This is a genomic window from Neorhizobium galegae, assembly GCF_021391675.1.
GTDB lineage: Bacteria > Pseudomonadota > Alphaproteobacteria > Rhizobiales > Rhizobiaceae > Neorhizobium > Neorhizobium galegae_B.
The window spans coordinates 2363350-2419075 of sequence record NZ_CP090095.1 but is presented as its reverse complement, the minus strand read 5'-3'; the positions used below and the strand labels follow the sequence as shown (position 1 = coordinate 2419075).

The window sequence follows — 55726 nt, the reverse complement described above, 5'->3', positions numbered from 1 at the left end:
AATTGACGACTTCCGATGGGATGCCGGCGAGCTGGAAGGTCGAGATCGGCCGGTCTCCACCTGGAATCCGGAAGATATAGGCGATCGTCTCCATGATCGTGTCATTGATCGTATTGTTGGAGAACATGAAGTGATAGCGCGGATCGTTGATCGCCGACAGGATGCGCATCTTGAGCGACCGCAGGAACGGTTTTTCGCCGCGGCCTTCCAGGCGGCCGATACGTTCGTCGATCAGCGCCAGAAGGTCCGCCATGCGGTATGGAACCGGCGTGTCGGCGGTGACCGAGCTCTTTTCGGTCGAGCGGCGCATCAGCGACGTTTCATTGCCGCGGAAGGCGCGTTTCGCCTCCGGGATGAGGTCGCGCAGGATGTCCAGTTCTTCCGCCACGGCCGGACGACCGCGAAAAACCACTTCGGAAAACTCTTCGAGCCGCATCAGCCAGAAGGGCAGGTCGAGCGTTTCGGTATCGATGACGACCGCGTGATCGGGAAAGGCTGCGGCAAATTCGTTGTGCGGATCCAGAATGAGGACGCGCAGCTTCGGGTCGGTCTCGATCGCCTTGTGGAGGAGCAGGGAGACGGCAGTCGATTTGCCGACGCCTGTCGAGCCGACGATGGCAAAGTGTTTCGACAGCATCGACGGAATATGGATCGTCGCGTCGATTGTGTCGTCCTGGGTCAGCTTGCCGACCACGCAGGTCTCGTTCTTGCCGGTATCATAAATGCGGGAAAGGTCGGCGGCACGAATGCGGTGCGCCACGGCGCCGAGATAGGGATAACAGGAGATGCCGCCAGTGAACTCGTCGCGACCATCGGGGCCCTTGCGCACCTCGCCGAGCAGTTCGGCCTCGATGTGGAAACCGGTATTGCCGTTTTCACTCCATTCCTTGCCGCCGGTCTGCATCGCATAGGCAAGTGCCACGACACGGTTTTCGCCGACGCTGATGGAGATCAGCCGGCCGACGGACCAGAGCTCGGTAAGATCGGTCTCGCCGTGTTCGGCAACGGCGGAAATGGTGGCATGCGAGCCGTTGCAGGCGACGACGCGCCCAAGCATGCGGTTGCCGGGCTTCTGGACGTCGCGACGATCCTGCTCTCCTGCAGACGCGGAACGGTGCAGATCGTTGTTTAACAAACTCTGGCCCCTATCATTGGGGGTGGCGGATCAGGTTGCGGCTCGTCCGTCGGGTCGCTACTCTCCAAGCAGGAGGACTATATTGTGCCGGCCTTAACAACTCGTGTAGGAAAGCGCGCGGCTGAATGCGTGGAAACGGAGCAGCAAAATCAGACAGATGAGGATTTTTGGTGCATGCCCACGTTGACGAGCGACATTTATCTGGCTAACACTTCGCGCCATGAAGATTTCGATCGCTCTTATTGTGGTGGGAACGCGCATGGGCAGGATGGTGTAACCATCCGGCGACAGCCACCCATGCGCGGAAAGACAGGCTCCTCAAGGGGGCCTTTTTTTATGCCTTCAATCCGGCTCGGAGGAGCCGCCGGTAAAAATCCAGCAGCGAATGGACCAAGACAATGACGGATACGAACAATCAGATGCCAGATAACCAGATGCCAGATAACCAGATGACTGGCGCGGAGATTGTCCTGAAGGCTCTGAAGGACAATGGCGTCGAGCATATCTTCGGATATCCGGGCGGCGCCGTCCTGCCGATCTATGACGAGATCTTCCAGCAGGACGACATCAAGCACATTCTCGTGCGCCACGAGCAGGGCGCCGGCCATGCGGCCGAAGGCTATGCCCGCTCCACCGGCAAGGTCGGCGTGATGCTGGTGACGTCCGGTCCAGGCGCCACCAATGCCGTCACCCCGCTGCAGGATGCGCTGATGGATTCGGTCCCGCTGGTCTGCCTGTCCGGCCAGGTTCCGACGACGCTGATCGGCTCGGATGCCTTCCAGGAATGCGATACCGTCGGCATTACCCGGCCCTGCACCAAGCACAACTGGCTGGTCAAGGACGTCAACGCGCTCGCCGGCGTCATCCACGAGGCCTTCCGCATCGCCCAGACCGGCCGGCCGGGTCCGGTCGTCGTCGACATCCCGAAGGACATCCAGTTTGCCACCGGCACCTATACGCCGAAGCCTGAGATCGCCCAGAACACCAGCTATCAGCCGCGCACCCAGGGCGACATCAACGCCATCCAGGCGGCCATCGAGCTGATGGCCTCGGCGCGCCGGCCGGTCTTCTATACCGGCGGCGGCGTCGTCAATTCCGGCCCGGAAGCCTCGCGGCTGCTGCGCGAGCTGGTCGAGCTCACCAATTTCCCGATCACCTCGACGCTGATGGGCCTCGGCACCTATCCGGCGTCGGGCAAGAACTGGCTCGGCATGCTCGGCATGCACGGCTCCTACGAGGCGAACATGGCGATGCACGACTGCGACGTCATGGTCTGCATCGGCGCCCGTTTCGACGACCGCATTACCGGCCGCCTCAACGCCTTCTCACCGAATTCGCGCAAGGTCCATATCGATATCGACCCGTCCTCGATCAACAAGAACGTGCATGTGGACATCCCGATCCTCGGTGATGTCGGCAGCGTTCTCGAAGACATGGTCCGCCTGTGGCGTGCGCTGCCGAAAAAGCCGGCCAAGGCGCAGACCGAGGAATGGTGGAGCCAGATCAACCGCTGGCGGGCTCGCAAGAGCTTTTCCTACAAGCATTCCAACGACGTCATCATGCCACAGTATGCGCTGCAGCGTCTGTTCGAGGCGACCAGGGGACACGATACCTACATCACCACGGAGGTCGGCCAGCACCAGATGTGGGCGGCGCAGTTCCTCGAGTTCGAGGAACCGAACCGCTGGATGACGTCGGGTGGCCTCGGCACCATGGGCTACGGCCTGCCGGCGGCGATCGGCGTTCAGGTCGCGCATCCGGACGCCCTCGTCATCGACGTTGCCGGCGACGCCTCGATCCAGATGTGCATCCAGGAAATGTCCTGCGCCATCCAGCATAACCTGCCGGTCAAGATCTTCATCCTGAACAATCAGTACATGGGCATGGTCCGCCAGTGGCAGCAGCTGTTGCACGGCAACCGCCTGTCGAACTCCTATACGGAAGCGATGCCGGATTTCGTGAAGCTGGCGGAAGCGTATGGCGCCGTCGGCATGTATTGCGACGATCCGAAGGAGCTCGACGGCAAGATCGAGGAGATGATCGCGGTCAAGAAGCCGGTGATCTTCGATTGCCGCGTCGCCAATCTCGCCAACTGCTTCCCGATGATCCCCTCAGGCAAGGCGCATAACGAGATGCTGCTGCCGGACGAAGCCACCGACGAAGCGGTTGCCAATGCCATCGATGCCAAAGGTCGCCAGCTCGTCTGAGACGGGCGGCACATCCTTCAACAAAATTCTGAGGAAATGGACCTAAGATCATGAATGCGCATCATCAACCGACCGGCTCTGCCTATTTCATCGCGCCTGAGACGGCGAAGGCCGAAAGCCATACGCTTTCGGTTCTCGTCGCCAACGAACCCGGCGTGCTCGCCCGGGTGATCGGCCTGTTTTCCGGTCGCGGCTACAATATCGAGAGCCTGACGGTTTCGGAAACGGAACACGAAGCTCACCTATCCCGCATTACCATCGTGACGCGCGGCACGCCGACGGTGCTCGAACAGATCAAGGCACAGCTCGAACGCATCGTACCGGTGCACCGGGTCGTCGACCTGACGGTTCGCGCCCACGTGCTCGGCCAGGAACGGCCGATCGAGCGTGAGGTGGCGCTGGTCAAGGTTGTTGGCCAGGGCGACCACCGCGCCGAGACGCTGCGGCTCGCGGATGCCTTCCACGCCAAGGTGGTGGACGCGACGGTCGAGCATTTCATCCTGGAAATCACCGGGAAATCCTCGAAGATCGACCAGTTCGTGGCGATCATGAAGCCGCTCGGGCTGGTTGAGGTGTGCCGCACCGGGATCGCGGCGATGAACCGCGGTCCGCAGGGGATGTAACGGGTCTGGCGGAGATCGATATCTTGCCGGCATTCGGCACGCTGACGGCGAAGCGCCGGACGCCCGATCTCGACTAGATCATCTCAAGCGGCGCCTTGCGCGACGGCGGCGGGAAGGCGGTGTCGAGCGCCGTCCAGTCCGCCTCGCTGAGATCCAGATCGACCGCCTCGGAATTTTCCGCGACGCGGTCAGGATTGGCGGATTTCGGGATGGCGATGACGCCGTCGCGCTCCAGCAGAAAGGCGAGCGCCACCTGTGCCGGCGTCGCCTGATAGGCCTTGGCGATGCGGATCAGTTCGCCGCTTCTGGCAAGCCGACCCTGTTCGATCGGCGAATAGGCCATGACCGGAATGCCGCGCTCCTGGCACCAGGGCAGAAGATCGTATTCGATGCCGCGGCGGGAGAGATTGTAGAGGACCTGGTTGGCGGCGCAGTTTCCGCCATCCGGCACCTCCATCAGTTCCTGCATGTCGTCGAGATCGAAATTGGAGACTCCCCAGGCGCCGATCTTGCCGGCCCGGCACAGCTCCTCGAAGCCGGCGACGGTCTCAGTCAGCGGATGTTCGCCGCGCCAATGCAGGAGATAGAGGTCGAGGCGGTCGGTCTTCAGCCGGTCGAGGCTGCGCTCGCAGGCCTCGACGACACCCTTGCGGCTGGCATTCCAGGGATAGACCTTGCTGACGAGAAACACCTGATCCCGGCGGCCGGCGATCGCTTCCGCGGTGATTTTTTCGGCGCCGCCCTCGCCATACATTTCCGCCGTGTCGATCAGCGTCATGCCGAGATCGAGGCCGCGCTTCAGGCTCTCGATCTCTACCGCGGCCTTGCGGCCGTCCTCGCCCATCTGCCAGGTGCCGAGGCCGAGAGCCGGGACCGAAATGCCGGAGGGCAGGGTGACTGTCGGGATATCGGACATAGCGGGCCTCGATCTGTCGCGTCTGGAGAAGTCCATCCTACTCAGATATGGCTTCGATTGAAGCTGCCAAGTTCCGCTTGAAGATCATGTCCAACGATCTTATCACGAAAAGACAGGCCATCCGCGAAACGAGATGGCCGAGACAGCCGGGGCGGATTGGCGCTAGGAGAAAATATGTCGCTGGAAACCTTTCTGGCCCTCGTCCTGTTCGCCTTCACGACTTCGATCACGCCGGGGCCGAACAACATGATGCTGTTCGCGTCGGGCGTGAACTTCGGCTTTACGCGGACCATTCCCCATATGCTCGGCATCGGCGCCGGTTTTCTGTCGCTGCTGATCGCGGTCGGCCTCGGCCTCGGCGCACTGCTGCATTCGGTGCCGGTCGTCTATACGGCACTCAAATTCGCCGGCGGCGCCTATCTGCTCTGGGTCGCCTGGAAGATCGGCACGTCGCGCAGCCTGTCGGACGGCAAGACCGGAGCGCAGCCGATGACATTTATTGGCGCGGCGGCCTTTCAATGGGTCAATCCGAAGGCCTGGGTCATGGCGGTCACGGCCATGGCGACCTATACGAACCCGGAATATTACCTGCCGACCGTTATGCTCGTGGGTCTGGCGTTCGCCGCCGTCAACGTGCCGAGCGTTTCGACCTGGGCCGGCTTCGGTTCGGCGTTGCGCGAATGGTTGTCGGTGCCGGCGCGGCTGAAATGGTTCAACATCACCATGGCGCTCTTGCTTGTCGCAAGCCTCTGGCCGATGTTGAAGTGAGGGAGACAACCATGTCTACACATCATCACCACGATCACGACCATGGGCATGACCACCAGCACGGCCATGACCACGATCACGACAACCGCTACAGCGACATGCAGGCGCGCGTAAAAGCGCTCGAAACCGTGCTGACCGAAAAGGGGTTGATCGATCCGAAGGCGATCGATGCGATCGTCGAGACCTATGAGACGAAGATCGGCCCCCGCAACGGCGCCCGGGTGGTCGCCAAAGCCTGGAGCGATCCGGATTTCGCCGAATGGCTGAGAACCGATGCGACCGCGGCGATCGCGAGCCTCGGTTATACGGGCCGGCAGGGCGAGCATATGCGGGTGGTGTTCAACACGCCCGATACCCATAATCTGGTCGTCTGCACGCTATGCTCCTGTTACCCCTGGGCGGTACTCGGCCTGCCGCCGGTCTGGTACAAGGCACCGGCCTATCGCTCGCGCGCGGTCCTCGATCCGCGCGGCGTGCTTGCCGAGTTCGGCCTGAGCCTGCCGGATACCAAGAAGATCCGCGTCTGGGATTCGACCGCCGAATTGCGCTATCTGGTCATCCCCGAAAGGCCGGAAGGCACAGAAGGTTTCGGCGAGGAGGCGCTTGCCGACCTCGTGAGCCGCGACGCGATGATCGGCACGGCGATTGCGGGGCCGCGGCCATGAACGGGCCTCATGATCTCGGCGGCCAGATGGGCTTCGGGCCGGTGGCGCCGGAAAAGGACGAGCCGTATTTTCATGCTGAGTGGGAGAAGCGGGCGCTGGGGCTGACGTTGTCCGGCGGTGCTCTCGGTGGCTGGACGATCGACGAAAGCCGGCATGCGCGCGAAAACATTCCGCCGGCGGCGTATCTTGGTGCGAGTTATTACGAGATCTGGACACGGGCGCTGGAAGTGCTGCTCGAACGCCACGGCTTTGCGACCAGGGCGGAAATCGATGCGGGCCACAAGCAGATGGAGCCGGCGGTGCCGAAGCGCATCCTGAAGGCGGACATGGTGCCGGGCGTGCTTGCCAAGGGCGGGCCCTGCGATCGGCCTGTCGAAAGCGAACCGAGTTTTCAACCGGGAGACCGGGTGCGGACGCGCAACTTCAACCCTGAGACCCATACACGGCTGCCGCGTTATGCCCGCGCCAAGACCGGTGTGGTCGAGGCCGTGCAGGGCTCCTACGTGTTTCCGGACGACAACGCGCACGGCAAGGGCGAGAACCCGCAATGGGTCTATACGGTCGTGTTCGACGGCGCCGAGATCTGGGGCGAGGGCGCCGATCCGACGCTGACGGTTTCGATCGATGCCTGGGAGAGCTATCTTGAGCGCGTGTGAAATGCCGTCGGCTTTGGTGCAGTCGCCCGGATTGCCGACGTCACCGGAGGGTGATCCGGTGTTTCCGGAGCCCTGGGCGGCGGAAGCCTTCGCGATGACCGTGCATCTGCACGAGCGCGGGCTGTTCAGCTGGAGCGAATGGGCCGAGGCCCTTTCGGGCGAGGTTCACAAGCCCGGCCGGGCGGAGGATGGCAGCGACTATTTCGACTGCTGGGTGGCGGCGCTTTCCGGCCTGCTCGTCGGCAAGGGCATCGCCGACGGTGAGACGATCCTGAAGCTGCAGCAGAGCTGGCAGCGGGCCGCCGAGGCAACGCCGCACGGCCGGTCGATCGAGCTTGCCAACGATCCGCTGCGCTGAAGATCAGCTCGGAAACTGCCGGTAACATTCCTCTGCGACCCGGCGCAGCATGTCGCGGGAGATTTCGCCGGTGACGGCGTATCCGAGCTCGCCGTCGATCCAGTAAAAGGTCTCGACGGTGTTGGCGGAGGCGAACCGAAAACTGGTGGTGCGGTTTTCCTTGTTGCGGCCGACGAGCACGGTCAGGCGCTGGCCCGTCTGGTCCTCGTACATGAACAGGGCGCCGGGCTTACCGCCGACCGGCAGGAGGCGGCCGCCGACCAACTTGAAGCCCATCGATTGAAGGTTCGGAACCTTGAGATTGGCGATCGACAGCCGCTTGCCGAGCCAGTTGGCGAGATGCGTCTCCTCGTTGGCGAAGACTTCGACCGGGTGGCGTACTTCGCTCGCATAAACGAGGAAGGCGTTGCGGGCCTCGCGGGGCAGGATTTCGGTATAGGCGAGCTGGATATCCGGGCGTTCGAACAGCAGCGGGCCATAATGGCCGCCGAGCGCGCCGGCTGCGAAGATAACAACGGCGGCTGCTGCCAGCGCGAAGCGGCGGTACGGCCGTGTGTTGGTGCGCGTCAAACCGCCGGTGAGAAGCTGGATATCGGTGGGTTTCGATCGTTCGTGACCGGCGAAGGCGGCGCGCAGTTCGTCGTTCTGCTCCTGCCAGTCGGCCACCATCTGTGCGGCGTCCGGGTTTCCGGCCAGAAAATCCTGCACACGGGCGCGGTCGGCCTCGTCCAGGAAGCCGTCGGCATAGGCGTGCAGTTCCGCTTCGGTTACGGATCTGGCTTCGGTCATCTTGGTCTCCGCAATGGTATGACGTTTTCCTCCCGCATTTTTTCCCGCAAGGCCTGGCGCGCCCGAGACAGGCGCGACATCACCGTGCCGACCGGTATGTCCAGCATCTCGGCGACTTCCTGATAGGCGTAACCTTCGACGACGACCAGCATCAGCACCGCGCGTGCCTCCTTCGGCAGCGTCTCCAGCGCCTGCACGAGCCGGTTCTTTTCCAGCGGATCGTCGACAACCGTGCTTGCAGCCAAGGTCTCCGCCTCCTCTATGCCGACAGAAGGGCGTCGCGCGATCGACCGGCGCGCGTTGAGGTGAAGATTGGTCATGATCCTGTAGGTCCAGGATTTGAAATTCGCGCCGCGCCATTGGCCACGGCTGACCAGCGCCTTTTCGACGCAATCCTGCAACAGGTCCTCGCTCTCCGTGTCCGAGCGCGTCAGGCTGCGCGAATAGCGCCTGAGCGAGGGCAGGAGGGCGAGGATCTGCGCCTCGAAGGAAAGCGGCGCGGGAGCCTGTGCCTCACGCGCCGTTCCGGACGTGGATTGATCAGGGTTTTGCGACATCCCACACGCCGTTCACGCCGTCACCGGTGGTGTCGCCTTCCTTGGTGTCCTTGACCCAGTAATAGAGCGGCATGCCATCCTTCGCCCACTGCTTGGCCCCGTCCTTGCGGGTCACGATGGAGTATGCACCATCGGCCTTCGCATCGGAAGCGGCCATGACCGGCGGCCAGTTGGCGGCGCATTTGTCGTAGCAGTTGGAGGTGCCGGCCTTGTCGTTCTTGAAGGTATAGAGCGTCATGCCCTTTTCGCCGACGAGGACTTCGCCCTTGGTCGAGGTCTTGACGGTCTTGAACGGGCCGGCGGCAAAGGCGACCGAGGTCAGCGCTGCAAGTGCGAAAGGCACGAGGATGAAGGTTTTCATGGATCGTCTCCCTGGTTGATGGCGGCCTCACATCGGCCACCGAAGTCAAGACACCGGGCGTGGCGGATTTATTCCGTCGATGCCGAAGATTTTTTCGAGAAAATCATACTTAGCTGTTGAGCTAAGTATTTTGATTTGATACTTAGCCCTATGGAAAACTATTCAAGCGAACTCGACGGCCTGTTCCAGGCGCTTGCAGATCCGACCCGGCGGGCGGTTCTGGCGCGGCTCGGTCACGGATCGGCCAGCATCAGCGATCTCGCGGAACCGTTCGACATGGCGCTGCCCTCGTTCATGAAACATGTGCGTTTCCTGGAGGAGAGCGGCCTGATCCGGACGCAGAAGCAGGGCCGCGTGCGGACATGCACGCTGGAGCGGGCACGGTTCGCGATGCTGGAGAACTGGCTTTCCGAACAGCGGGCGATCTGGGAAGCCCGTACTGACAGGCTGGAGCAATTGGTTCTGGCGAAACAGGAATTCCTTCGGCACGAACAGAAACAGGAGACAGGCAGATGACGCAGACGTTCAATCCGGATCTCGACCTCACCATTTCGCGGTTGATCAAGGCGCCGCGCTCGGCTGTGTGGAATGCCTGGACGGACAAGGCGAGTTTCGAGCAGTGGTGGATCCCGGCGCCGGCGCTCTGCAGGGTCGCGGCGATGGACATTCGCCCGGGCGGGGCTTTCGAGACGCAGATGAGCGAGAACGGCGGCGATTTCGGTCCGCATCTCAGTGCCTGCTTTCTGGCCGCCGACAACCAGGAGAGGATCGTCTTCACCAATGCGCTGACAGGCGGCTGGCGGCCGGCCGAACAGCCGTTTATGACAGCGATCATCACCTTCAAGGATCATCCGCAGGGCACAGAATATCTGGCGCATGTCATGCACAAGAGCCCGGAGGACCGTAAGATGCATGACGAACTGGGCTTTTTCGACGGTTGGGGCACGGTGATCGAGCAGCTGGCGAAGCTGGTCGAGCGGCAGCACTGAGGGTTCAGAACAGCGGGATATCCGGCTTGGTCAGCATTAGCCAGAAGATGGCGATGACCGCGAAGAAGGCCGGGAAGCCGCAGGCAAACCAGATCCTGTAGAGCCGGTACCATTCTGGCGGCAGCGGCGCGGAGTCTTCGCAGGCGATGCGGGCGATATCGCGCAGCCGGATCTGGATCCACACGACCGGCAGCCAGAACAGTCCTGTCACCACGTAGAGAATGAGCGACAAGGCGATCCAGCCATCCGTCAGCGACCAGCCGATGCTTCTCGCCAGCAGGTAGCCGGTGATCGGCTGCAGGAAAACGGCGGTGGCGGTGAAGACGGTATCGGCAAGCACGACCGTGCCGGCGGTATGGGCGATCAGCTTCGGATCTTCCGTCCGCCGGGCGACGACCATGAAAAAGGCGATGCCGGCGCCGGTTCCGAGCAGCACCGTGGCGCCGACGACATGCAGGAGCCGCAACAGGCTTTCGGCATCCATCAGCGTTCGTCCAGAATGGCGAGGGAGACGAGGGTGAGTGCGACCGACGGCAGGACTTTCACGAGGACCCCAAGCGGATCGAGCCAGAGCTGCGGCGCGAGGAGCGTGCCGCCGGCCAGGTAGGCGAGGCTGGTAAGGATCATCCCGAGCATCGCCTTGCGGGCATGGGGGCGGACGAGGACGGCAGACCCGAGCAGGATGTCGAGGAGACATGTCGCGACCGTTATCGCCATGGCGAAGGAGCCCGGCACGACGGGCGGAAATTGGGCTGCCGCGGCGCTCAGGTCGAGGAGCGGGATGAGGCCGGACAACAGCCAGAACAGCGAGAGCGTCAGAATGATTGCGGGTTTCAGGAGATAGAGCCGCGCGAACCAGAGGTCCTGGACGCCGCTCGGATGGGCGGCGAGGGTCTCTGCAGCATCTGCCAGGACGAGGCCGGCCGGTTTCGGCCTCAGGCTCCTGACGCCTTCCGACATTACCGTCATCGCCGTCGAGCGAAGCGGCGAACGCCAGCCGAGTCGTCCGGCGATGTCGGCGGCCCAGGTGACGGGTTTCGCAAGCGCTGCTGGCAATGCAATGGCGGTGGCGGCGGGCAGGCCAAGCCAGGTGCGGTGAAGCTTCACGAGGTCAGACAAGTTCAGGGTCTTGTCGGCGGCGAGATCGAGATCGCTGCCGGTCGGGATGGCGCCGTCGACCGCAAGAGAAACGGCGGCGGCGACATCGTCGAGCGAGACGGTTTCGACCGGACTTTCCGCATGGATGAGCGGCAGCAGGCCGGGAAGGCTCGCGAGCGCCCGGAGAAGCGCTGCGCCGCCATGGGCATTGCGGCCGATGACAAGCGCCGGCCGCAGAATGACGAAGGGGAGGCCGCTTGCCGCAAGCGCTTCGTCGGCGCGGCGTTTGGTGGCGAGGAACGGCAGGTCGGCGGCTGCGCCATCCGTGCGGGCGGAGATCTGCACGATACGTCTGCCGCCGAGCGCCTGCGCCGCTTCGTAGAGCGACAGCATCGCCTTTTCCTGGGTGGCCGCAAGATCATCGGAAAGACCGTCCTGCAGCGCGCCGGCACAATTGACGACGACATCCTGGTCCTCGATCAGCGGACCCCAGTCGGCGGCAGTCAGTTGCGCGAGATCGGCCTTTATCCACTCGGCCGTGGGCCATTTCAGGCGGGCCTTGTCCGGGTCTCGCCCGAGCCCGGTTATCCGATGGCCCTCGGCGGCAAGCCTTTGCAGGATCGCCGAGCCGATAAAACCGGTTGCGCCGAGAATCAGGATCTTCATGCCGCGATCATAGGGGGCGATGATGGAAACGGAACAGCGGCAATCGCTCCCCACCGCATAGACGGAGGAAAGGTGTCGCCCGTCCTCCGAAGACCGGCAACGGCGCTCATCCCGGCCTTTGATTCATCTTTCGTTCTTTTTCGGTTGCGCTTGGCTGCAGAATCCTGCCAAGTCCTGCCATGCAATTTGCACCGCAACAGGACGAGGCCCTCAAGGCCGTTTCACAATGGCTGAAAGAGGGCCGCAGCCAGGTCTTTCGGCTGTTCGGTTATGCGGGCACCGGCAAGACCACGCTTGCCAAACATTTCGCCGAAAATGTCGATGGCGAGGTGCTGTTTGCGGCCTTTACCGGCAAGGCGGCGCAGGTTCTTCGCTCGCGTGGGGCGAGGAACGCGAAAACCATCCACTCGCTGATCTACAGGCCGCGCGGCGAGGAAGCGGTCGAGGACGATGCCGGGAAAACTTCGATCGCGCCGATGTTCTCGATCAACCGCCAGAGCCCGGTCGCCAAGGCGGCGCTGATCATCATCGACGAATGCTCGATGGTGGACGAGGCGCTCGGCAAGGACCTGATGAGCTTCGGCACGCCGATCCTGGTGCTCGGCGATCCCGGTCAGCTGCCGCCGGTGACCGGCGGAGGCTTCTTCACCGAACAGGACCCGGATTACCTGCTGACGGATATCCACCGCCAGGCGCGCGACAACCCGATCATCCAGCTCGCGATGAACGTGCGCGAGGGCAAGGAGATCATGTACGGCGACTACGGCACGGCGAAAGTGATTTCCCGCAACGAGGTGACGCAACCTTTGGTGATGGAGGCGGACCAGGTTCTGGTCGGTACCAACAAGACCCGCAAGCGCTACAATCAGCGGCTCCGGGAACTGAAAGGGTTCACCGCCGACTATCCGCAATCCGGCGACAAGCTGGTCTGCCTGCGCAACGATCCGGCCAAGGGCCTGCTCAACGGTTCGCTCTGGCAGGTGATGAGTTCGTCGCGCGAGACGGTCAAACCCGGCATCAACCTGATGATCCGGCCGGAAGACGACGACATGGATCGCGGGGCTGCCAAGATCAAGCTTCTGAAACAGGCATTCGAAGAACAGGAAGGCGAAATTCCTTGGACGACCCGCAAGCGCTATGACGAATTCGATTACGGCTATGCGCTGACCGTGCATAAAGCGCAGGGTTCGCAGTGGAACAATGTCGTGCTGTTCGATGAAAGCTGGGCGTTTCGTGACAGCCGCGAGCGCTGGCTTTATACCGCGATCACGCGCGCGGCCGAGACTCTGACGATTGTCCGCTGAGAAGGCTGGCGTGCGCTGAAAGATCGCCGGCCGATCAGTTCGGCACGAAACCGAGCAGCATCGCCTTGGCGACGGCCTGAAAGCGGTTGGTGGCCTGGAATTTCTGGATGATGTCATCCTCCATCCGGCGCAGGTCCTCGAATTCGAGGTTGAGCGCGCGGGCAAGCCGCGGCGCCGAATAACCCTCGGCCATCAGCCCCAGACACCGTTTCTCGATGTCGCTCAGGACCAGGGACATGGGCTTGGGGGTGACAAGCGCCTGATTTTCCTCCTCGGCGACCAGCAGGCTTTCGATCTGCTGCATCTGCCGGCGGATGTGGGAAATGTCGGCGGTGAGCTCCCGTTTGCGCCGCGCCAGCATGTCGTGGAACATCTCGTCCGCGTCCGCCTCCGAGGTCGCGCCGGCAAGCTCTTCCATCAGTTCCTGGATGACAGCAACCGGAATGCCGATCTCGCGACAGGCATTGATGACCGCCATCCGGTGGATCTGAACCCTGTCATAGACCCGCATGCTGCCGGAGCGGCGAGCGGTGATCAGGCCCTTTTCCTCGTAGAAGTGAAGGGTGCGATGGGTGACGCCGAAGAGGTCCGCCATTTCGGCGATCGCCACTGGCTGGCTGGGCATTTCAAAAGGGAGTGAGACCTGGGGGAGATAAGGGAAATTGCGGGCTGCTCCCGCAGGGGGCGCACCGTCGGTCATGGCCTGCATGATATCGCTCTGCATCGAGTTCCTTGCGCCTGCGTTTTGGCGTCGTGGTCAGATATGCATCTACAGGTTGCGACTTTGCGTCGAACCTCCTGGATGGAACCTCGGTACTGAGAATGCGGACCCGATTAAAATGGATGGCAGAATTCGCTGTTCAAACCGTATTCCGCCGCCTTTTGGCCTGCTCAGCGAACTCTGTTGGATGTAGATTAGCTAAAACTTTAGGAAATGGTAGCCCCGGTTGCCTCGTGAATTCTCGTCCATCAAAACTCTTTATAAGTGCATTTTCCCAAACCCGGTGGCATTGCGAAGGCGCATGGCCTAAAAGCGGATCGATTTCTCAAAGACCGGGTATTGCCATGCCGACCAAACTTTCCGTGAACCTCAATGCCGTCGCCATGCTGCGCAACCGCCGCGATCTTCCCTGGCCGAGCGTCGAGGGGCTGGGGCGCATCGCGCTCGAGGCGGGGGCGGCCGGCCTGACGGTGCATCCGCGCCCGGACCAGCGCCATATCCGCTTCACCGACCTGCCCGTTCTTCGGGCGCTGATCGACGACGAGTTTCCAGCGGCCGAGTTCAATATCGAGGGATACCCGAGTGAGGATTTCCTGGCGCTCTGCGAGGCGACCCAGCCGGAGCAGGTGACCTTGGTGCCGGACGATCCGACCCAGGCGACATCCGACCACGGGTTCGATTTCCGTGCCACGCACGAGATGCTGAAGCCGATCGTGACGCGGCTCAAGAAGGGCGGCATGCGGGTGTCGCTGTTTGCCGATGGCGACGGCGATGTCGAGGCGGTAAAGCTCGCAAGGGCGACGGGCGCCGATCGTATCGAACTCTATACCGGTCCCTATGGCGGCTGTTTCGACAATCCGGAGCGCGGAGCCGAGATCCTGGAAAAGCTGGGGCAAACGGCGGACGCGGCATTTGCCGAAGGGCTCGGCGTCAACGGCGGCCACGACCTGACGGTCGCCAACCTGCCGGCATTGGTGAAGCGCATTCCGAAGATGGCAGAAGTCTCGATCGGCCATGGCCTGACGGCGGATGCGCTCGAATACGGCATCGCGGAAACCGTGCGCCGCTTCCGCCGCGCCTGCGGCCAGGCGGTCTAGTTCGACGACGAAAGCTTCGCCTCGCAGAGCTCCAGCTCCCAGGTCTGGCCGTTGCATTCCGGCCCGAACAGGTTGTGCCTTTCCTCCGCTATGAGTCTGAAGCCCGTCGTCTCGTAGATGCGGATCGCGGCCGTAAGGCAATCGTTGGTCCAGAGCGACAGCTTTTTATAACCGGCGAGCGTCGAGAACTTGATGCATTGCTCGACCAGCGTCCGTCCGAGACCGAGGCCGCGGGCGGCGGGGGCGAGATAGAGGAGGCGCAGCTTGGCGGTGTCGCCGCTGCCATCCGCCACGATCACCGAACCGACACGTTTGCCGTCGCGTTCGGCGATCCAGCAGCGTTCGCGTTCGGGGTTGAAGTTGGCGATGAACTTGCCGGCGACCTCGGCGACCAGCCCTTCGAACTTGTCGTTCCAGCCGTATTCCCGCGCATAAGCGACCGCCTGGGCTTCGATGAGCCAGCCCATGTCGCCGATCCGGTGCGGACGGATGACGACCGATGGGGAGGGGGCGGCCGATTGCGGATCGAGAATGGTGCGGATCGCCCGCATCGAGCCGATCAGGTTTTCATGGCCGAGCGCATCCACCCCCCTGAGATCCTGGGCGATCTGCTGGCGGGAGCGTTCGCCAAGCGTCTCATATTCGGCTTGTCCCTTGTCGGTGACAATGAGGATTTGGCTGCGTTTGTCGTCGGGATCCGGCTCGCTGTCGATGAAGCCCGCCTCGCGGAATTTTTTGAGGAGCCGGCTGAGATAGGCGGGATCGAGGCCGAGATCGCGGTTGAGTTCGGTCGCCGAAACCCGTTTGCGGGCGCCCATCTCGTAAAGGATGCGCGCCTCGGTCAGCGTGTAGTCGGTGTCGAGATAGCCCTTGGCGAGAATGCCAAGCTTGTTGGTGTAGAAACGGTTGAAGGCGCGGACGGCGTCGAGAACGGCAGGATCGGTCATCGGCAGAATCTCCTATGCGAAGATTCTGTCCAATATTTATTGGACTGAGTCAAGTAACCTATGCTGCTGCCTGTTTTGCCGGCGACTGGCCGAGTGCGAAATCGACTGCGGCGGTGGCGTGGATGGCGGTGGAATCGACGCCAGGGAGCGGCAGGCCGGAGGGGTCGAGGAGGAGGCAGATTTCCGTGCAGCCGAGGATGATGCTGTCGGCGCGTTCAGCCTTCGCCTTTTCGATCATGGCGATGGCCCGGGTGCGGGAGGTTTCGAGAACCGTGCCGGCACAGAGTTCGTTGAAGATGATGTTATGGATATCGGTGCGATCGTCGGCGTCCGGCACCATGACATCGATGCCGAGCATCTTCATGCGCTCGGTATAGAAACCGTGCTCCATCGTATAGCGGGTCGCAAGCAGGAGCGGGCGGTTCAGCCCTTTCGATGTCAACGCCCTGGCGGTCTCGTCGATGACATGGATGAGGGGCACGTCGACCGCAGCCTGCACCTCCGGCGCGACGAGATGCATGGTGTTGGTGCAGATCAGAATGCATTCGGCGCCGGCGGCTCTCAGTCCGTGAGCGCTCTTGGCAAGGTGCTCGGCCGCCAGATCCCAGCGGCCGGCCTTCTGCATGTCGACGATTTCGGCGAAGTTGACGGAATGGAGCAGGAGATCGGCCGACGCAAAACCACCGAGGCGTTCGCGTACCATCTCGTTGATCAGCCGATAATACACGGCAGTGCTTTCGAAACTCATCCCGCCAATCAAGCCAATCTTGCGCATTTTTTCTCCAAACGAGATGGAATTCGGTAACTTCATCTCATTATCGCGAAATTCGGAGAGCCGCAATCCGGGAGGGGCTAGGCGGCGAGGGCGGCCTTCTGGGTCTCGAAATAGGCGGCGAGGGTCTGCGGCTTCTGGCCGGTCAGCGTCTCATAGTCGCTCGTCACCTGTTCGAAATTGCCGGCGCGGATATTGGCATCCGCCGAGACCAGCATATTCACGACGAAAGCAGGCAGGCCGGCGCCGGTAAGGCCCTGGGTCAGCTGCTCGTCGGTGACATCAACGACATCCAGCGGCTTGCCGGCAGCGGCGGATGCGCGGGCGGCGATTTCTGCGGCCGTCAGGGATTCCGAACCGGTGAGTGCGAGGGTGCGGCTGCCAGCCGGCGGATTGGCAAGGGCTGCGGCTGCGGCACGGGCGCAGTCGTCGCGGCTGATCGTGGTGATCTTTCCCGTACCAACGGACGTGTACCATTTGCCGACCTGAAGATTGTGCGGCATGCCCATCAGATAATTGTCGTGATACCAGGAGTTGCGCAGGATCGTGTAGGCGACGCCGCTCGCCTTGATGGCCTCTTCGGTGCCGAGATGGTCCGGCGCGAACGTGACCAGCGACTTGTCCGGGTTCGGCATGGACGTGTAGACGATGTGCTTCACGCCGGCCTTCTTGGCGGCGGAAACGGCGTTCCTATGCTGCGTGATGCGCTTGCCGGGCGTTGCCAGTTCGTCGGTGGAGATGATCAGCACGCGGTCGATGCCTGTGAATGCCTTCGCGAGCCCGGCTTCGTCGTCGAAATCGGCCGCGCGGGTTTCCAGACCGTTGGCGGCAAGGTCGGCGAGCTTGTTCGGATCACGGCTGGCAGCGACGATGTCGGCGGCAGCGACCTTGGATGTCTCCACCAGGTGACGCAGGACTGCGCGGCCCAGATGGCCGGCGGCGCCGGTGACGAGAAGTTTGGTCATGCGGGTTTCTTTCCTGGCAATGGCCGGCCTGAGGCGCGGCGAAGAATGTTGGTCTCAAAAAGAGACTAGCACTAGAATAAGAATTGACTTCGATTTGTAAAGGAGGCAGTTTCGAGGGAGATCGTTACTTCAAGGGAACCAACTCCATGGCCCTCAATGCAAGCCGCAAGCCGGTCCTGGACGGCAAGGAATGCGATATGTCCGGGTGGGACATGAATAACTGCCCGGTCCGGGACGTCCTCGACCGGATCGCCGGCAAATGGTCGACGCTGCTCCTCGGGGCCTTGGCGCGCCAGCCCTATCGCTTCGGCGAGCTTCGCCGGCTGGTGCCGGATATTTCGCAGCGGATGCTGACCCAGACGCTACGCGACCTGCAACGCGACGGTTATATCGAACGCGAAGTGTTTCCGACCAAGCCACCGAGCGTCGAATACCGGATGACCGATCTCGGACGCTCGCTCTTCGAGCCGCTTTCCAAGGTGCTGCTATGGGCGGAAGTCAATCATCCGTCCGTCAAGGCCGCGCGCGTGAAATACGACGAGAGCGAACTGGCTTGATGTGAAAAGGGGTTTCGATATGGCAGCCCGACATTCCCGATAAGACCCGGCAACAACCAGACCTGACCAAGACCGTCCTCCCGGCATATCCCGTAAGCGGCCGCATCTGTTCCAATGATTCGGTCAAATTCCAGCGCAGGCGGTTCGGCCCCCTTTTTGTTGCGGCCAGACATAAGGCGTTTATCGCACTTCAATCATCTTGCTGTTATGAAGCGGCAAAATGCCTGAGAAGGAGAAACCCCCATGAGCCGTTCCTGCCTTGCCGTCATCCTCGCCGCCGGCGACAGCACGCGCATGAAATCGTCGATGTCGAAAGTGCTGCATCCGATTGCCGGCCGGCCGATGATCGCCCATGTGATGGCGGCGGTAGCATCGACGGGCGTGACGGAAGCAGCGCTGGTGGTCGGCCGCGATGCGGACGGGGTTGCCAAGGCCGGCGCGGTCGAGGGTGTTGCGGTTGAGGCCTTCCTGCAGACCGAGCGTCGCGGCACGGGCCATGCGGTCCTGACGGCGAAACAAGCCATCGCCCGCGGTTACGACGACATCCTGGTCGCCTATGGCGACGTGCCCCTGGTGACCTCCGCTCCCTTCGCCGAGGCGCGAGAAAAGCTGGCCGCCGGAGCTGATGTCGTAGTGATCGGTTTTCACACCGACAAACCGACCGGTTATGGCCGGCTGCTGGTGGAAAATGGCGAGCTGATCGCCATCCGCGAAGACAAGGATGCGACGGACGAAGAGCGCAAGGTCACCTGGTGCAATAGCGGGCTGATGGCGATCAACGGCCGCAAGGCGCTGTCGCTGCTGGAGAGCATCACCAATCAGAACGCGAAGGGCGAATATTATCTGACGGACATCGTCGAGATCGCCCGTGCCGCCGGCGGCAAGGTCGTGGCGGTCGATGCGCCGGAAACGGAAGTCGCCGGCTGCAACAACCGCGCCGAGCTCGCCATGCTTGAAAAGCTCTGGCAGGAACGCCGCCGCCATCAGCTGATGATTTCGGGCGTCAGCATGATCGCGCCGGAAACCGTCTTCCTTTCCTATGATACGCAGATCGGCCAGGACGCGCTGATCGAGCCGAACGTTGTCTTCGGTCCGGGCGTCAGGATCGACAGCGGGGCAGTGATCCACGCCTTTTCCCATATCGAGGGCGCCCATGTCAGCGGCGGCGCGACGGTCGGGCCTTTCGCGCGGCTCCGCCCCGGTGCTGATCTCGCCGTAGGCTCCAAGGTCGGCAATTTCTGCGAGGTCAAGAATGCCAGGATCGACGAGGGCGCCAAGGTCAACCACCTGACTTATATCGGCGACGCCTTTGTCGGCTCCCATTCCAATATCGGCGCGGGCACGATCACCTGCAACTATGACGGCGTCAACAAGCACGAGACGCGGATCGGTGCCAACGCCTTTGTCGGATCGAACTCGTCGCTCGTCGCACCCGTCTCGATCGGCGACGGCGCTTATGTCGCCTCGGGAAGCGTCATCACCGAAAACGTGCCGGCCGATGCGCTGGCCCTCGGCCGTGCCCGCCAGGAAGTGAAGCCGGAGCGTGCGAAAATCCTCCGCGAGCGGGCGCTTGCCTTCAAGGCGGCCAAGAAGGCGCAGAAGTAACCCGGCCATTAACATTTGCGCGTTACTTTCCGACATCGAAAGTGACCGGCGGGCCGATTGCGCAAAACCAGCAATCGGCTAGGAGTTCGCGCGGGTTCCACGAAGCGGAAAGGGTCGTTCATGTGCGGAATTGTCGGGATCGTCGGAAATTCGCCGGTGGCGGCGCGTCTGGTCGATGCGTTGCGAAGGCTCGAATACCGCGGTTATGATTCCGCCGGCGTCGCGACGGTCCACGAGGGCCGCATGGATCGCCGCCGCGCCGAAGGCAAGCTCTTCAATCTCGAAAAGAGGCTCGACGCCGAGCCGCTGCCCGGTACGATCGGCATCGCCCACACCCGCTGGGCGACCCACGGCGTCCCGAACGAGACCAATGCCCATCCGCATTTCGTCGATGGCGTCGCCGTCGTCCATAACGGCATCATCGAGAATTTTTCCGAGCTGAAGGACGAGCTGCTGGCCGAAGGCGCGGTCTTCGAAAGCCAGACCGATACGGAAGTCGTTGCACACCTGCTCGCCAAATACACCCGCCAGGGACTGGACCACCGTGCCGCCATGCTGGCGACCCTGAACCGGGTTTCCGGCGCCTATGCGCTGGTGGTGATGTTCGAGGACGATCCGGGCACGATCATGGCCGCCCGTTTCGGACCACCGCTGGCGATCGGCCATGGCCGCGGCGAAATGTTCCTGGGGTCCGATGCGATCGCGCTGTCGCCGTTCACCAACGAGATCACCTATCTGGTCGACGGCGACTGCGCCGTCATGACCCACAAGGGCGCCGAGATCATCGACTACGACGGCAGGCCGGTGAAGCGGCAGAGCCAGATTTCCCAGGCATCGGCCTTCATGGTCGACAAGGGCAACCACCGCCATTTCATGGAGAAGGAGATCTACGAACAGCCGGAGATCATCTCCCATGCGCTCAGCCACTATATCGATTTCGCCGCCCATACGGTGAAGGCGAACGATACGGCGATCGATTTCGGCAAGGTGACGGGTCTGGCGATCGCCGCCTGCGGCACGGCATACCTGTCCGGCCTGATCGGCAAATACTGGTTCGAGCGTTATGCGCGCCTGCCCGTCGAAATCGACGTCGCCTCCGAATTCCGCTATCGCGAACTGCCGCTGTCGCCGTCCCAGGCGGCGCTGTTCATTTCCCAGTCGGGCGAAACCGCCGATACGCTCGCCTCGCTGCGTTACTGCAAGGACAACGGCCTCAAGATCGGCGCGGTGGTCAACGTCAAGGAATCGACCATTGCCCGCGAATCGGATGCGATCTTTCCGATCCTGGCTGGCCCGGAAATCGGCGTCGCCTCCACCAAGGCCTTTACCTGCCAGCTTGCGGTCCTCGCCGCGCTCGCGATCGGTGCCGGCCGCGCCCGCGGCACGGTGACGGCGGGCGACGAGAAGGCGATGGTGAAGCACCTTGCCGAAATGCCGCGGATCATGAGCCGGGTGCTGAACGATATCCAGCCGCAGATCGAGGCGCTGGCGCGCGAGCTGTCGCGCTTCAAGGACGTGCTTTATCTCGGCCGTGGCACCAGTTTTCCGCTCGCCATGGAAGGCGCGCTGAAGCTCAAGGAAATATCCTATATCCACGCGGAAGGTTATGCCGCAGGCGAACTGAAGCATGGCCCGATCGCGCTGATCGACGAGCACATGCCGGTGATCGTCATCGCGCCGCATGATCGCTTCTTCGAAAAGACCGTTTCCAACATGCAGGAAGTGGCGGCGCGCGGCGGCAAGATCATCTTCATCACCGACGAGAAGGGCGCTGCGGCGTCCAAGCTGCCGACCATGGCGACAATCGCGCTGCCGAATGTCGACGAGATCATCGCGCCGATGATCTTCTCGCTGCCGATCCAGCTTCTCGCCTATCATACGGCGGTGTTCATGGGCACCGATGTCGACCAGCCGCGCAATCTGGCGAAATCCGTCACGGTGGAATGATATCCACCGGCTTTTCCTTGCATCGCAACATCGCATCCGGCATTGTCGCATCAATGATTGCGGCAATGCTTAGGGTATGCAGGGAAACCGAATGAGCGACAGTCCAGAGCGAATATCGCTGGCCGGCCGCCTCAGGAACAACTTCCTAACCGGCCTGATCATCTGCGCGCCGCTTGCCATCACCATCTGGCTCACCTTCACCTTCATCGACTGGGCGGATAGCTGGGTCACGCCCTATATTCCGCAGCGCTACGACCCTCAATATTACTTCAACATCACCATTCCCGGCACCGGTCTGCTGATTGCAGTGGTGTTCATCACCATCATCGGCTTTCTCGGCAAGAACCTGATCGGCCGTTCGATCGTCAAGTTCGGCGAATCGATCCTGCACCGCATGCCGTTGATCCGCAGCATTTATAAGAGCATCAAACAGATCTTCGAGACTGTGCTGAAGGAACAGTCGACCTCCTTCAAGCGATGCGGGCTGATCGAGTTTCCGAGCCCCGGCATGTGGGCGCTGGTGTTCATTTCGGGCGACGCGCAGGGAGAGATCGCCGCAAAGCTCAATGTGGATGGCGATGAAATGGTCGGCGTCTTCTTGCCGCCGACGCCGGTTCCGACCGCCGGTTTCCTGATGTTCGTGCCGAAGAGCAAGATCGTCATGCTCGACATGACACCGGAAGAAGGCGCCAAACTCTTGATATCGGGCGGGTTGATCGCGCCGGACTACAAGCCCGTCCCCGGCGCACCGACCGCCGTCCTGCCGGCTCCGAAAATGCAGGCCTGATCTACCCGGCTCTCAGGAACCGGATCGCCTCGTCGCGGCGGTGCAGATAAAGCAGCACGCGCATGTTCTGGCCGCGTTCGCTGGTGAGCTCCGGATCCCGCTCCAGCAGATAGGCCGCGTCCTTGCGGGCAATTTCCAGCAGGTCCGCATGCGCCTCCAGGCTGGCGATCCGGAAACCGGGCGTGCCGGACTGGCGGGTACCGAGCAGCTCGCCTTCGCCGCGCAATTTCAGATCTTCTTCAGCGATCAGAAAACCGTCCTCGCTGTCGCGCAGGATCGACAGCCGCGCCCGGCCGGTCTCACTCAAAGGCCCCTTGTAGAGCAGGATGCAGGTCGATGCCTCGTCGCCGCGCCCGACGCGGCCGCGCAGCTGATGCAGCTGGGCGAGCCCGAACCGCTCCGCATGCTCGATCACCATGATCGTCGCATCCGGAACGTCGACGCCGACTTCGACGACGGTGGTCGCGACCAGCAGCCGGATCTCGCCGGTCTTGAAGGCGCCCATCACAGCGTCCTTTTCCGGCCCGCTCATGCGGCCATGGATCAGGCCGACATCGCGGCCGAGTTCCTTGGCGAGCACCGCATAACGTTCCTCCGCGGACATCAGGTCGGAGACATCCGATTCCTCGACAAGCGGGCAGATCCAATAGGCTTTTTTTCCTTCACCAATCGCGCCCCTGAGCCGGGCAACGATGTCGCCGATCCGCTCGGTGGGGATGGTGACGGTCTGGATCGGCTTGCGGCCGGCCGGTTTTTCCGTGAGCTTCGAGACGTCCATGTCCCCGAAGGCCGCGAGCACCAGCGTGCGGGGAATGGGCGTCGCGGTCATCACCAGCATGTGCGGGGAAATGCCCTTGGCGGTGAGCCGCAGGCGCTGATGCACGCCGAACCGGTGCTGTTCGTCCACCACGGCGAGCATCAAATTGTGATAGTTGATCGCATCTTGAAAGAGCGCATGAGTGCCGATGATGATCTGCGCTTCGCCCGAGGCAATCCGCTCGATGATCTGGTCGCGCTCGCGTCCCTTGGTGCGGCCGGTCAGTACCTCGACGGTCACACCTGCCGCACCGGTGAGCTTCGAGATCGTCGCAAAATGCTGGCGGGCGAGGATTTCGGTCGGCGCCATCAGCACGGCCTGGCCGCCAGCCTCGACAGCGGCGGATATGGCGAGCAGTGCGACCAGCGTCTTGCCGGCCCCGACATCGCCCTGCAGCAACCGCAGCATGCGGTCCTCGGCGGCCATGTCCCTGATGATGTCCTCGACCGCCGCTTTCTGGCTCGGCGTCAGCGAAAAGGGCAGACCGGCGATGATCCTTGCGGCAAGTTCGCCCTTCACCCGGATCGGCTGGCCTGGAACCTTGCGCACCTTCTGGCGCACCAGCGACAGGGAGACCTGGCCGGCGAGGAACTCGTCATAGGCGAGCCGGCGGCGGGCAGGGGATTGCGGATCGATATCCGCTGCGTCGCGCGGATCGTGCAGCCCGCGAAAGGCCTCCGCCACGGATGGGAACCCCTGGCGCAAGGTCAGCGCCTCATCGGCCCATTCCGGCAGGTCCGGCAGCCGGGCGACGGCACCCTCGATCGCCTTGCGCAATACTTTTGGCATCAAGCCGGCCGTCATCGGATAGACCGGCTCCACCAGTGGCAGGCTTTCTGCTTCGGATGCTTTCACGATGAAATCCGGATGCACCATCGAGGGCCGGCCGTTGAACCAGTCGACCTTGCCGCTGACCATGACCATCTCGTCGATCGGCAGCGATTTTTCCAGCCAGTTGCCTTTGGCCCGGAAGAAGGTGAGTGCCAGTTCCCCGGTGTCGTCATGCAGGAATACGCGGTAGGGCATATTGGACTTGCCGGGCGGTGGCGGCTGATGCCGATCGACCCGGCCTTCGATGGTGACGATCGCTCCCTGTGGCGACAGCGCGATGCCAGGCCGGGTGCGCCGGTCGATCAGCGAGGAGGGCGCGTGGAAGAGCAGATCGACGACGCGGCATTCGTCCGGATCGTCACGGCCGGTGACGCGGGCGATCAGTTCGGCAAGCTTCGGCCCGACACCGGCAAGCGAGGCGACGGGCGAGAACAGCGGATCGAGTATGGCGGGACGCATGGCGCGCAAAATGCGATGGATTTTGCCCATTTGGCAAGGTGACGAGGACGGAAAAGCGTCCTATATGAACCGGCAAAACAAGGACACGGCCATGACAGGACTATCCCGCACCAGCGCGGATCTCGACCCGCGCCGCCGGCGCATCCTCTATCGCTGCTGGCATCGCGGCATCCGGGAAATGGACCTGGTTCTCGGGAGTTTTGCGGAAGCCGAGATCGGCAAGCTCGGGGAAGCGGAACTCGACGAATTCGAAGCGATCATGGGCGAGGACGACCACGACCTGCATGCCTGGATCACCGGTGCTCAAGCCTTGCCCGAGCACATGAAGACGCCGCTTTTCGCCCGCGTCGCCGCCTATACGCCGGATTTCGATCCCGTCACCAAGGCTTCCCTGGAAGCAAGGCTCGGTCACAAGATATGAATTCTGGCCCGATGATTCCCGGATTCGACGCGAAGAAGATCGCCGCGGCGCAAACCCCGCTGACCATAGGCAATGTGCCGCCGGGCATGGAGCCGCTGATCGTGGCCGAGCTCGCCCGCGCCGGCCAGGCGGTCGCCTATGTCTTCTCGGACGGCCAGCGCATGCTCGATCTGGAACAGATGCTGTCCTTCGTGGCGCCGGAAATCCCGGTCCTGACACTGCCGGCCTGGGACTGTCTTCCCTATGACCGCGTTTCTCCGAGCGCCGATGTCTCCGCCCGTAGACTGGCGGCCCTGTCGGGGCTGATCTCGCATGCCAAGAAGCCGCATGCGGCGATCGTGCTCGTCACCGTCAATGCAATGCTGCAGAAGATCGCTCCTGCCGAGATTATCGAGAGCCTGGCCTTCTCAGCCAAGCCCGGCAACCAGATCCGCATGGACGACATCGCGGCGCGGCTGGAGCGCAACGGGTTCGAGCGTGTCGCGACGGTGCGCGAAGTCGGCGAATTCGCCGTGCGCGGCGGCATTCTCGATGTCTTCGTGCCGGGCACGGAAGAGCCGGTGCGCCTCGACTTCTTCGGCGATACGCTGGAATCGATCCGCTCGTTCGATCCCGCGAGCCAGCGTACCACCGGCCAGGCGCGGGCTCTCGACCTCAATCCGATGAGCGAGGTGACGCTGACGCCGGACACGATCAGCCGTTTCCGCAAAAACTACCTGTCGCTATTCGGCGCCGCGACCCGCGACGACGCGCTTTATCAGGCGGTCTCGGAAGGCCGGCGTTACCCCGGCATGGAACACTGGCTGCCGCTGTTCTACGATGGTCTCGAAACCGCCTTCGATTACCTCAAGGGTTTCCGGATCGTCACCGACCACACGGCGCGCGAGGCGGCCGGCGAGCGTTCGAAACTGGTGCTCGACTATTACGAGGCACGGCGCGACAGCGGCACCCAGGGCAAGGGTGCAGCCGCCCAAGCGGCGCCCTACAAGCCGGTTTCGCCGGGTCAGCTCTACCTCGAGAGCAAGGCTTTTGCCGCAGCACTCGATGGGGTCAACGCGGTGCGCCTGACGCCGTTCAACGAGATGGATGCGGAAGGTCGCCGGGTGGTGACTTTGGATGCGCATGCCGGCCCACGCTGGGCGAAGAACCAGACGGAGGAGAAAGATCGCGACGAACGCGTCAACGTCTTCGACCTCGTCGTCAAGCATATCGCCGACAAGCGCGCCGAGGGCGCCAAGGTTCTTGTCACCGGCTGGTCCGCCGGCTCGCTAGACCGGCTGCTGCAGGTGCTCGACGAGCGCGGGCTGAAGCGCATCAACCAGATCGACAAGCTTGCCGATCTCGACAAGCTGGAAAAAGGCGAGGCTGCGTCTGCCGTTCTCAGCCTCGAAGCCGGTTTCGAGACGGGCAATATCGTCGTCATCGGCGAACAGGACATTCTTGGCGACCGCATGGTCCGCCGCGGCAAGCGCCGCAAGCGCGGCGCCAATTTCCTGACCGAAGTCGCCGGCCTCGACGAAGGTTCTCTGGTCGTCCATGCCGAGCACGGCATCGGTAAATTCGTCGGCCTGGTGACAATCGAGGCCGCCGGCGCCCCGCGTGCCTGCCTCGAGCTCCACTATGCCGACCAGGCAAAACTCTTCCTGCCGGTCGAGAATATCGATCTCCTGTCGCGCTATGGCTCGGACGCGGCGGAAGCCCAACTCGACAGGCTTGGCGGCGGCGCCTGGCAGGCCCGCAAGGCGAAGCTCAAGAAACGCCTGCTCGATATGGCGGACGCGCTGATCCGCATCGCCGCCACCCGCATCACCCGCCGCGCGCCGGTTCTGACCACGCCGGAAGGGCTCTACGACGAATTCGCCGCCCGCTTCCCCTATGACGAGACCGAGGACCAGGCGACGGCGATCGATTCCGTGCGCGACGATCTCGGTGCCGGCCGACCCATGGACCGCCTCGTCTGCGGCGACGTCGGTTTCGGCAAGACGGAAGTGGCGTTGCGTGCCGCTTTCTTCGCCGCCATGAACGGCGCGCAGGTCGCGGTCGTCGTGCCGACCACGCTTCTCTCCCGCCAGCATTTCAAGACGTTTCGCGAGCGTTTTCGCGGACTGCCGATCAAGGTCGAGCAGGCGTCGCGGCTGGTGCCCGCCAAGGAACTCGCCCAGACCAAGAAGGACCTCGCCGATGGCAAGGTCGATATCGTCGTCGGCACCCACGCGCTGCTCGGCGCCGGCATCCAGTTCGCCAATCTCGGCCTGCTGATCATCGACGAGGAGCAGCATTTCGGCGTCAAGCACAAGGAGCGGCTGAAGGAGCTGAAGAGCGACGTGCACGTCCTGACGCTCTCGGCGACGCCGATCCCGCGCACGCTGCAGCTTGCCATGACCGGCGTTCGCGAACTGTCGCTGATCACCACGCCGCCGGTCGACCGCATGGCGGTCCGCACCTTCATCTCGCCCTTCGATCCGCTGGTCATCCGCGAGACGCTGATGCGCGAGCATTATCGCGGCGGCCAGAGTTTCTACGTCTGCCCGCGTCTTGCGGACCTTCCGGAGATCCAGGCTTTCCTCCAGTCGGACGTGCCGGAACTGAAGGTCGCGGTTGCCCATGGCCAGATGGCGGCAGGTGAACTCGAAGACATCATGAATGCCTTCTACGACGGCAAATACGATGTGCTTCTGTCGACGACCATCGTTGAATCCGGCCTCGACGTGCCGACCGCCAATACGCTGATCGTCCATCGTGCCGACATGTTCGGCCTGGCCCAGCTCTACCAGCTCCGCGGCCGCGTTGGCCGTTCCAAGGTGCGCGCCTTCGCGTTGTTCACGCTGCCGGTCAACAAACAGCTGACGACGACCGCCGAGCGTCGCCTGAAAGTGCTGCAGTCGCTCGATACGCTCGGCGCCGGCTTCCAGCTCGCCAGCCACGACCTCGATATCCGCGGCGCTGGCAACCTCTTGGGCGAGGAACAGTCCGGCCATATCAAGGAAGTCGGTTTCGAGCTCTACCAGCAGATGCTGGAGGAAGCCGTGGCTGAGGTGAAGGGCGACGACGAGATCACCGATACCGGCTGGTCGCCGCAGATTTCCGTCGGCATCACCGTGATGATCCCGGAAACCTACGTGCCCGACCTGCATCTGCGCATGGGCCTCTACCGCCGTCTCGGCGAAGTCACGGACCTGTCGGAGATCGACGGTTTCGGCGCGGAAATGGTCGATCGTTTCGGCCCGATGCCGACCGAAGTGCAGAACCTGTTGAAGGTCGTCTACATCAAGTCGCTCTGCCGCAAGGCCAATGTCGAGAAGCTCGATGCCGGCCCCAAGGGCATCGTCGTCACCTTCCGCGACAAGCAGTTCCCGAACCCGGCCAACCTTGTCGGTTATATTGCCAAGCAGGGGACGCTCGCAAAGATCCGCCCGGACCACAGCGTGTTCCTGACCCGCGACCTGCCGACCCCGGAAAAGCGGTTGACGACCGCGGCCCAGGTGATGACCCAGTTCGCTGAATTGGCCAAAACGTAATTACATATCGGATTTGCTGTCGGGGACGGTGACTACGGCGGCTTGCTGATCCGTCGCGACGGATGCGGGCAGGCGCACATCGCGTGCCCGCTCGCGGGCGAGCGTCAGGAGACCGGAACCGATGATCAGCACGATGCCGATCAGCATCGGCAGGTCGACCCTGTCGCCGAAGATAAGATAGCCGAACAGGATGGCCCAGAGCATCTGGCTGTATTGGGTTGGCCCGATCACGGCGGCGGGCGCATAGTTGGCGGCATACATCAGCCAGACGGTCGCCAGCGCTCCCAGCAGCCCATAGCCCGCGAGCATGGCCCATTGCTGCAGTGTCGGCCAATGGAAATCCGGGATCATCAGTACGCCGAGGATGACGAGAACGCCAAGCACGCCGGCGCCGTAGAGCGAGATGTGTTTTTCCGACGGTCCGATGGCGCGATAGACGATGATCGAGATCGCTCCGGAAAGCCCGGCAAACACCGCGCCGACATGCCCGATCGAAAGCTCGCGGAAACCGGGGCGCAATATCACCATAACGCCGACGAAGCCGATGATCACGGCGCTCCAGCGCCGGATTCCGACCGTCTCCTTGAGGAACAGCACCGACATGATCGTCACGAAGGACGGCAGCAGGAAGATCAGCGCGAAGGCTTCCGCCATCGACAGATAGGTGAAGGCCGCGACGCTGCCGATCGTCCCGATGGCCGCGGAGAAGAAGCGCAGGACCCAGAGAGGCCGATTGGTGCTTCGCACCACGTCAAGCCAACTGTCGCCTGGTTTCATGAGATAGGGAAAACCGGCGAGCATGAAGACGGCGCCGAAAAAGCCCATTTCATAGGGTGTGAGCGCGCCATCGATCATCTTGACGCTGGCATCGCTCCAGGAATAGGCGGCAAACGAGGCGAAGGCGAGAAGAACGCCCTTCAGGCTCTGGTCGGTACGCACGCGGTCGGTCCGTTCTCAGATCATGCCCTTGCGGGCTTCCGCCTTCAGCTTGGCGATTTCTCGCAGCGCATTGGCAAACACATCCGGCGTCTGCGCTCCGCTGACCGCGTATTGCCCGTCGATGATGAAGAATGGCACGCCGGTCACGCCCATCTTCTGGGCCGCCTCGATCTCCCCGAGAACGGTGTCCTTGTCGGCGTCGCTTGCCAGAAGGTTCTCGATGACCTTGCGGTCGAGGCCCGATTTTTCGGCGATATCGGCCAGCACGGCGTGGTCGCCGACATTGCGGCCCTCCTCGAAATTCGCCTTGAACAGGGCGGTCGCGACCTTGTCCTGAATCTGGCGGTCTTCCACGATCGCCCAATGCAGCAGGCGATGGGCATCGAGCGTATTGGGACCGATCTTGATCGCCTCGAAATCATACGTGATGCCGACTTCTTCGCCGAGCTTCGTCAGCGTGTCGTGGGCGCGTTCGACGGCTTGCCTGCCGCCGAGCTTGGCGGCAAGGTCGGCCTGATGGTCGACGCCCTCGGGCGGATGGTCCGGGTTGAGCCGATAAGGGCGCCAGTTGATGTCGACGCCGATTTCGTCCTGAACCTCCGCGACCGCCAGTTCCATCCTTGCCTTGCCGAGGTAACACCAGGGGCAGACGATATCCGAAACGATGTCGATGGTTACGCGCTCCATGGCGGCGTCCTTTCTTCGGTAACCGGAAGAGACCGGATTATTGCGCCCGTTTATCCCACCAGGTGTTGAGCTGGTAGCCATAGAGCGGGAGTTTTCCCGGATAACCGATATACTTGCGACGCGCCACCCACTGATCGGGGATATGATAGAGCGGAACGAGATAGTGACCGGAAATCAGCATCCGGTCGTAAGCCCGCACCGCGGCCTCGAAATCCTCCTTGCTGCGAACGGCCAGCATGGTCCCAATCAGCTTGTCCAGATCGGGATCCGCAGTACCGGCAAAATTGAAGCTGCCGTCGCGATTGCGGGAATCCGATCCCCAGCGCCCGACTTGTTCGATGCCGGGCGACAGTGATGCGGGATAGGATTTGACGATCATGTCATAGTCGAAATTGCCGGAGCGGGCCTGGTACTGCGCATCGTCGACGGTGCGGATCGACATGTCGACGCCGATCATCTTCAGCGTCCGCTGATAGGCTATCGCGAGTTTTTCCTGGTCCTGGGTCTGGGTCATGACCTCGAAGGTCAACAGCCTGCCCGAAGCGTCCGTCATCCTGCCGTTCTTGATCGCATAACCGCCCTTCCTGAGAAGATCGACCGCATCGCGCAACACCTTGCGGTCCGCACCGGAAGCGTCTGTCTTCGGCAGATGATAACTGCCGTCGAGCACTGCCGGCTCTATCCTGTCCTTAATGGCGCCGAGGATCTTAAGCTCCCGCTCGTCCGCCGGCTTGCCGAGCGAGGAGAGGGGCGAATTCTGCCAAAAACTTTCCGTGCGGGTATAGGCGCCTTCGAAAAGGTTCCTGTTGGCCCACTCGAAATCGAAGGCGAGCGACAGGCCGGCGCGCACGTTCACGTCGGCGAAGATCGAACGTCTCGTGTTGAACACGAAACCCAGCATGCCGGTCGGCAGCTGCGGCTTGAACGCATCCTTGATCACGTCGCCATTCTGGACCGCCGGAAAATCATAGGCCCGCGCCCAATGCGTCGGACTGCCGTCGGGATAGATGTCGATTGCGCCCTTCTTGAAGGCCTCGAACAACGTGTTGTCCTGTAGGAAATATTCGACGCTGATCTGATCGTAATTGTCGAAACCCACCTTTGCCGGAATATCCTTGCCCCAGTAACCCGGATCCCGTTCATAGACGATGCGTTCTCCGGGCGAAATGGATTTGATCCGGTAAGGACCGGAGCCGACCGGCGGCTTCAGCGTCGACTGATCGAAGGTGGCCGGATCGGTCGCGTGTTTCGGCAGGATCGGGGTGCCGGTGGCGAGAATCAGCGGAAATTCCCGGTCGGCCTTTTCGTTGAAGGTCAAACGGACGCCAAGCTCGCCGACCTTCTCCATTTTCGCGACGGGCGCCAATCGGGACGAGAACGGAATGCGGGCCTTGTCGCGCAACAGTTCAAACGAAAAGATCACATCATCCGGGGTAACCGGTTGGCCATCCGACCATTTCGCCTTCGGATTGAGATTGAACTGGATGAAGGTCCGGTCGTCATTCCATTCGACACTCTCGGCCAGCAGCCCATAAAGCGTGAACGCCTCGTCGCTGGAACGCGTCATGAGCGATTCGAAGATAAGATTGCCGAAGGCCGGGTCCCAGATGCCGCGCGCCGAGGTGCGCATGCTTTTCAGGATGAACGGATTGAGGCTGTCGAACGTGCCGACGACGCCATAGGTTATTCGCCCGCCCTTCTTCACGTCCGGGTTCACGTATGGGAAATGTTTGTAGTCGGGGCCAAGCGCCGGACTGCCGTGCATGGCTATCCCGTGGACCGGCTCGGCAAGGGCCGGGGTGCCGATGAGAAGCGCGGCGATGAGGGGAAGAAAGCGTCGCATTGGACCCATGGCGGTGAAATCCTCGCTGATTCGCCTGCAAAATAGCGCATGCGATGAGGCCGACCAACCACTGCCATGTGCAAAAGAGTGATCGCCGACGTTAACTCCTTGTCAAAAAATACGAAAGAGGGACTGGATATCGATGTCTGCCCGATGTAACAGGTTGGCCACACGGGCGGGTCATTCAATTGCCTCATTTGACCGACAGGTCACAGGCAGTTGGACACCCCGAGGGAGTTGACGGCGTCTGCCGTACCCAGCGGATTTCAGGAGACGGATCTCGTTATGATGCTTAAGGCAACCCAAGTTCTGCGGACGGCGATGTCCGCTCTCGCTCTTTCGGCCGGCGCGATGGCGCTGCCGGTTGCAGCCCTTGCCCAGGATGCTCCGGCCGCGGCCGCTCCGGGTGCGCCGCCGCTCGGCTGGTTCAAGACCTGCACCAAGCAGGACGACAGCGATCTCTGCGTCGTGCAGAACATCATTGCCGCCCAGAACGGTCAGCTCATCACCGCAGTCGGCCTGATCACGGTCGAAGGCAAGGTCAACCGCAAGATCATGCAGGTTTCGGTACCGACCGCTCGCCTCGTGCCGCCCGGCATCGTCATGCAGATCGACGGCGGCAAGGGCCAGAAGCTCGATTACATCGTTTGCCTTCCGGACAAGTGCACCGCCGAAGTGCCGCTGACCGACGCCATGATCGCCAGCCTCAAGAAGGGCGGCGAGGTGGTCTTCACGTCGATCAACTTCCGCCGCGCTCCGAACCCGATCAAGGTTCCGCTGACCGGCTTCACCGGCATCTTCGACGGTCCGGCCATGCCGCAGGAACAGATCGCTCAAAGCCAGCGCAGTCTCGAAGAAGGCATGCAGCGCAAGGCGGAAGAGACCCGCAAGAAGCTGGAAGACGCGCAGAACTCTGCAAAGCAGGGTCAGTAAGTTCCAGTCTGAACCAAACAGCTTAAAGCCCGGCCATGCGCCGGGCTTTCTGATTCCGGACATGAAAAAAGCGCCGGCAGAATGCCGACGCCTTTTCCGAGTTTTGTGAATTCGGGTTAGTGGGCCAGTATGATCTTGGGCTTCAACTGACCGGATGGGCCGCGATCGAAGATCTGGTAGACCTGCGGATTGCGCAGTGGAGCATCGTTTTCGTCATGTTCCAGGTTCTGCTCCGAGACATAGGCGACATACTCCGTCTCGTCATTCTCCGCGAGGAGATGATAGAAGGGCTGGTCCTTGTTCGGCCGGATTTCCGCGGGAATGGAATTCCACCATTCTTCCGTATTGGCGAATTCCGGATCCACATCGAACACGACGCCCCGGAACGGAAAGACCTTGTGGCGGACCACTTCTCCGATGGTAAATTTAGCGTTGCGTTGTTTCATGGTGCGATGTCCTTTCGCATCCTAATGTGGGAACAAAATTCTCCGACATCAAGAGATTAATGCAGACCGGCCCGCTTCGTTCCACGGGATAGACTTAAGGCTTAGTAAGCCTCCGCGGCCGGGTCGTGGCCAGAACTATGCCGCCGAGCACCAGAACGATGCCGACCGCGTGATATCTTTCAAAAGTCTCGCCGAGGAATATCACCGCCATGACGATAGAGACCGGCGGCATCATGTAAAGCGTCACTCCCGCCGTCGCCGGGCCAAATATCCGCACCGTATGCTGAAAGCAGAAGAACGCTGCAAGCGAAGCAAACAGGATGATGCCGGCAATCTTCGACCAGGCTGAAAACGTCGTCGGCAGCAGCCCGCCATGGAAGAATTCCCAGAGCGCCGGGGGCAGCAGGAGGAGCGACCCGGAAAAGCCGATCAGCCCGAACAGCGTGAATGGCCGGATCGCCTGGGCCGCCGGGCGGCGCAGCAGGAGCGAATAGATCGCAAAGGCGATCGCCGCCACGAGCATGCCGAGGTCGCCGCCATTGAAATTCATGTGCGCCAGGGCGCCGACATCGCCCCGCAGCACGATCGCCGCCACGCCGGCGAATGCGACCACCATGCCCAAAAGCTCGCGGCCGCCGATCCGGCGGCCGGAAAACCGCCATTCGAAAAGGATGATGAACAGCGATGAGGTCGTGTAGATCAGCGTCGCATTCGATGCCGTCGTCAGCGTCAGCGCCCAATAAACGAAGCCGCCGCTGATGCCGATGCTCAAGAAACCCAGCCACAACCAGAGCCAGGTATGCCGGCGTACAAAGCTCCAGGCAGCCGCCCAGTCGAGATACAGCAGCGGCACGATGATCAGCGTTGCTCCGGCCCAGCGGATGAAGGCGGTGATGAACGGCCCGATCTCGCCGATCACGCCGCGTCCGAAGATCAGGTTGCTGGAAAAGAACACGGGCACAAGCGCGAAGACCACCCAGTCGATCGGGCGCAGCTGTGGAGAGTTGGGGGAGGTCATCGGCACACCGGCAATGGAGGCGCAAGCCACAAGGCTCGGCGAAATGGAAAACGGCGGGCTTGCGGCCCGCCGTTTTCAACGCAAGCAAGCGCGGAAATCGCGCCCAGTCGGATCAGGCCGAATAGTACATGTCGAACTCGACCGGATGCGGCGTCATTTCGAAGCGCATGACTTCCACCATCTTGAGTTCGATATAGGCGTCGATCTGGTCGTCGTCGAAGACGCCGCCGGCGGTCAGGAACTTGCGGTCGCGATCGAGGTTTTCGAGGGCTTCGCGCAGGGAACCGCAGACGGTCGGGATCTTCTTCAGTTCCTTCGGCGGCAGGTCGTAGAGATCCTTGTCCATGGCCTTGCCGGGATGGATCTTGTTCTTGATGCCGTCGAGGCCGGCCATCAGCATGGCGGCAAAGGCAAGATAGGGGTTTGCCAGCGGATCCGGGAAGCGGACTTCGACGCGCTTCGACTTCGGTCCTGTGCCGAAGGGGATGCGGCACGAAGCCGAGCGGTTGCGAGCCGAGTAAGCGAGCAGAACCGGCGCTTCATAACCCGGGACGAGACGCTTGTAGGAGTTCGTCGTCGGGTTGGTGAAGGCGTTGATCGCCTTGGCGTGCTTGATGATGCCGCCGATATAGAAGAGGCAGCTCTCGGAAAGGCCGGCATATTCGTCGCCGGCGAAGGTCGGCTTGCCGTCCTTCCAGATCGACTGGTGAACGTGCATGCCCGAACCGTTGTCGCCGAATATCGGCTTCGGCATGAAGGTCGCGGTCTTGCCATAGGCGTTGGCGACCTGGTGGACGACATATTTGTAGATCTGGATCTTGTCGGCGTTGCGCACCAGCGTGTCGAACTTGACGCCGAGCTCGTGCTGGGCGGAAGCCACTTCGTGGTGATGCTTTTCGACGACCACGCCCATTTCGGCGAGCACTGTCAGCATTTCGGAGCGCATGTCCTGGAGGCTGTCGACCGGCGGAACCGGGAAATAGCCGCCCTTGACGCGCGGACGGTGGCCGAGATTGCCAGTCTCGTAGTCCGTGTCGTCGTTGGACGGCAGTTCAGACGAATCGAGCTTGAAGCCGGTATTGTAAGGGTCGGCCTTGTACTTGACGTCGTCGAAGACGAAGAATTCCGGCTCGGGGCCGACAAATACCGTATCGCCAATACCGGATGCCTTCAGATAGGCTTCGGCCTTCTTGGCGGTGCCACGCGGATCGCGGTTGTAGGCTTCGCCGGAAATCGGATCGAGAATGTCGCAAAAGATGACCATGGTCGACTGAGCGAAGAACGGGTCCATGTGGACCGTCGCCGGGTCCGGCATCAGCACCATGTCCGACTCGTTGATGGCCTTCCAGCCGCCGATCGAGGAACCGTCGAACATGACGCCATCGGCAAACATGTCCTCATCGACGCAGACGACGTCCATGGTCACATGCTGCAGCTTGCCCTTGGGGTCGGTAAAGCGCAGGTCCACGAACTTGACGTCGTTTTCCTTGATTTGTTTCATGATTTCGCTTGCGCTCGTCATATGACCTCCTCGATGTACGATGACGATGAACCCCGGCCTTTGGCCTTGGGGCGGTAATTGGGGGCGTTTAGATGGCGTCCACGCCCGTTTCACCGGTGCGGATGCGAATGACTTCCTCGATGTTGGAGACGAATATCTTGCCGTCTCCGATCCGTCCAGTCTGTGCAGCGTTGCGGATCGCCTCGATGACCGCATCCGCATTCTCGTCCGCCAGGACGACCTCGACTTTCACCTTGGGCAGAAAGTCGACAACGTATTCCGCGCCGCGATAGAGCTCCGTATGGCCCTTCTGGCGGCCAAAGCCCTTGGCTTCGGTCACTGTGATCCCCTGTAAGCCGACTTCCTGAAGGGCTTCCTTCACTTCGTCGAGCTTGAAAGGCTTGATGATCGCTTCGATCTTTTTCATGAGAAACTATATCTCCGCTTCTCTCTTGAAGCAGGCCGTTACCCGCTCGCCCATGCCAATGCAGTTATCGTGCCAAACTCGGAAGCCACTTTCAAAAAAATAATGCGGTTTTGCACTAATTCCCGACAAAACAGCGGCTTCAGTGGCAAAATTTCTGCCGTTTTCTCGAAATTTGTGCGTTGCGACACAAGAATCGGAGTTTTTTGAAGTTTTTTCGAAACTTAAGCGATATCAAATATAGTCAAGGTAAGGCCTCCTATTTAGGCAATTGCATAATTTTTATTCCGTTGCGGCTAGGGAAGTGGCGCTTGTTTTCTGATCATCTTTCCGTTCAATAGCGCTATGGATGCTTCGCTTGTTTCACTGCTTCTGACGCCCGACGAGATGGCGGCGGCGGATGCCGCCTCAGCCCGATCCGGCATTCCGTGCTTTGACCTGATGGACAGGGCAGGCCGCGCGATTGCTGCCGCTGCACTTCGGCATTTTCCCGGCGCCTTGCGGTTTGTCGCACTCTGCGGTCCCGGAAACAATGGGGGGGATGGATATGTGGCGGCCCGCGCGCTTGCCGAAGCCGGCGCCACCGTTGACGTCCATCATCTCGGCGATCCCAGAACACTGAAAGGCGATGCAAGGCGGGCCTGCGATCTCTGCGGCCTGCCGTCGAAACCGCTCGAAGCCTATCGGCCGCAGGCCGGCGACGTGGTGGTCGACGCGTTGTTCGGTGCCGGCCTGACCCGCAACGTGCCGGACATTGTCGCGGAGGTGATCCGCAAGGTCGGCGAGGCGGGGGTATCAGTTCTTGCGGTGGACCTGCCGTCCGGTCTCTGCGGGAGGCGGGGCGTCCCGCTCGGCGCCGCCTTCCTGGCCGCCCATACGGTCACTTTCATGACTCGCAAGCCGGGTCACCTGCTGCTGCCGGGCAGGTCTCTCTGCGGTGACGTCGAGGTTTTCGATATCGGCATTCCGGCCCGCATCATCCGCGAGGTTACCGGCAAGATGAGAGAGAATGGACCCGAATTGTGGAGTGGTCTGCTGGCCGAGCCGGAAAGCGACACCCACAAATATCGCCGCGGACACCTGGCCGTGTTCTCGGGCGAGGCTGGCAAGACGGGTGCGGCTCGGCTTTCGGCGGCCGCAGGCCTGAAGGCGGGGGCAGGCTTGGTGACGGTCGGTTCGCCAAGTGATGCCATGCCGGCCAATGCGGCCTCGCTGACCGCGATCATGCTGCATCCGGTCGACACGGTGAAGGACCTGGAAAACTGGCTTCGCACGGCGAGGCTTGCCTCTTTCGTGCTCGGGCCGGGATTCGGCATCGGCAAGAAGGCGAGGCAGTTCGCGCTGGCATTGAAGGATCGGCCGCTGGTGCTCGACGCGGACGGAATTACCTCCTTCAAGGAAAAGCCCTCAGATTTGTTCGATGCCTTTGCCGGCGGGGAGCCCCATCTGGTGCTGACGCCGCACGAGGGCGAATTCGCCCGCCTGTTTCCCGACATCGCCGCGGATGACAACCTGAGCAAGGTGGAAAAGGCGGTGGCGGCTTCCGCCCGCGCTCACGCTGCCATTGTCTACAAGGGCGCCGATACGGTGATCGCTGGCCCCGACGGTCGCGCTTACATCAATACCAACGGACCGCCGTGGCTGGCGACTGCCGGTTCCGGCGACGTTCTGGCCGGCATGATCGGCGCATTGCTCGCCCAGGGCATGCCCGCCTTCGAGGCGGCCGCTGCGGGCGTCTACCTGCATGGAGAAGCCGGAAAGCGGGCGGGCAGGGGCATGACGGCCGAGGACCTCGCCGCCCATGCCGGCATCGGGCTGGATCCCTAGCGTCGGCTTTCGAGGAGTTCGCGCATCGCCATCGCGCCATAGGGCGCGTTCACCTTCCCCTCGTGGATGAAGAAGGCGAAGACGTCGCGCGGCTTCTTCTTGACTTCACGCTTCTCGTCAACCAGCGGCAGATCGTCCGGCACGCCGCCTTCCGCCCAGGTTTCCAGCCTTTTCGCCCAGGCCTTCATATCCTCTTCCGCATAACAGGTCTTGATGTCGTCCGACCCTTTCTGCAGGCGCGCGTAGACGAAATCCGCCGTGACATCCGCGATCATCGGATAGTCGAAATGGTCGGCACAGACGGGCGCGATGTTGTATTTCGAAAGCAGCGCGATGAATTCAGGCACCTTGAAACTGTCGTTGCGGACCTCGACCACATGGGTCAGCTTCAAGCCATCGAGCTTGTTCGGCAACAATTTCAGGAAGGCCTCGAAATCGTCGGCCTCAAACTTCTTGGTCGGCGCGAACTGCCAGAGCAGCGGCCCGAGATGGTCGCCAAGCTCGGTCAGGCCCTGGGTCAGGAACTTCTCAATCGATTCTCCCGCCTCGGCCAAAACCTTGCGGTTGGTGGTGAAGCGGCTCGCCTTCAGCGAAAAGATGAAGCCGTCCGGCACTTCCGATGCCCATTTGGCGAAGGTCTCGGGCTTTTGCGATCCGTAATAGGTGCCGTTGACCTCGATGACCTTCAGCTTGCTTGCGGCATATTCGAGCTGTTTTTTCTTGGCCAGTTTTTCAGGGTAGAACGTGCCTTCCCACGGCTCGAAGGTCCAGCCGCCGATGCCCGTGCGAATAGTGCCGGCTTTGGTCATGAATTGCCTCCCTTGTGCGGAGGTTCACTCCGCCGCTTCCACCTTCTTGACCGGCCGCCGCTCCAGCAGTTCCTTCAGGAAATGGCCGGTATAGGACCGCTTTTCCTTGACGATCTGCTCGGGCGTGCCGGCCGCGATCACTTCGCCACCGCCGGTGCCGCCTTCCGGGCCGATATCGATGATCCAGTCGGCGGTCTTGATGACCTCGAGATTATGTTCGATGACCACCACGGAATTGCCCTGGTTCACCAGTTCCTGCAGCATTTCCAGAAGCTTGGCGACGTCATGGAAATGCAGGCCGGTCGTCGGCTCGTCGAGGATATAAAGCGTGCGTCCCGTCGAGCGTTTCGACAGTTCCTTGGCTAGCTTGACGCGCTGCGCCTCGCCACCCGAAAGCGTATTGGCCTGCTGGCCGACCTTGATGTAGCCGAGGCCGACATCGAAAAGCGACTGCAGCTTGTCGCGCACCGCCGGAACCGCCGAGAAGAACTCGACGCCTTCCTCGACCGTCATGTCGAGCACGTCGGCGATCGACTTGCTCTTGAAGGTCACGTCGAGCGTTTCGCGATTGTAGCGCTTGCCGTGGCAGACGTCGCAGGTGACGTAGACGTCCGGCAGGAAGTGCATCTCGATCTTGATGACGCCGTCGCCCTGGCAGGCTTCGCAGCGGCCGCCCTTGACGTTGAACGAGAAACGGCCCGGCTGGTAGCCGCGGGCTTTCGCCTCTGGCAGGCCGGCAAACCAGTCGCGGATCGGCGTGAAGGCGCCGGTATAGGTGGCCGGGTTCGAACGCGGCGTGCGGCCGATCGGCGACTGGTCGATATCGATCACCTTGTCGATATGCTCGAAACCGTCGATCCTGTCGTGCTCGGCGGGGATTTCGCGGGCGCCCATGACGCGGCGCGCGGCGGATTTGTAAAGCGTCTCGATCAGGAAGGTCGACTTGCCGCCGCCGGACACGCCTGTCACAGCGGTGAACACGCCGAGCGGAATGGCGGCGGTGACATTTTTCAGGTTGTTGCCGCGGGCGCCAAAAACCTTGATTTCCTTGCCCTTCTTCGGCTTGCGGCGCTCCGCCGGTACCGGCACGCCGAGCTCGCCTGACAGATATTTGCCGGTCAGCGATTTAGGATTGGCCATCACCTCGCTGGGCGTGCCTTCGGCCACCACCTGTCCGCCATGGATGCCGGCTGCCGGGCCGATATCGACCACGTAGTCGGCACTCATGATCGCGTCTTCGTCATGCTCGACGACAATCACCGTATTGCCGATGTCGCGCAGGTGTTTCAGCGTATCGAGCAGGCGGGCATTGTCGCGCTGGTGCAGGCCGATCGACGGTTCGTCGAGCACGTAAAGCACGCCGGTCAGGCCCGAGCCGATCTGCGAGGCAAGCCGGATGCGCTGGCTTTCGCCGCCGGAGAGCGTGCCGGAATTTCGCGACAGGCTGAGATAATCGAGGCCGACATCGTTCAGGAACCGCAGGCGTTCGCGGATCTCTTTCAGAATGCGGACTGCGATTTCGTTCTGCTTGGCGTTCAGCTGTTCCGGCAGCACCTCGAACCAGTCGCGCGCGATGCGGATCGACATCTCGGTGACCTGGCCGATATGCAGCTTGTTGATCTTTACAGCGAGTGCCTCCGGCTTCAGGCGATAGCCGTTGCAGGCCGGGCAGGGGGCTGCCGACATGTACCGTTCGATCTCCTCGCGCGCCCAGGCGGAATCTGTTTCCTTCCAGCGGCGCTCGAGGTTCGGCACGATGCCTTCGAAATTCTTGACCGTCTTGTAGGAGCGGGCGCCGTCGGCATAGTGGAATTCGATCTTTTCCTCGGTGCCTTCGAGGATGGCTTTCTGGGCCTCCGCAGAAAGCTCGTTCCAGCGGCTGGACAGCTTGAAATCGAAAACTTTGCCCAGTGCTTCGAGCGTCTGGTTATAGTAGGGAGACGTGGATTTCGCCCATGGCGCAATCGCGCCGTCGCGCAGCGTGCGGGCAGGCTCCGGTACGATCAGCGCCTCGTCCACCTTCTGTTGCGAGCCAAGGCCGTCGCAGGTCGGGCAGGCGCCAAAGGGATTGTTGAACGAAAACAGCCGCGGCTCGATTTCCGAAATGGTGAATCCGGAAACGGGGCAGGCGAACTTTTCAGAGAACAGCACCCGTTCGTGCGTCTCGTTGAGAGACTTGTTCGCAGATCCGCCGGCCGAAGTCTCTTCCGGCGGCAGCGGCTTGTCGGCGAACTCGGCGACCGCCAGCCCGTCTGCCAGTTTCAGCGAGGTTTCGAGACTGTCGGCCAGACGCGCGGCAATATCGGAGCGGACCACGAGCCGGTCCACGACGATATCGATATCGTGCTTGTATTTCTTGTCGAGCGCCGGAACGTCGGCGATCTCGTAAAATTGCCCGTCGACCTTGACGCGCTGGAACCCCTTTTTCATCAGGTCGGCGAGTTCCTTCTTGTACTCGCCTTTGCGCCCGCGGATCATCGGCGCCAGAATATAAAGACGCGTGCCTTCCTCGAAGGCGAGGATGCGGTCGACCATCTGGCTGACCGTCTGGCTCTCGATCGGCAGGCCCGTCGCCGGTGAATAAGGCACGCCGACGCGCGCAAAAAGCAGGCGCATATAGTCGTAGATTTCGGTGACCGTGCCGACCGTCGAGCGCGGATTGCGCGACGTCGTCTTCTGCTCGATCGAGATCGCCGGGGAAAGCCCGTCGATCTGGTCGACATCCGGCTTCTGCATCATTTCCAGGAACTGGCGCGCATAGGCCGAAAGACTTTCGACATAACGCCGCTGGCCTTCCGCATAGATCGTGTCGAAGGCGAGCGAAGACTTGCCCGAACCGGACAGGCCGGTCATGACGATCAGCGAATTGCGGGGCAAATCGAGGTCGATGCCCTTCAAATTATGCTCGCGCGCACCACGTATGGAAATGCTCTTCAGTTCGCTCATCTTCATGCTCTCGGGAGGATCGAAGGCCCTTATGTAGTGATTGATCCACGACTGTCGAGACGAAACTGCTGCCATGCAATGCCGTTCCCGAGTCGGTTGACAGCACTATAAGAATAAAATAGAACAAATAAAGAACAAATTTGCCTGTGGATTAAAGATCGCAAAAACCCAATGGCTGGGCCCGATGGGCTAGAGTGCCGCGATTGATTTTTGGTGCCGTTACCGGGCGGCAGATGAGGTGATGAATATGGCTGGTAGTGTGAACAAGGTAATCCTGGTGGGGAATGTGGGGGCTGATCCTGAAATCCGCCGGACGCAGGACGGCCGGCCGATCGCCAATCTTCGCATTGCCACGTCCGAAACCTGGCGTGATCGCAACAATGGCGAACGCCGCGAGAAGACCGAATGGCATACGGTCGTCGTCTTCAACGAAGGTCTCTGCAAGGTCGTTGAGCAATATGTGAAGAAGGGCGCCAAGCTCTATATCGAAGGCGCGCTGCAGACCCGCAAGTGGCAGGACCAGACCGGCAACGACCGCTATTCAACGGAAATCGTGCTTCAGGGCTTCAACTCGACGCTGACCATGCTGGATGGCCGCGGCGAGGGCGGCGGCGACCGTGGTGGTGCTGGCGGCAATCGTGTCGGCAATGATTTCGGCGGCAACGACTTCGGCGGCGGTGACGATTACGAGCGCCGGCCTGCGGCGGGCGGTGCGAGCCGTGGCGGTCAGTCCTCCGGCGGTCAGCCGGCTGGCGGCAATTTCTCGCGCGATCTCGACGACGACATCCCGTTCTGATCGGTCGGTCGCCATCGATTTCTGAAACGGCAGCTGCCTGAATTATCGATCAGGCGGCCGCCTTGTCGGCGAGCATCGCGACCAGGACGTCCGATTGCGAGAGAATGCCGACCAGTTTGTTGTTCTCCCGGGTTACCGGCAGGTAGTGCAATCCCTCTTCGGCGAAGATGACGATCGCGTCTGCGATCGGCGTGGCCGGGCCAACCGTCTTGACCGGCGCTGTCATGATGTCCTTGACCGTGTCGTTCGGCGCGCTGGCGCCCGACAGAACCAGGCGCAGGCGCTGCGCAAATCCGATTTTTGGCCGCCCTCTCGTCCAGTTCGCCTTATCGAGGAAATCGGTCTGGGTGACGATGCCGACCACTTCCGCCCTGTCGTTGGTGACCGGCAGGGCCTTGAAATGGTGGGCGCGCATCAGGTCGTGCGCCTCCTTCAGCGAATTGTCCGGAGCCACCGCCACCACATCGCGTGACATGATGCTGGCGCAATCGAGATGGCCGGCACGCCGGCGATAGGAGCGCAGTTCCGTCCGCCGCAGGATCGTTTCTAGGTCGTCGCGGTCGATATCCAGGAACTCGTCGTATTCTTTCAGGACATCGTCGAGGTCGGAAGAGGTGAAGCCGATGCGCTGGATCGAGGCGGGATCGGTCGTGCCGTGATCGGCCGTCGCCGGCTTGGCCGCGTGCGGGTACCGACGTCCCGTCAGATTGTTGAAGACCAACGCGATCAGCAGCAGGGCCAGCGAATTGCCGGCGATCGGCCAGATCACGAAGCCGTATCCGAGTTCGTGGATCGTCGGCCCGCCGAGCACGGCGGTGAGCGCGATCGCCCCGCTTGGGGGATGCAGGCACCGAAGCGTCATCATCGCGGCGATGGCAACGGCGATCGCCACCGCCGAGGCCAGGAATGGGTCGGTTATCAAAAGAGCGGCGGTCACGCCGACAAGGGCGGCGACGGTATTGCCGCCGAGGATCGACCACGGCTGTGCAAGCGGGCTGGAAGGCACCGCAAACAACAGCACGGCCGAAGCCCCCATGGGGGCGACCAGCGCCGGAAGCGTTGCATCCACCTTCAAAGCCAGGCTTCCCAGCAGGCCCGTCACCAGAATTCCCGCGAGCGCGCCCAGTGCAGCGCGCAGTCTTTCCCTGGGGCTGACGGGGGTGGCTTCCGGCAGGAGCCGGCGCAACAGGCGGCGCATCATGGAGACCTTCGAGTGAGGTGAGATGAATCGCGTTTTAGCAGAAAATTCCGCTCTGTCGTCCGTGTCTTACCTAAGGCTGGGTCTTACCTAAAGACTGAGACCTAAAGATTGAAGGCCGAGCGCACCCCGTCGACGACGAACTGAACGGAGAGTGCCGCGAGGATGACGCCGAGCAGGCGGGTGAGGATCGCCCTTCCGGTGACGCCGAGGAAACGGTCGAGCCGCTCGGCGACCAGAAGCGTCGCGTAGACGAGCAGCATGATCAGCGCGATGACACCGATGAAGAGCGCACGGTCGACAATGCCGGGCAGGGTGCCGGAAAGCAGGACGGTGGCGGAGATCGCGCCTGGCCCGGCAATCAGCGGCAGCGCCAGCGGAAACACCGCGATATTGTGGATGTGGTCGATGGTGATCGCCGCCTGGGATGTCTTCTCCTTTCGCTCCTGGCGTTTCTCGAACACCATTTCGAAGGAGATCCAGAAGAGCAGCAGGCCGCCGGCGATGCGGAAGGCCCCGATCGAAATGCCGAGCAGCCCGAGCACGCTCGAACCGAACAGCGCGAAGACGGCGAGGATGCCGAAGGCGATCAGCGATCCTCGGAACGCGACCTGGCGGCGCTGGAGGGCGGTCATGCCGACGGTCAGGCCCAGAAAGACCGGCGCCAGCCCGGGCGGGTCGAGTGTCACGAGCATCGTGGTCAGGGCATTGACCAGCATATCGGGGGTCGCCATATCCTCTCCCTGTCAGGCTGCAATCCTTGCAGTCGCATGCGAAGATTGTTAGGACAGGCCGGCAGCGAAAGAAAGCCCACCCCGTCAGCGTCGCGGCATGTTTCGACCTTGTCCAAAAGCCGTGTTAAAGCCGCAAAAGCTGTTCAAAACCATTGTGGAAATTGGCGCTCGGAACCGCTTTCCGCTATAAAAAAGAAACTGATTCCGAACAGAGATCGTGATCCGATTTGACTGAGCAAAGCACACCCGGCGGCGGAAAGCTGCCTCCAGGCATCGAACCCATTTCCATCATGGAAGAGATGCAGCGGTCCTACCTCGATTACGCCATGAGCGTCATCGTCAGCCGCGCCCTTCCTGACGTCCGCGACGGACTGAAGCCGGTCCACCGGCGCATCCTGTACGGCATGTCGGAACTGGGCATCGACTGGAACAAGAAATACGTTAAATGCGCCCGTGTAACCGGGGACGTGATGGGTAAATTCCATCCGCACGGCAACTCGGCGATCTATGACGCGCTGGCGCGCATGGCCCAGGATTGGTCGCTCCGCCTGCCGCTGATCGATGGTCAGGGCAATTTCGGTTCGATCGACGGCGACCCGCCGGCGGCCGAACGTTACACCGAGTGCCGCCTCGAGAAAGCGGCCCACGCCCTGCTCGACGATCTCGACAAGGAAACCGTCGATTTCCGCGACAACTACGACGGCACGCTGTCCGAGCCTGTCGTTGTGCCGGCGAAATTCCCGAACCTTTTGGTCAACGGCGCAGGCGGCATCGCCGTCGGCATGGCGACCAATATCCCGCCGCACAATCTGGTGGAAGTGATCAACGGCTGCATCGCCCTGATCGACAATCCGGCGATCGAACTGCCGGAAATGATGGAAATCATTCCCGGTCCGGACTTTCCGACAGGCGCCCTGATCCTGGGGCGGTCCGGCATCCGTTCCGCCTACGAGACCGGCCGCGGCTCGGTGATCATGCGCGGCGTCGCAGCAATCGAGCCGATGCGCGGTGATCGCGAGCAGATCATCATCACCGAAGTTCCCTTTCAGGTGAACAAGGCGACCATGGTCGAGAAGATCGGCGAGCTGGTGCGTGAAAAGCGCATCGAGGGCATTTCCGACCTGCGCGACGAATCCGACCGCCAGGGCTACCGGGTCGTCGTCGAGCTGAAGCGCGATGCCAATGCGGACGTGATCCTCAACCAGCTCTATCGCTACACGCCGCTGCAGACCTCCTTCGGCTGCAACATGGTGGCGCTGAATGGCGGCAAGCCGGAACAGCTCGCGCTGCTCGACATGCTGCGCGCCTTCGTATCCTTCCGTGAGGAAGTGGTTAGCCGACGCACGAAATACCTGCTGCGCAAGGCTCGCGAACGCGCCCACGTCCTGGTGGGCCTTGCGATCGCGGTCGCCAATATCGACGAAATCATTCTCCTGATCCGTCGCGCACCCGATCCGCAGACGGCGCGCGAGCAGTTGATGACCCGTCGTTGGCCGGCTCAGGACGTCGATGCGCTGATCCGCCTCATCGACGACCCGCGCCACCGTATCAACGAGGACGGCACCTACAATCTGTCCGAGGAACAGGCGCGTGCCATCCTCGAACTGCGTCTCGCACGCCTGACCGCACTCGGTCGTGACGAAATCGGCGACGAGTTGAACAAGATCGGCGCGGAAATCAGCGATTATCTCGATATCCTGTCATCGCGTCTTCGTATCCAGACCATCGTCAAGGACGAGTTGATTGCCGTCCGCGACGAATTCGGCACGCCGCGCCGCACGCAGATCCTTGAGGGCGGCCTCGAAATGGACGATGAGGATCTCATCGCCCGCGAGGACATGGTCGTCACGGTTTCGCATCTCGGTTATATCAAGCGCGTCACGCTCGGCACCTACCGTGCCCAGCGTCGCGGCGGCAAGGGCCGTTCCGGCATGGCGACGCGCGACGCGGATTTCGTCACGCGCCTGTTCGTGGCCAATACCCACACGCCGGTTCTGTTCTTCTCCTCGCGCGGCATCGTCTACAAGGAAAAGGTCTGGCGCCTGCCGATCGGCACGCCGCAGTCGCGCGGCAAGGCGCTGATCAACATGCTGCCGCTGGAGCCCGGCGAACGCATCACCACGATCATGCCACTGCCCGAGGACGAAACGACCTGGGAGAACCTGGACGTGATGTTCTCGACGACCCGCGGCACCGTTCGCCGCAACAAGCTGTCGGACTTCGTGCAGGTGAACCGCAACGGCAAGATCGCCATGAAGCTGGAGGAGGAGGGCGATGAAATCCTCTCCGTCGAGACCTGCACCGATCAGGACGACGTGCTGCTGACCACCGCGCTCGGCCAGTGCATTCGCTTCCCCGTCGACGACGTGCGCGTCTTTGCCGGCCGCAATTCGATCGGCGTACGCGGCATCACGCTCGGCGAAAGCGACCGCATCATCTCCATGACCATTGTCGGCCATGTGGACGCGGAGCCCTGGCAGCGTGCGGCCTACCTCAAGCGCTCGGCTGCCGAACGGCGTGCCGCAGGTGTCGACGAGGAGGATATCGCTCTCGTGGGTGAGGAAGTCACCGAGGAGGGACAGCTCTCCGACGAGCGTTACGAGGAACTGAAGGCCCGCGAGCAGTTCGTGCTGACGGTTTCCGAGAAGGGCTTCGGCAAGCGGTCGTCCTCCTACGACTTCCGCACCTCGGGCCGCGGCGGCAAGGGCATCCGCGCTACCGATACGTCCAAGACCGCGGAGATCGGCGAACTCGTCGCCGCCTTCCCGATCGAGGACAACGACCAGATCATGCTCGTGTCCGATGGCGGCGTGCTGATCCGCGTGCCGGTCAACGGCATCCGCATTGCCAGCCGCGCCACGAAGGGCGTCACGATCTTCTCGACGGCCAAGGACGAGAAGGTTGTCTCGGTCGAGCGTATCAGCGAGCCGGAAGGCGACGAGGAAAACGGCAATGGCCTGCCGGAGGAAATCGTCAGCGAGACCGGTGATCTCGGCGCTGCCGCCCCGGAAGCGGGTCCGACGGATGAGGGTGCGGCGGAATAGGCCGCACCTCAATCAAAAACCTGACAAAATAAAAAGCCGGAGGATGAAAATCCTCCGGCTTTTGTTTGAACCGCTTGCGACGGGAAAGTCTGCGTGAACGCGGTTCGCTACCGTTAAATCGTCAAATCGGGCAATCCGTCAGAACACGCTGTGGCGGCGCGAGAAATCCCTGAAATCCTTCATGTCGGCACGTTCGCGCCGGAGCTCGGAAATCGTTGAGGCTACGGAAGCCACGAACATGATGCTGATCAAGCCTGCAAGTACTGTCAACGTCACGAACATGGGATTCCTTTCTCGTTCGTGTATCCGCCTCAGTAGTAAGAGAGATCGCTATAACGACCGGTTACTTGCGGATAATTCATATCTGCCAATTGGGATTTATCTTGATAAAGGGTTACTGTTGCCGTCAGCATCACCGCAATCATGGCCGTCCAGACCAGGTTGATCATAGTGATCTTGTCCAGCATGACCGTTTTCCTTCTCGCGATCATCGCCATTTGTCCTTCTTGTTAGCCTGAACGCGCATCGCGCAAACAGGTTCCACCGCATTTTGAGAGATACTTAACCTTGTGGCTCTGAAGCGTCCTTGAATGCTCTGTTCATCTGGCGTTCAGAATTCGAAGTCTTTTTCAGGCTTCTTCCGGTCCGAAGGCGACAACGAAGGCCTCCAGTGCAAAAGCGAGAACCACGGCTCCCATCACCATCAAAGCAAGCATTTGTCGTCATTTCTCCCCAGATACGCACGGGTCTTTCGCCCGCCACGATCGTCATAAGACCACAGCGCCGCTGAAACGCCCTTGAACGGGCCATTCATCTTTCGTTCAGAATTGGGAGATGCTTGCGGTTGGGCGGCTTCCGTGACAAAAGGCGCGTGAAATTTCGCTGAAACAGGTCCGGACCTCAGCATGACCACCGCTTTTTATCCCGGTTCTTTCGATCCGATGACCCACGGCCATCTGGACGTGCTCGTCCAGGCGCTGAATGTCGCGGACAAGGTGATCGTCGCGATCGGCATTCATCCGGGCAAGGTGCCGATGTTCACCTTCGAGGAGCGGGCCGAACTCATCAGCGCCTCGCTTGCCGAAGCGTTGCCGGGCAGGGCCGGCCACGTATCGGTCGTTTCCTTCGACAAACTGGTGGTCGATGCCGCCCGCGCCAACGGCGCCGGCCTGTTGATCCGCGGCCTGCGCGACGGCACCGATCTCGACTACGAAATGCAGATGGCCGGCATGAACCGGCAGATGGCGCCGGATATCCAGACCGTCTTCCTGCCGGCAGGCACCGCGTCGCGGCCCATTACGGCCACATTGGTCCGGCAGATCGCGGCGATGGGCGGCGACGTCAGCGCCTTCGTGCCTGCCGCGGTCCTCAAGGCCCTGAACAACAAGCTGAAACGCTGATCGTTTCCGAACCCCGGAGATCTTTCCATGAAACTGCTTCGTCTTGCCGTTGCCGGCGCTTTCGCCCTCGCGTCGATGATCCTGCCGGCTCTTGCTGCGCCCGATGATTTCCTGACCATCCAGCTGAAGGACGGCCCGGTGGTGATTCAGCTGATGCCCGAAGTCGCGCCGAAACATGTGGCGCAGATCAAGGCGCTCGCCGCCAAGGGCGAATACGACAATGTCGTCTTCCATCGGGTCATCAACGGCTTCATGGCCCAGACCGGCGACGTGGAGTTCGGCAAGCAGGGCGGGAAAAGCTTCAATCCGGCCCGCGCCGGCATGGGCGGCTCGGAAATGCCCGATATTCCGGCCGAATTCTCCAAAGTGCTGTTCGAGCGCGGTATCGTCGGCATGGCGCGGTCGCAGGATCCGAATTCCGCGAACTCGCAATTCTTCATCATGTTCACCAAATATCCGAGCCTGGACGGCCAATATACCGCCGTCGGCAAGGTCGTGTCCGGCATGGAACTGGTCGACAAGATCAAGCGCGGCCAAGGTAGCAATGGCGAGGTCGCCAATCCCGACAAGATGATCAAGGTCACCGTCGGCAAGAAGTAAGTGCCCCAAAGGGCTAAGAACTAAACGAAGGGCGCCCCTGTCGCAGACGACAATCGGGTGCCGAATCAAGGAGAAAGCATATGGCCGAGATCAAGGATCCGGAAAACACCCTCATCGTGGAAACCACCAAGGGCAAGGTCGTCATCTCGCTTCTGCCCGACCTGGCGCCGGGCCACGTCGCCCGCGTCAAGGAACTTGCCCGCGAGAAAGCCTATGACGGCGTGGTTTTCCACCGCGTCATTCCCGATTTCATGGCCCAGACAGGTGACGTGAAGTTCGGCAAGCAGGGTTCCGAAAGCTTCAACCCGGCCCGCGCCGGCATGGGCGGCTCGGAAAAGCCGGACCTCAAGGCTGAATTCTCCGCCGTCCCGCATGTCCGCGGCACCTGCTCCATGGCCCGTTCGCAGAGCCCGAACTCGGCCAACTCGCAGTTCTTCATCTGCTTCACCGATGCGCCGTGGCTGAACAAGCAGTACACCGTGTGGGGACAGGTCATCGAAGGCATGGACTTCATCGACCAGATCAAGAAGGGCGAGCCGGTCAAGGATCCCGACTCGATCGTTTCGGTCCGCGTCGCCGCCGACGTCTGATCTCGACGGAACGAATGGCCCGCTCCGTCTGTCGGCGGGGCGGGTTTCGCTTTTTTGGAAAATCCATGCGCGTCGATCTCTTCGACTTCGATCTCCCGGAAAAAAATATAGCGCTGAGGCCCGCGAGCCCGCGTGACAGCGCCCGGCTGCTCGTCGTCCGGCCGGAAGGCGAGCCGGTGCTTGCCGATCACCGCGTGTCGGATCTGCCGGGTTTTCTGAGACCGGGCGACGCGCTGGTCTTCAACGACACCAAGGTCATACCGGCGCAGCTGGAGGGCATTCGCCATCGCGAAGGAGCGGGCGGCCAGCAGGTGTCCGCGACGCTGCACATGCGCGTCGCCCCCGATCGCTGGAAGGCCTTCGCCAAGCCTGGAAAGCGCATCAAGACCGGCGACCGGATCGAATTCGGTGATAGTGGCAATGCCTGCCTGATAGGTTCGCTTGCCGCGACTGTGGAAGACAAGGGCGAGGGCGGCGAAGTCACCCTGCGCTTCGATCTTTCCGGTCCGGCACTCGACGAAGCAATCATGGCGGTCGGGCACATTCCGCTGCCACCCTATATTGCCGCCAAGCGCCCGGAAGATGCGCAGGACCAAAAGGACTACCAGACCATCTACGCCCGCGAGGAGGGTGCGGTTGCGGCTCCAACGGCAGGCCTGCATTTCACGCCGGAACTTTTCGCGAGCCTCGATGCCGTCGGCATCGAACGGCATTTCGTGACGCTGCATGTCGGGGCTGGGACCTTCCTGCCGGTCAAGGCGGACGACACTGCCGAGCACAAGATGCATCAGGAGATCGGCCATGTCAGCGCCGAGACAGCCGCGCGGCTGAATGCGGTGAAGCGCGCCGGCGGGCGCATCGTCTGCGTCGGTACCACATCGCTGCGTCTGATCGAGAGCGCCGCTGCCGATGACGGCACGATAAAACCCTGGAGCGGTGCGACCGGCATCTTCATCACGCCGGGATACCGTTTCAAGGCTGTCGATATGCTGATGACCAATTTCCACCTGCCGCGATCGACGCTGTTCATGCTCGTCTCGGCCTTCTGCGGGCTGGAGACGATGCGGTCGGCCTATGCCCACGCGATCGAAACCGGCTACCGCTTCTATTCCTATGGCGATTCCAGCCTTCTTTTCCGGGACAACCGATGACCGAGACTTTCCAGTTCAATCTCAAGGCCACCGATGGCGGCGCCAGGCTTGGCGAGATCACCATGCCGCGCGGCACGATCCGCACGCCCGCCTTCATGCCGGTCGGCACGGTCGGCACGGTCAAGGCCATGTATCTCGACCAGGTACGCGATACCGGTGCCGACATCATTCTCGGCAATACCTATCACCTGATGCTGCGGCCGGGCGCGGAGCGCGTCGCGCGGCTGGGCGGCCTGCATGAGCTGATCCGCTGGAAACATCCGATCCTGACGGACAGCGGCGGCTTCCAGGTCATGTCACTCTCGGGCCTCAGGAAGCTCGACGAAAAGGGCGTCACCTTCAAGAGCCATGTGGACGGCAGCCTGCATCACATGTCGCCGGAGCGCTCGATCGAGATCCAGGGCCTGCTCGGCTCCGACATCCAGATGCAGCTCGACGAATGCGTGGCGCTGCCGGCCGAGCCGAAGGAGATCGAGCGGGCGATGGAACTGTCGCTGCGCTGGGCCGAGCGCTGCCGCGTCGCCTTCGGGGAACAGCCAGGCAAGGCGATGTTCGGCATCGTCCAGGGCGGTGACCAGCCGGAACTGCGCATCCGCTCGGCCGAAGGCCTGAAACAGCTCGACCTGAAGGGTTATGCGGTCGGCGGGCTTGCGGTCGGTGAGCCGCAGGACGTCATGCTGAAGATGCTCGAAACGACGCTTCCGGTTCTTCCGTTCGAAAAACCACGTTACCTGATGGGTGTCGGCACGCCGGACGACATGCTGAAATCGGTGGCACGCGGCATCGACATGTTCGATTGCGTGATGCCGACCCGTTCGGGCCGCCATGGGCTTGCCTTCACCCGCCGCGGCAAGGTCAACATCCGCAATGCCCGCCATGCGGAGGACATGCGGCCGCTGGACGAGGAATCGAACTGCCCGGCCGCGCGCGATTATTCCCGCGCCTATCTGCACCATCTCGTGCGCGCCGACGAGGCGCTCGGCGGCATGCTGCTCTCCTGGAACAACCTGAACTACTATCAGGACCTGATGAAGGGCATCCGCCAGGCGATCGCCGAAGGCCGGTTCGCCGATTTCTATGCCGAAACCCAGGAAATGTGGGCGAAGGGCGACATCGATCCCGTCTGATTAAAGGGGCGTCAGATGCCCTGGCTGGCGGTGTTGCGGATCATCCGCACGCCGTTGACCTTGTAGGACCCGTCGTCCATCAGCCGCATCTCGTAGATGGCCGTCCAGTCCTTGCCTTCCCTGGCGCTGATCATCACTTCCTGCAGCACCACTTCGCCGCCGCCGATCATCTTCGAGCGGCCGAAGGCATAGTTGCCGGCGTGATAGACGGGTTCATAGGTTTTCCGCACCATATCCAGGAACCGGTCCTTGTTGGGATAGAGGCTGCGGATCCCGGGCGAGGCGAAGGAATAGGCCTTTTCGGCGTCATCCTGCATGAGCGCGGCGATCTGGCCGGAAATCACCGCCTGGGCGTTGGCGACGGGATCCTCGGCTTTGACGGCGGTGAAAGAACAGAGAGCGAAACACAGAACGACTGCAAGATATCGAACCAGCATCGGGCTTTCTCCAAGGGCGAGCACCAGAAGGCTAGCGCCTTTGGGCGCAAGGAGAAGATGGCGCCTGCGAGTTTTTTGCGCAACGCCTTTCTTGAAGGCAAACGAATCCGAATGATTACAGAACGATGACGCGTTGATGTGCCCGCCGCCGTTATCCGCACATTTTCGTGATATTCCGGCCATCGGAGGCGCAGGGCAGGGTCCCGTTATCGCGGCTTGTCGGTTTCTGCCGACACTGTCAGGAATGCGGCGGGAATATTGATTCGCCCGGACATGCAATTTCGATGAAAAACCTTTTACCGCCGGCCCTGCTTTATTTCAGCAACGCCATCCTGTTCATTTCGCTGTTCACGCGGTTGCCGGCTATCCAGGCGTCGCTGGGAATCGACAAGGCCGCTCTCGGTCTGGCACTGCTGAGCGCCCCTGTCGGTACCTTTCTCGCTTTGCCGCTTGCAGGACGCATCAACGACCGCTTGACGCCGCGGATGACGGCACTCGTCACTCTGCCGATCTGCGCCATGCTGACGCCCGCGCTGACCGCCCTTCCGGTCGTGGGATTTGTGATCTGTTTCTTTCTCTTCGGTTTCTTCCGCACGATTTTCGACGTGGCTGCCAACATGATTTCCGCCGGCATAGAGCAGCGCACCGGCCGGAAGGTACTGTCCCGCAGCCACGGTTTCTGGTCGGTGGGTCTGCTGGCCGGCTCCCTGTGTTCCGGCTTCCTGGCCGAACAGGCCGTGACGCCCTTTGTGCAGCAGACCATGGCCGCCGGTTTCGTAATCGCTGCCTGCCTGCTGGTGTTCTGGATCACCCCCAGGGAGGCGTCTCCGCAGACGCGGCCGGACCGCAAGCGCGGGGCATACGTGCTTCCGGACAGGATGATCGTGCTGATCTGCGTCATGGTTTTCGGCCTCTGCATCGTCGAGGGCGCGGTCTACGACTGGGGTATCTTTTTTCTGCGCGAACAGTTGAAGGCCGATCCGGCGATTGCCGGCGTGCTTTATGCGGCCTTCACCATCGGCATGGGGCTGACGCGGCTTTCCGGCGACATGCTGCGGGACAGTTTCGGATCCATGGTGCTGGTGCGTGCCTCGGCCGTTTCCGTCGCTCTTGGAATCATCCTTCTCGTCGCGACGCCAAGCCTGACGCTTTCCGGCCTTGCGCTTTTCCTGATCGGCTGCGGCGTGGCACTTGCTTACCCGCTCGCGGTCTCGACGACGATCGAGCTTGGCAAGGGGCAGCCGTCGGAAAACCTCGCGGCGCTGGGCCTGACGCTGATGTTGTCAACGATCGGCGTGCCGCCGATGCTCGGCTTCATTGCCGAACATGTCGATCTCGTCGCGACCTTCCTGGTGCTGCTGCCTTGCGTGCTGGTCAGCTTCCTGATGGCACCCGTGGCCGAGGGCCGCCGCCCGTCATGGCCGCGCCCGCGCCGCTGGCCGGCTTAACTGCTCTGTGGGAAAATCCGGCAAGGGTAAGGGCTGCCCATAATTGGCCACAAGAGTCGGTGAGGGGTTGAGACCGCTGGCCTTAGCCGTTAGACAATGAAACCGGATTTGCCGAAAACAGGTGACACTGTGATCGACCCTTATGAGATGCTTGGTGTTTCGCGCGAGGCGGATGGCGTAGCCATCAAGTCGGCCTATCGCAAACGCGCAAAAACGGTTCATCCGGATGCCGGCGGCGACGTCGATGCATTCGGAAAACTGACCGTGTCCTATGAACTGCTCTCCGATCCGGTACGCCGAAAAGTCTACGACGATACGGGTTACGACCCGGAACTCGCCGACACGAAGGACCTGCAGGGGCTGGTGATTCTCGAAACGCTGGTCAACGAGATCATCCTCGACGAGCGCGAGCCGGGAAGTTTCGATCCGGTCGCCGCCATACGTCGCAAGCTGACCGACAAGATCGTCAATGCCCGCTTCCATATTCTGGAGATGGAGCGCCACCGCGCCCGCATCCGCAACCACATCGATCGCATCGGCCGCAAGCCCGAGACGGACGTGCTGGGCCGCATGCTGAAATCCCGGTGTGAAGCGATCAACGACGCGATCGGCAGGGCCGAGACCGAGATCGGGAATATCGAGCAGGCCTACGGCATGCTGGACGGGTATTCCTACGAGGTCGAGGTGATCGAGATCAAGACCGCCGCCGAGTGAGGGCCGCGGCACGTCTCTTGACACCGAATTCAGCTTCAAGACATAGCTTCAGCCCATTCAATTCAAAGGGTTTTCGATGGCATTGACCATACGGGAGGGCGTTCGTGAGGATGCCGCGGCGCTGCTCGGTTTCATCCGCGAACTGGCGATCTACGAAAGGGCCGAGCACGAGGTCGAGGCCACCGTGGAGACGATCGAAAGCTCCATTTTCGGCGAGACCTCGGTGACCCGGGCGCTGGTCTGCGAACAGGACGGCGTACCTGTCGGAATGGCGATCTGGTTCTTCAGCTATTCGACCTGGCAGGCGAGAAACGGGCTTTATCTCGAAGACCTGTATGTGACGCCGACGGCGCGCGGGCTCGGCGCCGGAAGAGCGCTGCTGAAGCGGCTGGCGCAGATCGCCGTCGAGAACGGTTGCGGCCGGTTCGAATGGAGCGTGCTCGACTGGAACGAACCGGCGATCCGGGTTTACCGGGCGATCGGCGCCGAACCGATGAGCGAGTGGATCCGTTACAGGCTTTCGGGCGAGACGCTGAAAAGCTTTGCCGAGGGCTGATGGGGCAGGTGAGGTTGACGCT

Annotated in this window: 54 protein-coding genes (1 of these 54 cut by a window edge); 28 read left to right on the top strand and 26 right to left on the bottom strand. The window is 61.9% G+C overall.

The window, feature by feature from the left end:
- On the bottom strand, positions 1-1135 hold the 5' portion of the coding sequence (locus LZK81_RS12120) for an ATP-binding protein (RefSeq protein WP_233953442.1). Its footprint begins 983 nt before the window's first position; 1135 of the gene's 2118 nt are visible here — the first part of the coding sequence; its start codon is at positions 1133-1135; the stop codon falls past the left edge of the window.
- Positions 1136-1584: 449 nt separating this feature from the next.
- Between LZK81_RS12120 and LZK81_RS12115 the strand changes: the two genes are divergently transcribed.
- Both LZK81_RS12115 and ilvN read left to right on the top strand, forming a co-directional pair.
- Entirely contained in the window at positions 1585-3342 is a 1758-nt protein-coding gene (locus LZK81_RS12115; protein WP_233956534.1) for an acetolactate synthase 3 large subunit, read from the top strand.
- 50 nt (positions 3343-3392) lie between these two features.
- Positions 3393-3965 carry an acetolactate synthase small subunit gene (ilvN, locus tag LZK81_RS12110; RefSeq protein ID WP_046608758.1) on the top strand — a complete coding sequence of 191 codons (573 nt, stop codon included), beginning with the start codon at positions 3393-3395 and terminating at the stop codon, positions 3963-3965.
- A 73-nt stretch (positions 3966-4038) separates the two neighbouring features.
- Here the strand turns inward: ilvN and LZK81_RS12105 are convergent, their stop codons facing one another.
- A complete protein-coding gene (locus LZK81_RS12105; protein WP_046608759.1) occupies positions 4039-4881 on the bottom strand; it encodes an aldo/keto reductase in 843 nt (280 codons plus the stop codon).
- Between the two features lie 174 nt (positions 4882-5055).
- On the opposite strand from LZK81_RS12105, the gene LZK81_RS12100 reads away from it, so the two are divergent.
- The 4 genes from LZK81_RS12100 to LZK81_RS12085 are packed head-to-tail and all read left to right on the top strand — an operon-like array spanning position 5056 to position 7328.
- Positions 5056-5649: a LysE family translocator gene (locus tag LZK81_RS12100; RefSeq protein WP_046608760.1), complete on the top strand. Its 594-nt coding sequence runs from the start codon at positions 5056-5058 to the stop codon at positions 5647-5649.
- An 11-nt stretch (positions 5650-5660) separates the two neighbouring features.
- Entirely contained in the window at positions 5661-6314 is a 654-nt protein-coding gene (gene nthA, locus LZK81_RS12095; protein ID WP_233953441.1) for a nitrile hydratase subunit alpha, read from the top strand.
- A complete protein-coding gene (gene nthB / locus LZK81_RS12090; RefSeq protein WP_233953440.1) occupies positions 6311-6970 on the top strand; it encodes a nitrile hydratase subunit beta in 660 nt (219 codons plus the stop codon). Before nthA ends, nthB begins: the two co-directional genes overlap by 4 nt.
- A complete protein-coding gene (locus LZK81_RS12085) occupies positions 6957-7328 on the top strand; it encodes a nitrile hydratase accessory protein (protein ID WP_233953439.1) in 372 nt (123 codons plus the stop codon). Before nthB ends, LZK81_RS12085 begins: the two co-directional genes overlap by 14 nt.
- 3 nt (positions 7329-7331) lie before the next feature.
- Here the strand turns inward: LZK81_RS12085 and LZK81_RS12080 are convergent, their stop codons facing one another.
- The 3 genes from LZK81_RS12080 to LZK81_RS12070 are packed head-to-tail and all read right to left on the bottom strand — an operon-like array spanning position 7332 to position 9035.
- A complete protein-coding gene (locus tag LZK81_RS12080) occupies positions 7332-8117 on the bottom strand; it encodes an anti-sigma factor family protein (RefSeq protein WP_233953438.1) in 786 nt (261 codons plus the stop codon).
- Positions 8114-8674, bottom strand: a complete 561-nt coding sequence (locus LZK81_RS12075; RefSeq protein WP_046608765.1) for an RNA polymerase sigma factor — start codon at positions 8672-8674, stop codon at positions 8114-8116. Before LZK81_RS12075 ends, LZK81_RS12080 begins: the two co-directional genes overlap by 4 nt.
- Positions 8658-9035, bottom strand: a complete 378-nt coding sequence (locus LZK81_RS12070; protein ID WP_046606964.1) for a lipoprotein — start codon at positions 9033-9035, stop codon at positions 8658-8660. The genes LZK81_RS12075 and LZK81_RS12070 overlap by 17 nt, the downstream gene beginning before the upstream one ends.
- Before the next feature lie 150 nt (positions 9036-9185).
- On the opposite strand from LZK81_RS12070, the gene LZK81_RS12065 reads away from it, so the two are divergent.
- Entirely contained in the window at positions 9186-9551 is a 366-nt protein-coding gene (locus LZK81_RS12065) for an ArsR/SmtB family transcription factor (RefSeq protein ID WP_046608766.1), read from the top strand.
- Complete coding sequence (locus LZK81_RS12060) at positions 9548-10024, top strand: SRPBCC family protein (protein WP_233953437.1); 477 nt, start codon at positions 9548-9550, stop codon at positions 10022-10024. The genes LZK81_RS12065 and LZK81_RS12060 overlap by 4 nt, the downstream gene beginning before the upstream one ends.
- A gap of 4 nt (positions 10025-10028) precedes the next feature.
- Here LZK81_RS12060 and LZK81_RS12055 read toward each other — a convergent pair whose 3' ends face one another.
- A complete protein-coding gene (locus LZK81_RS12055; RefSeq protein WP_233953436.1) occupies positions 10029-10508 on the bottom strand; it encodes a DUF2269 family protein in 480 nt (159 codons plus the stop codon).
- On the bottom strand, positions 10508-11788 hold the full coding sequence (locus LZK81_RS12050) for an SDR family oxidoreductase (protein WP_233953435.1): 1281 nt from the start codon (positions 11786-11788) through the stop codon (positions 10508-10510). Before LZK81_RS12050 ends, LZK81_RS12055 begins: the two co-directional genes overlap by 1 nt.
- 179 nt (positions 11789-11967) lie before the next feature.
- On the opposite strand from LZK81_RS12050, the gene LZK81_RS12045 reads away from it, so the two are divergent.
- Positions 11968-13092, top strand: coding sequence for an ATP-dependent DNA helicase (locus LZK81_RS12045; RefSeq protein WP_046606969.1), 1125 nt, complete (start codon positions 11968-11970; stop codon positions 13090-13092).
- 34 nt (positions 13093-13126) lie between these two features.
- Here LZK81_RS12045 and LZK81_RS12040 read toward each other — a convergent pair whose 3' ends face one another.
- Positions 13127-13816 (bottom strand): MerR family transcriptional regulator, encoded by a 690-nt coding sequence (locus LZK81_RS12040; protein ID WP_233953434.1) that lies wholly within the window; start codon positions 13814-13816, stop codon positions 13127-13129.
- Between the two features lie 341 nt (positions 13817-14157).
- On the opposite strand from LZK81_RS12040, the gene LZK81_RS12035 reads away from it, so the two are divergent.
- Positions 14158-14910, top strand: coding sequence for a pyridoxine 5'-phosphate synthase (locus LZK81_RS12035; RefSeq protein ID WP_233953433.1), 753 nt, complete (start codon positions 14158-14160; stop codon positions 14908-14910).
- Here LZK81_RS12035 and LZK81_RS12030 read toward each other — a convergent pair.
- The 3 genes from LZK81_RS12030 to LZK81_RS12020 all read right to left on the bottom strand — a co-directional run bounded on the left by LZK81_RS12030 (position 14907) and on the right by LZK81_RS12020 (position 17594).
- Positions 14907-15857, bottom strand: coding sequence for a bifunctional helix-turn-helix transcriptional regulator/GNAT family N-acetyltransferase (locus LZK81_RS12030; protein ID WP_233953432.1), 951 nt, complete (start codon positions 15855-15857; stop codon positions 14907-14909). The genes LZK81_RS12035 and LZK81_RS12030 overlap by 4 nt on opposite strands.
- A gap of 58 nt (positions 15858-15915) precedes the next feature.
- Positions 15916-16632 carry an aspartate/glutamate racemase family protein gene (locus LZK81_RS12025; protein WP_233953431.1) on the bottom strand — a complete coding sequence of 239 codons (717 nt, stop codon included), beginning with the start codon at positions 16630-16632 and terminating at the stop codon, positions 15916-15918.
- Between the two features lie 77 nt (positions 16633-16709).
- On the bottom strand, positions 16710-17594 hold the full coding sequence (locus LZK81_RS12020) for an SDR family oxidoreductase (protein ID WP_046608771.1): 885 nt from the start codon (positions 17592-17594) through the stop codon (positions 16710-16712).
- 146 nt (positions 17595-17740) lie between these two features.
- Here LZK81_RS12020 and LZK81_RS12015 point away from each other — a divergent pair, with 146 nt between their 5' ends.
- From LZK81_RS12015 to LZK81_RS12000, 4 genes are all read left to right on the top strand, one after another.
- Entirely contained in the window at positions 17741-18151 is a 411-nt protein-coding gene (locus LZK81_RS12015) for a winged helix-turn-helix transcriptional regulator (protein WP_046608772.1), read from the top strand.
- Positions 18152-18394: 243 nt separating this feature from the next.
- Positions 18395-19756 carry a bifunctional UDP-N-acetylglucosamine diphosphorylase/glucosamine-1-phosphate N-acetyltransferase GlmU gene (gene glmU, locus LZK81_RS12010; RefSeq protein ID WP_046608773.1) on the top strand — a complete coding sequence of 454 codons (1362 nt, stop codon included), beginning with the start codon at positions 18395-18397 and terminating at the stop codon, positions 19754-19756.
- A 120-nt stretch (positions 19757-19876) separates the two neighbouring features.
- Complete coding sequence (gene glmS / locus LZK81_RS12005) at positions 19877-21703, top strand: glutamine--fructose-6-phosphate transaminase (isomerizing) (RefSeq protein ID WP_233953430.1); 1827 nt, start codon at positions 19877-19879, stop codon at positions 21701-21703.
- 91 nt (positions 21704-21794) lie between these two features.
- Positions 21795-22490, top strand: a complete 696-nt coding sequence (locus tag LZK81_RS12000; RefSeq protein ID WP_233953429.1) for a DUF502 domain-containing protein — start codon at positions 21795-21797, stop codon at positions 22488-22490.
- 1 nt (position 22491) lies between these two features.
- Here the strand turns inward: LZK81_RS12000 and recG are convergent, their stop codons facing one another.
- A complete protein-coding gene (recG, locus tag LZK81_RS11995; RefSeq protein WP_233953428.1) occupies positions 22492-24597 on the bottom strand; it encodes an ATP-dependent DNA helicase RecG in 2106 nt (701 codons plus the stop codon).
- A gap of 91 nt (positions 24598-24688) precedes the next feature.
- Here recG and LZK81_RS11990 point away from each other — a divergent pair, with 91 nt between their 5' ends.
- Together LZK81_RS11990 and mfd are read left to right on the top strand one after the other, a co-directional pair.
- Positions 24689-25018 (top strand): succinate dehydrogenase assembly factor 2, encoded by a 330-nt coding sequence (locus tag LZK81_RS11990; RefSeq protein WP_233953427.1) that lies wholly within the window; start codon positions 24689-24691, stop codon positions 25016-25018.
- A gap of 11 nt (positions 25019-25029) precedes the next feature.
- A complete protein-coding gene (mfd, locus tag LZK81_RS11985; protein WP_233953426.1) occupies positions 25030-28536 on the top strand; it encodes a transcription-repair coupling factor in 3507 nt (1168 codons plus the stop codon).
- Here the strand turns inward: mfd and LZK81_RS11980 are convergent, their stop codons facing one another.
- Genes LZK81_RS11980 through LZK81_RS11970 form a run of 3 tightly spaced genes read right to left on the bottom strand, consistent with a single transcriptional unit; the run spans position 28537 to position 32014 of the window.
- Positions 28537-29475, bottom strand: coding sequence for a DMT family transporter (locus LZK81_RS11980; protein ID WP_233953425.1), 939 nt, complete (start codon positions 29473-29475; stop codon positions 28537-28539).
- A 15-nt stretch (positions 29476-29490) separates the two neighbouring features.
- The gene (locus LZK81_RS11975) at positions 29491-30162 is read right to left on the bottom strand and encodes a DsbA family oxidoreductase (RefSeq protein ID WP_233953424.1); all 672 of its coding nucleotides are present in this window, start codon (positions 30160-30162) and stop codon (positions 29491-29493) included.
- A 37-nt stretch (positions 30163-30199) separates the two neighbouring features.
- On the bottom strand, positions 30200-32014 hold the full coding sequence (locus LZK81_RS11970) for an extracellular solute-binding protein (RefSeq protein WP_233953423.1): 1815 nt from the start codon (positions 32012-32014) through the stop codon (positions 30200-30202).
- A 276-nt stretch (positions 32015-32290) separates the two neighbouring features.
- Between LZK81_RS11970 and LZK81_RS11965 the strand changes: the two genes are divergently transcribed.
- Positions 32291-32938 carry an invasion associated locus B family protein gene (locus LZK81_RS11965; RefSeq protein ID WP_046606981.1) on the top strand — a complete coding sequence of 216 codons (648 nt, stop codon included), beginning with the start codon at positions 32291-32293 and terminating at the stop codon, positions 32936-32938.
- Positions 32939-33054: 116 nt separating this feature from the next.
- Here the strand turns inward: LZK81_RS11965 and hspQ are convergent, their stop codons facing one another.
- From hspQ to LZK81_RS11945, 4 genes are all read right to left on the bottom strand, one after another.
- Entirely contained in the window at positions 33055-33384 is a 330-nt protein-coding gene (gene hspQ, locus LZK81_RS11960; RefSeq protein WP_007753924.1) for a heat shock protein HspQ, read from the bottom strand.
- Between the two features lie 94 nt (positions 33385-33478).
- Complete coding sequence (locus LZK81_RS11955; protein ID WP_233953422.1) at positions 33479-34402, bottom strand: DMT family transporter; 924 nt, start codon at positions 34400-34402, stop codon at positions 33479-33481.
- A gap of 112 nt (positions 34403-34514) precedes the next feature.
- Positions 34515-35924: a type I glutamate--ammonia ligase gene (gene glnA / locus LZK81_RS11950; protein ID WP_037087011.1), complete on the bottom strand. Its 1410-nt coding sequence runs from the start codon at positions 35922-35924 to the stop codon at positions 34515-34517.
- Between the two features lie 67 nt (positions 35925-35991).
- Positions 35992-36330 (bottom strand): P-II family nitrogen regulator, encoded by a 339-nt coding sequence (locus LZK81_RS11945; RefSeq protein ID WP_038542987.1) that lies wholly within the window; start codon positions 36328-36330, stop codon positions 35992-35994.
- A gap of 342 nt (positions 36331-36672) precedes the next feature.
- Between LZK81_RS11945 and LZK81_RS11940 the strand changes: the two genes are divergently transcribed.
- Entirely contained in the window at positions 36673-38154 is a 1482-nt protein-coding gene (locus LZK81_RS11940) for an NAD(P)H-hydrate dehydratase (protein ID WP_233953421.1), read from the top strand.
- Here the strand turns inward: LZK81_RS11940 and LZK81_RS11935 are convergent.
- Complete coding sequence (locus LZK81_RS11935; protein WP_233953420.1) at positions 38151-38963, bottom strand: DUF72 domain-containing protein; 813 nt, start codon at positions 38961-38963, stop codon at positions 38151-38153. The genes LZK81_RS11940 and LZK81_RS11935 overlap by 4 nt on opposite strands.
- A 24-nt stretch (positions 38964-38987) precedes the next feature.
- Positions 38988-41909 (bottom strand): excinuclease ABC subunit UvrA, encoded by a 2922-nt coding sequence (gene uvrA, locus LZK81_RS11930; protein ID WP_046627612.1) that lies wholly within the window; start codon positions 41907-41909, stop codon positions 38988-38990.
- A gap of 247 nt (positions 41910-42156) precedes the next feature.
- Here uvrA and LZK81_RS11925 point away from each other — a divergent pair, with 247 nt between their 5' ends.
- The gene (locus LZK81_RS11925) at positions 42157-42705 is read left to right on the top strand and encodes a single-stranded DNA-binding protein (protein WP_007763736.1); all 549 of its coding nucleotides are present in this window, start codon (positions 42157-42159) and stop codon (positions 42703-42705) included.
- 49 nt (positions 42706-42754) lie between these two features.
- Here the strand turns inward: LZK81_RS11925 and LZK81_RS11920 are convergent, their stop codons facing one another.
- Both LZK81_RS11920 and LZK81_RS11915 read right to left on the bottom strand, forming a co-directional pair.
- Positions 42755-43903 (bottom strand): HPP family protein, encoded by a 1149-nt coding sequence (locus LZK81_RS11920; protein ID WP_233956533.1) that lies wholly within the window; start codon positions 43901-43903, stop codon positions 42755-42757.
- Positions 43904-44007: 104 nt separating this feature from the next.
- Positions 44008-44637: a MarC family protein gene (locus LZK81_RS11915; protein ID WP_038586850.1), complete on the bottom strand. Its 630-nt coding sequence runs from the start codon at positions 44635-44637 to the stop codon at positions 44008-44010.
- Positions 44638-44864: 227 nt separating this feature from the next.
- Here LZK81_RS11915 and gyrA point away from each other — a divergent pair, with 227 nt between their 5' ends.
- Positions 44865-47681 carry a DNA gyrase subunit A gene (gene gyrA / locus LZK81_RS11910; RefSeq protein WP_233953419.1) on the top strand — a complete coding sequence of 939 codons (2817 nt, stop codon included), beginning with the start codon at positions 44865-44867 and terminating at the stop codon, positions 47679-47681.
- 138 nt (positions 47682-47819) lie between these two features.
- Here gyrA and LZK81_RS11905 read toward each other — a convergent pair whose 3' ends face one another.
- A complete protein-coding gene (locus LZK81_RS11905) occupies positions 47820-47963 on the bottom strand; it encodes a hypothetical protein (protein ID WP_167336316.1) in 144 nt (47 codons plus the stop codon).
- Positions 47964-47992: 29 nt separating this feature from the next.
- A complete protein-coding gene (locus tag LZK81_RS11900; protein ID WP_233953418.1) occupies positions 47993-48148 on the bottom strand; it encodes a hypothetical protein in 156 nt (51 codons plus the stop codon).
- A 438-nt stretch (positions 48149-48586) separates the two neighbouring features.
- Between LZK81_RS11900 and coaD the strand changes: the two genes are divergently transcribed.
- From coaD to tgt, 5 genes are all read left to right on the top strand, one after another.
- A complete protein-coding gene (gene coaD, locus LZK81_RS11895; RefSeq protein ID WP_046606987.1) occupies positions 48587-49081 on the top strand; it encodes a pantetheine-phosphate adenylyltransferase in 495 nt (164 codons plus the stop codon).
- Between the two features lie 27 nt (positions 49082-49108).
- The gene (locus LZK81_RS11890; protein WP_233953417.1) at positions 49109-49681 is read left to right on the top strand and encodes a peptidylprolyl isomerase; all 573 of its coding nucleotides are present in this window, start codon (positions 49109-49111) and stop codon (positions 49679-49681) included.
- A gap of 80 nt (positions 49682-49761) precedes the next feature.
- On the top strand, positions 49762-50271 hold the full coding sequence (locus LZK81_RS11885; RefSeq protein WP_038586863.1) for a peptidylprolyl isomerase: 510 nt from the start codon (positions 49762-49764) through the stop codon (positions 50269-50271).
- A gap of 65 nt (positions 50272-50336) precedes the next feature.
- Positions 50337-51422, top strand: a complete 1086-nt coding sequence (queA, locus tag LZK81_RS11880) for a tRNA preQ1(34) S-adenosylmethionine ribosyltransferase-isomerase QueA (protein ID WP_046611766.1) — start codon at positions 50337-50339, stop codon at positions 51420-51422.
- A complete protein-coding gene (gene tgt / locus LZK81_RS11875; RefSeq protein ID WP_046606991.1) occupies positions 51419-52549 on the top strand; it encodes a tRNA guanosine(34) transglycosylase Tgt in 1131 nt (376 codons plus the stop codon). The genes queA and tgt overlap by 4 nt, the downstream gene beginning before the upstream one ends.
- An 11-nt stretch (positions 52550-52560) precedes the next feature.
- Here tgt and LZK81_RS11870 read toward each other — a convergent pair whose 3' ends face one another.
- Positions 52561-52986, bottom strand: a complete 426-nt coding sequence (locus tag LZK81_RS11870) for a DUF4864 domain-containing protein (RefSeq protein WP_046606992.1) — start codon at positions 52984-52986, stop codon at positions 52561-52563.
- A gap of 284 nt (positions 52987-53270) precedes the next feature.
- Here LZK81_RS11870 and LZK81_RS11865 point away from each other — a divergent pair, with 284 nt between their 5' ends.
- The 3 genes from LZK81_RS11865 to LZK81_RS11855 all read left to right on the top strand — a co-directional run bounded on the left by LZK81_RS11865 (position 53271) and on the right by LZK81_RS11855 (position 55704).
- Positions 53271-54434: an MFS transporter gene (locus LZK81_RS11865; RefSeq protein ID WP_233953416.1), complete on the top strand. Its 1164-nt coding sequence runs from the start codon at positions 53271-53273 to the stop codon at positions 54432-54434.
- 129 nt (positions 54435-54563) lie between these two features.
- Positions 54564-55148, top strand: a complete 585-nt coding sequence (locus LZK81_RS11860; RefSeq protein WP_046606994.1) for a J domain-containing protein — start codon at positions 54564-54566, stop codon at positions 55146-55148.
- Between the two features lie 76 nt (positions 55149-55224).
- Positions 55225-55704: a GNAT family N-acetyltransferase gene (locus tag LZK81_RS11855; RefSeq protein WP_233953415.1), complete on the top strand. Its 480-nt coding sequence runs from the start codon at positions 55225-55227 to the stop codon at positions 55702-55704.
- Positions 55705-55726: the final 22 nt, after the last annotated feature.

Excerpts from the sequence above, each read along its gene's own strand:
- LZK81_RS11990 (WP_233953427.1), top strand. The coding sequence starts at position 24,689 with ATGACAGGACTATCCCGCACCAGCGCGGATCTCGACCCGCGCCGCCGG.
- LZK81_RS12015 (WP_046608772.1), top strand. The coding sequence starts at position 17,741 with ATGGCCCTCAATGCAAGCCGCAAGCCGGTCCTGGACGGCAAGGAATGC.
- LZK81_RS12050 (WP_233953435.1), bottom strand. The coding sequence starts at position 11,788 with ATGAAGATCCTGATTCTCGGCGCAACCGGTTTTATCGGCTCGGCGATC.
- LZK81_RS11940 (WP_233953421.1), top strand. The coding sequence starts at position 36,673 with ATGGATGCTTCGCTTGTTTCACTGCTTCTGACGCCCGACGAGATGGCG.
- LZK81_RS11975 (WP_233953424.1), bottom strand. The coding sequence starts at position 30,162 with ATGGAGCGCGTAACCATCGACATCGTTTCGGATATCGTCTGCCCCTGG.
- LZK81_RS12065 (WP_046608766.1), top strand. The coding sequence starts at position 9,186 with ATGGAAAACTATTCAAGCGAACTCGACGGCCTGTTCCAGGCGCTTGCA.
- uvrA (WP_046627612.1), bottom strand. The coding sequence starts at position 41,909 with ATGAGCGAACTGAAGAGCATTTCCATACGTGGTGCGCGCGAGCATAAT.
- nthB (WP_233953440.1), top strand. The coding sequence starts at position 6,311 with ATGAACGGGCCTCATGATCTCGGCGGCCAGATGGGCTTCGGGCCGGTG.
- LZK81_RS12000 (WP_233953429.1), top strand. The coding sequence starts at position 21,795 with ATGAGCGACAGTCCAGAGCGAATATCGCTGGCCGGCCGCCTCAGGAAC.
- LZK81_RS12060 (WP_233953437.1), top strand. The coding sequence starts at position 9,548 with ATGACGCAGACGTTCAATCCGGATCTCGACCTCACCATTTCGCGGTTG.
- LZK81_RS11965 (WP_046606981.1), top strand. The coding sequence starts at position 32,291 with ATGATGCTTAAGGCAACCCAAGTTCTGCGGACGGCGATGTCCGCTCTC.
- LZK81_RS12100 (WP_046608760.1), top strand. The coding sequence starts at position 5,056 with ATGTCGCTGGAAACCTTTCTGGCCCTCGTCCTGTTCGCCTTCACGACT.
- recG (WP_233953428.1), bottom strand. The coding sequence starts at position 24,597 with ATGCGTCCCGCCATACTCGATCCGCTGTTCTCGCCCGTCGCCTCGCTT.
- LZK81_RS12045 (WP_046606969.1), top strand. The coding sequence starts at position 11,968 with ATGCAATTTGCACCGCAACAGGACGAGGCCCTCAAGGCCGTTTCACAA.
- LZK81_RS12075 (WP_046608765.1), bottom strand. The coding sequence starts at position 8,674 with ATGTCGCAAAACCCTGATCAATCCACGTCCGGAACGGCGCGTGAGGCA.
- LZK81_RS12105 (WP_046608759.1), bottom strand. The coding sequence starts at position 4,881 with ATGTCCGATATCCCGACAGTCACCCTGCCCTCCGGCATTTCGGTCCCG.
- LZK81_RS11920 (WP_233956533.1), bottom strand. The coding sequence starts at position 43,903 with ATGCGCCGCCTGTTGCGCCGGCTCCTGCCGGAAGCCACCCCCGTCAGC.
- nthA (WP_233953441.1), top strand. The coding sequence starts at position 5,661 with ATGTCTACACATCATCACCACGATCACGACCATGGGCATGACCACCAG.
- LZK81_RS11865 (WP_233953416.1), top strand. The coding sequence starts at position 53,271 with ATGAAAAACCTTTTACCGCCGGCCCTGCTTTATTTCAGCAACGCCATC.
- mfd (WP_233953426.1), top strand. The coding sequence starts at position 25,030 with ATGATTCCCGGATTCGACGCGAAGAAGATCGCCGCGGCGCAAACCCCG.
- ilvN (WP_046608758.1), top strand. The coding sequence starts at position 3,393 with ATGAATGCGCATCATCAACCGACCGGCTCTGCCTATTTCATCGCGCCT.
- LZK81_RS12055 (WP_233953436.1), bottom strand. The coding sequence starts at position 10,508 with ATGGATGCCGAAAGCCTGTTGCGGCTCCTGCATGTCGTCGGCGCCACG.
- LZK81_RS12035 (WP_233953433.1), top strand. The coding sequence starts at position 14,158 with ATGCCGACCAAACTTTCCGTGAACCTCAATGCCGTCGCCATGCTGCGC.
- LZK81_RS12115 (WP_233956534.1), top strand. The coding sequence starts at position 1,585 with ATGACTGGCGCGGAGATTGTCCTGAAGGCTCTGAAGGACAATGGCGTC.
- LZK81_RS11955 (WP_233953422.1), bottom strand. The coding sequence starts at position 34,402 with ATGACCTCCCCCAACTCTCCACAGCTGCGCCCGATCGACTGGGTGGTC.
- LZK81_RS12070 (WP_046606964.1), bottom strand. The coding sequence starts at position 9,035 with ATGAAAACCTTCATCCTCGTGCCTTTCGCACTTGCAGCGCTGACCTCG.
- LZK81_RS12020 (WP_046608771.1), bottom strand. The coding sequence starts at position 17,594 with ATGACCAAACTTCTCGTCACCGGCGCCGCCGGCCATCTGGGCCGCGCA.
- LZK81_RS11925 (WP_007763736.1), top strand. The coding sequence starts at position 42,157 with ATGGCTGGTAGTGTGAACAAGGTAATCCTGGTGGGGAATGTGGGGGCT.
- glnA (WP_037087011.1), bottom strand. The coding sequence starts at position 35,924 with ATGACGAGCGCAAGCGAAATCATGAAACAAATCAAGGAAAACGACGTC.
- LZK81_RS11935 (WP_233953420.1), bottom strand. The coding sequence starts at position 38,963 with ATGACCAAAGCCGGCACTATTCGCACGGGCATCGGCGGCTGGACCTTC.
- LZK81_RS12040 (WP_233953434.1), bottom strand. The coding sequence starts at position 13,816 with ATGCAGAGCGATATCATGCAGGCCATGACCGACGGTGCGCCCCCTGCG.
- LZK81_RS11855 (WP_233953415.1), top strand. The coding sequence starts at position 55,225 with ATGGCATTGACCATACGGGAGGGCGTTCGTGAGGATGCCGCGGCGCTG.
- LZK81_RS11905 (WP_167336316.1), bottom strand. The coding sequence starts at position 47,963 with ATGTTCGTGACGTTGACAGTACTTGCAGGCTTGATCAGCATCATGTTC.
- LZK81_RS12030 (WP_233953432.1), bottom strand. The coding sequence starts at position 15,857 with ATGACCGATCCTGCCGTTCTCGACGCCGTCCGCGCCTTCAACCGTTTC.
- LZK81_RS11890 (WP_233953417.1), top strand. The coding sequence starts at position 49,109 with ATGAAACTGCTTCGTCTTGCCGTTGCCGGCGCTTTCGCCCTCGCGTCG.
- LZK81_RS11915 (WP_038586850.1), bottom strand. The coding sequence starts at position 44,637 with ATGGCGACCCCCGATATGCTGGTCAATGCCCTGACCACGATGCTCGTG.
- LZK81_RS11970 (WP_233953423.1), bottom strand. The coding sequence starts at position 32,014 with ATGGGTCCAATGCGACGCTTTCTTCCCCTCATCGCCGCGCTTCTCATC.
- hspQ (WP_007753924.1), bottom strand. The coding sequence starts at position 33,384 with ATGAAACAACGCAACGCTAAATTTACCATCGGAGAAGTGGTCCGCCAC.
- LZK81_RS12080 (WP_233953438.1), bottom strand. The coding sequence starts at position 8,117 with ATGACCGAAGCCAGATCCGTAACCGAAGCGGAACTGCACGCCTATGCC.
- queA (WP_046611766.1), top strand. The coding sequence starts at position 50,337 with ATGCGCGTCGATCTCTTCGACTTCGATCTCCCGGAAAAAAATATAGCG.
- LZK81_RS11900 (WP_233953418.1), bottom strand. The coding sequence starts at position 48,148 with ATGCTGGACAAGATCACTATGATCAACCTGGTCTGGACGGCCATGATT.
- glmU (WP_046608773.1), top strand. The coding sequence starts at position 18,395 with ATGAGCCGTTCCTGCCTTGCCGTCATCCTCGCCGCCGGCGACAGCACG.
- tgt (WP_046606991.1), top strand. The coding sequence starts at position 51,419 with ATGACCGAGACTTTCCAGTTCAATCTCAAGGCCACCGATGGCGGCGCC.
- LZK81_RS11945 (WP_038542987.1), bottom strand. The coding sequence starts at position 36,330 with ATGAAAAAGATCGAAGCGATCATCAAGCCTTTCAAGCTCGACGAAGTG.
- LZK81_RS11870 (WP_046606992.1), bottom strand. The coding sequence starts at position 52,986 with ATGCTGGTTCGATATCTTGCAGTCGTTCTGTGTTTCGCTCTCTGTTCT.
- glmS (WP_233953430.1), top strand. The coding sequence starts at position 19,877 with ATGTGCGGAATTGTCGGGATCGTCGGAAATTCGCCGGTGGCGGCGCGT.
- coaD (WP_046606987.1), top strand. The coding sequence starts at position 48,587 with ATGACCACCGCTTTTTATCCCGGTTCTTTCGATCCGATGACCCACGGC.
- LZK81_RS11885 (WP_038586863.1), top strand. The coding sequence starts at position 49,762 with ATGGCCGAGATCAAGGATCCGGAAAACACCCTCATCGTGGAAACCACC.
- LZK81_RS12025 (WP_233953431.1), bottom strand. The coding sequence starts at position 16,632 with ATGCGCAAGATTGGCTTGATTGGCGGGATGAGTTTCGAAAGCACTGCC.